Below are 57,671 nucleotides of genomic sequence, written 5' to 3' on the forward strand. Positions count from 1 at the left end.
GAAGGGCATTTAACCAATCAGACCATGCAGCATCCATATTTCCGTATACCAAGAGGGTCCCATATAAGTCAAAAAAGATCCCGTTAATTGTCATTTTCGTTGCATCTCCCAAGATAGATTCCGTTATTGAATGGATTTTGTTGAAAATAGCGCGGATGCATACGATTAAAAAAATTAGCCTGTCCTGAGAAGTTTCTTGGCTTCTTCAGACCAATGCTGCTTAATCTCTTGAGGAACCCGAAGTCGTTCACTTGCATGTGGGAATATACGCGTATAGCCGATATCGAGCATAGGTCGGTGGGTGTCAGTTCTGTTCGGCATTCCAACGTGCCACAGTCGCATATCGCGAAGAATCAGTGAACCCATAGGCATTACCGCTTGTAGCGCGGGTAGATGCTTACTTCGTTCGCCCAGATTTTGAACATCTGAGGGTGGAAAATCCATAATCAGATGCGAGCCGGGCCAGATCTTTGTGGCTCCATTTTCTTCCGAAAAATCGACGAATGGGATGTTAACATAGATGCCTGAGACGGGTAGCACACAGAGGAGTTCAGGAAATAAGTGGTTGCCGTCGCGGTGCGGGGACTTTTCGACTTGGTTTCCGTCTATATCGGGTGGCACATCATGAATTCCACAACGAAATAGTGCCACCTTCTTACCCATAGCAGCTTCAATGACTTGGAGCGAGAACGGATTCGTGATAAATTGGTGATGGAGAAACGGCATTTCCAGAGCATGACGAACCTTACGGATCATACCACGCTGGATTGCCTCGAAATAGGCGGTTCGCGCTTCCTTGACGATTTCAAGTGGCACCGCATTTTCAAGGATCGCAGCACCTACTTCTCGCAGTAGCCGGTTCGCTAAATCAAGATGAGCGGCACACATTTTTCCGCCTGATTGTTCTGCATCCGTTAACTCGATCCGCATTGTCTTGCTCCCGAAAAAGCAATGAGAACTCCAAAAGGAGCAGTAGCGACTTGCTCTACGCCAATTGATTTCCGCGTAGCAGCGGATGGTCTTTCATCACCTCGCCATCGCGATTCCGCGTACCCGATGGCATGTAATGGAGGACCATCGCCCGACGGTCTCGGGAGGAGCGGTTCGGATCCGTTTGGTGGAGTGTCATGCAATGATGAACCATCCCGCATCCGGCACCAACTGGCACGGGGACAGCACGATCCGCATCAGCATCCACCTCTAACAACGCTGGCAATTTACCCTTCTCTGACTCAGCACGTCCGTGTGCCGCCAGTCCTTCTAAATAACTGCCGGGGATAACGTTCATACAACCGTTTTCCTCGTCGGCGTCATCGAGTGCTATCCAGATGCTCACAAGATTGGGCGGGTCGCACTGCCAATATGCATTGTCCTGATGCCAATACACCTCACCGCCGTGATAGGCGGGTTTGTAGAGAGCCTGGTCATGGAATAACTGGATATCGGCTCCGATTAAACTCTCGGCGATGTCTAACAGGGGATCGTGGTAGAGCAACTTCCGAAATTCCTCATCGAGCCGCCACATCTCCATAATCTGTAACATTTCTTCGGCGCGATCGGCATCCTCATCGCTTTCCGTGTCCCCGACGACTGCCAGGTTGCGCAAACCTTCACCGATTGTGTCGCGTTTCTGCGCAAATAGTGCGTCGTAATGTTCGCGTAACACGGTAAGATGTTCGTCATCAATGAGTCGTCTGTTGATGTTGAGATAGCCCACACGTCTGAATTGTTCGACCTCTTGGGGTGTAAGTTTCATTTTTTAAATTTTCCTTGCAGTTCGTTGAGGTCGGGCTGTGTAGAAGTCGGTTCGTTCCGTATATCCAGCCCGGCCCGTTGGTTGGGCTTACGCGTTTTCTCTACAAAGATTCAGTCTACATCACAGTCTTCAAGAATCTTTTGATATGTCTGTGATGCTACGTTATACGCCTCGCGAGCGGCATCGCGTTCCTCTTCTCGAATGCGATCAACCTTTTCGTTCCAGCAGACCTCCACAGCATCTAAACACCATTGTGCACTTCTGCGACTTGCTCGGATCGGTTCACCGTCTACAATAACGAAAACCGGGTTCGTATGAGACGACGGGAAGATTCGTAACGCAACCCAACTGGATCGGTCAATGGATGCTTCAAATTGAACGGGGACGATTTCACCGTTAGCGGTAATTTCTCGCGTCTCAACCGACTTGCCATTGACGATGAGTTCAACGGGCACTTTCCGTTCTTCCGCAATCCGCGCACGTTCAATGTCCCAATACGGTTGCTGATCTAAGGGGCGATTCTGGAGATCGGGATTGGGTTCCTCATTAAGTCGTGCCGCGACACGAGCGTTAATGTGCACTGTGCTGGGTGCTTCCAGATCCAACTGACTAATCTCTCCAGCTGTCGTCTTTTCTCCAACGGGTACGCCCCCCACAGTGAAGTCTAACAGATGACTTTTACCGTCTCCGACGTAGGAACGCCCATCTCGCAATCCTGCAGCCCATGCATCGAAGTCGAGGGAGCCAGCAGGCATTTTCACATAGATACGACCTAATCCGACGCGTTCACCGTAAATGCAAGGGAAATCCGTCTCGCCACTGATTCGCGTGCGAAAACCACAGTTCAGGGTGTGATACCAGATATTCAGTTCCCAAACAGCGGGTGTGTCCACTGTGGATATGAAATCAACAGCGTCGTGAACGACATCCACGATATATTCATTCGCACCGATACCGTCAAAAGGGGGCATATTGTAATTCGGAAGTTCGTCTCCATCCACTTTCAAACCCCAGCCGCTGTGACTGAAACCCGTTACCGCGCCCTGCTCTTTTGCCCATTGGAGGACAGGGAGATCCCAACTCGGCCATTCCTCAATGCGCTCAGTGCCGCTGTAGTCATCCTCAGTCAAAGCAAGCAATGGAGGGAAAACCCGAAACCTCTACATCGTATCGCATCACGTAATCATCGGTCGAGAGTTCGTGAACCTTACCGTCGAAAAACTCCTTCTGAAAATACCAACAGGGTCCCCACGAAAGGACACAGCCGACATTGAGATCCTCTCCGAGAATGTGTCGCATCATATCTTCTGGTGTAACACCCTCGGTGGGACTTTCATAGTGTGCACAACCCGCGGCATGGACGTGATGATCACCGGAACGCCAACCTTCTGCCGCGATGTGGATCCATCTTTCCAGACGAAATGTCTCTTGATGCGCTTCGGTATTTGGGACGGTGACGGTTTGGGTTTTTACTCGATATTCCGGTCCCCGTGTGTACTCGACAGTATATGTGCCGGGGGGTAGCAGCACCGATTCGCCGTTGTGTCGATAGATTTGGTTATGAAAAAAGAAATCGGGTGCCAATCGCCGCCCGCGTGATGGATACACCCGGTTCAACGCGTCACGAATAATAAACGAGGCAGTTGTCGGTTTTCCGTCAAAATCTAATACCTCAAGCGTTACGTCTACCGCTGGCACTCACTACGAAAGCCGATGTCCTGTGTTCCCTGACCGACATTGAAACCGAGCGTCGCTTCCCGTTTCCCCGCGTCGCGGCTGTAGAGTTGAACGATACGATACTCCAGTTCCAATCCCGAAAGACTTGCCTTCAACGGTGGTTTGGCATAAACTTCAATATCCAAGAAACGATGCGGAATATCGCTTTTTGGCACGGTCATCTCTGGGTCAGGGCTTCCACTGGAACGCTTATACAGGGGTGCGGCGTTCGTACTCTCAGCAACTAAAGGGGCTGTTACGCCAGCCTCGTTGTGAACCTTTACCAAGAAGGTGCGCCAACCTTGTTGCATCAGTTCCTTATTTACTCGACCTTCCTTAACCTTCACGCGGCTCTCAGGGTTGATATTGACACCGGTCAAACAGTATGCGTCAAGAATTTTTTGGATGTCAACAATTGCCTGTGTGTGGTTATCGGAAACCAAGGCGTTCTCAATTGCTGAAAGATCGTCTTCAGAGAGGGGTGAGCCGAGATAGTCCAACGCCTCAATAAGTCGTTGGGTCGCTGATGCGAACGGTTGAAACTCCACTTCAGTTACGAGGTTCAGTTCATCCGCGAAACCTGCTGAAGTGAAAGTGAGAAGCAACATCCAACTGATAAGTGTCAAGTAAAACGGACTGCAGGTTCCTTTGTTTAGAAGAGTATTATATCGATTTGTCATCCATCGCATGGGGCGTTCCTCCTAATCGCTGGTTGGTTTCTATCACTAATGCTGTATCCTATCATAATGTAGGGTGGATGTCAAATTCACAGTTGTCTGAATCGACACTCTAAAGCGACTTATACCAAATCAATTGGACTTTATGTCACATGATAATCTACACCATACTGCACTAAGCCTAATCGTCGTGCGACACCTTGAGAAGCCACATTGTCCCACGAAGTACTATAAAGAGGCATGCGGTTCAAGGCACGGACAGCGAGTGCCCAAGCCGCGACAACTGACGTTGCACACCCACGCCGACGATAACCCGCCAACGTATCAACACCTGCTTCATGCGCATGTGATGATATGCGGACACTCCGGCAAATTGAGACTGCTTGTGAATCCTCTATGATCCCTAAATAGGGCTGTGAACTATTGAGTTCCGATACCATTTCGGTGAAATCTCCGTTTAGGAGTTCTGCATTCTCACGTGATAGTCGGACTGTTCTTGTTGGGGGCGCAATATGTTCAGGAAAGCGATAAGCAGGCCCGATCCAGACCCGTTCAATCGGTGCGTGACTTCGAAGAATATCCTCGAATTGCCTATGACGCCTTGGAATTTTCTGGGAACTCATAGAAATTGCTTCAGTAGCGGCGACAACCTTCAGTTGTGCAACTACAGGGTCGGGAAGGTCGTGCCGGAACCTACAGATTGAACTTTCGTTGGTGTATCCGAAGAAGAAACGAGGTGCTGGTTTTCCATCCCCAGAAGGTTCATTGATACGTTGAAGGTGTCCATTCTCATCCTGTGTGAATAGTGCCTCAACCTGTATTTTCATCAGTTCTGCGTCAGATACATGTTCTTCCATAGTCCAAGTCATTCTCCAGTATAAGGCTTCCCTTAAACTGTTTTCCTATCCCCGCTAACATTTACTGAAGTCCACTAAGGCATTTACGTACGCGGTAGTGGATCTGCGTAAGCGTTCAATCCGTTCCTTGGGAATAGGTCCGCTATCCTCTTCAATGCACAGATCGGATATAACGCGGATACCGACATACTTGACGTTATTAATCGCACAGACATCCACAATCGCCGATGATTCCCAATTCACCGCAACAGCTCCACTCTCTACAGCAATTTTATCCCTAACTTCACGATTATATACATCCATATCTCCGCAAATTACAGGGGCTTTTGTAAGCGTAACATTAGGATGTGTTGATAGGGTATTTGCGAACTTGTGTATTGAGGATGAAGAGGCATCAAAGAGACGATCTCGCCAACTCTCTTGCTCGCGCTGGATTTCTGATCGATTTGGCGCGTCGTGTTCAGAGACACCCGTAATCACGACAATGTCTCCGATGTCCAAGGTATCGACCAATCCACCCGCAAATCCGAACTCAAAGAAGGTGTCTACCTGATATGTGTCTATTATCATTTGGCACATCGATGCCGCACGCACTTTTCGTCTCCATCAAGCCATTCAGACTGCAATCTGCTATTCCAGTCAACCGAATCACCAACCTCCTGACCCAAAACATCCAGAAGTATACGGGTTTCGTCGGCGTAAGCCGTCATGATACATAGTTTTACACTCACAAATTTCACTCCGTAATTATAATTGGCGAGGTTAGGAAACCTCGCCAGCACGGAAGGGAGTCCAAACCTCTTGCGTTCATACTAATCGCTTGATTTTCGAAATTCACAGTAACTCTCATACCGAGACTGTGAAATGTCACCTTTTCTCAAGGCTACATCCACACGACAACCTTCCTGATCAATATGCGTGCAATGATTTTTCATACAACGCTCTCGGAGTGAGCGCATCTCTGGAAAATAGCGGGCCATCAAGCGAGGTTCAATGTCCCAAAACTGCAGCTCACGAAGTCCTGGCGTATCGGCGATAAAGCCGCCGAAATCCAAATTGTAAAGTTGGGTTGCGACGGTCGTGTGTCTTCCACCACGTCTCGGATTCACTGCGTTCGTTTTCAGTTTCAAATTGGGCTGAATGGCATTCAGAAGTGAAGATTTTCCGACCCCTGATAACCCAGTGAGTGCCGAAATCTTCCCTCTCATCCACGCTTTCAAATCCTTGATTCCCTCGCCAGTCGTTGCACTCGTGAGGGTTGTCCGATAACCGATTTTCTGATAAATCGCGGCTATCGAATCCACTTCTGATCGGTTTTCGAGCATATCAATTTTATTGAAACAGATAAGAGGTTCAATGCCTGATGCCTCGGCGATAACGAGGAACCTGTCCAGCATTCGCTGCCAGATCGGCGGTTCTTTTACAGAAGATACGATGATGAGTCCATCGAGATTCGGAATGAGAATAACTCTTTTGGATTGTGTCCCTCTTCGTTTGTATTGGCTCTTCCGCCGCATAACGGCTGCGATCGTACCATGTGATTCATCAATCACCTGAATTTTAACGCGGTCCCCAACAAATATCTGCTGATTTGTGCTAAAGGCATCTCGTTTTCCCCGCAGCGAACATTGATATCGATTCGCATCACATTGCACAACGTAAACACCGTTGCTCGCATGCATCACGATACCCTCGGGAAGTCCGATCAATTTTTCGTTATCGAAAAGATAGCCCGTCCGTTTGAGGAGTTCCTCGTCGGGGATGATGCGTGCGCCTTTGATCGCACTGAGACGCCTAACCCGGTCTTTGACAAGCATCTTCTCCGATTTGAGTAGCAATGCCACAACGACGGGTTTGTCTTCGTCAGTGTCAAGGGCATTCTCGGCATCCCGAATCGCTGGATTCATACCAAGATACACCCGGCTATAGGTGACACGCTCCCGCCAGTCAAAAGCCGAGTAATCGCCTGCGATAATCTTTTCCGCTTCACTTAAAGTTGTGCCTGCGTAAACAGACATTGCCATAACTGTTAATTACCTTTGTTTTCTCTATCCCAAATCATCGAGAAATTTCGCGAATGATTCAAACGGACGTTGGTTAAGACTATGATAAGACGTGATAATCTGTCACCTACATTCAATTTTGGATGCACTTTAGAAGGCATCACGTGAATGATGTGCTGATTTTTCTTGACGTGTTTCACGAAATTGGTTATTCTTTTTATCAGTGAAGAATTTCATTTGATTCAGGACAAGGAGAATACCCATGGAAACGTATCGTGCCGCTGTTATTGGTTGTAGCCGGATGGGCGCTTTTATTGACAACGAAGTCCCCGATTACGAAGCGATTAAGTTACCTTATTCCCATGCCGCAGGCTATTTTGCCGAAGAAAGAACCGACCTTGTCGCATGTGCGGATCTGCGTCCAGAAGTCATGGAACATTTTGGAAACCGATATAATGTCCCGAAAGCGAATCAGTACACCGATTATCGGGACATGCTTGAAAAAGAACAACCTGATATTGTCAGTGTTGCCACACAGCCAGAGCATCGCGCAGAAATTGTTATTTACGCAGCAGAGCACGGTGTGAAAGCCATCTATGCGGAAAAGGCGATGGCGGCTTCTATGGATGAAGCAGCCGCAATGGTAGCTGCCGTAGAAGAAAACAATGTCGCCTTTAACCTCGGCACAAATCGTCGGTGGCATACAGGTTTCGACAAGATGAAAGAGATCATTGACAGTGGTGAAATTGGTAACCTACGCACCTTGATTATCTATTCAAACGGTACACTTTTCAACTCAGCCAGCCATCACTTCGACCTGATTTTACGTTTGAATAGCGATGCGCCTGCAAGTTGGATCACTGGTTATCTTCCGCAAGGCGATTCGGTTTTTGATGGGAATGAACTGCGAGCTGATCCGTCTGGCGGTGGAACAATCCAATTTGAAAATGGTGTGACGGCACATGCCTTGCTAACGCCACGGAGTAGTGAATGGGAAGCGATTTGTGATGGCGGAACCGTTACCTGCTGGAACAACGGTTGGCAGTGGCATCTCCGTAAGCAGCAAGATATCCCCGGATGGAGGGCATGTCAGGTTCCTGAAACCTTTCCTGAATTTGAACATACCAGTAGCACCGCAAACTTGGTTAAAGACCTTGTTCACGCCTTAGATACAGGGCAACCGACTCGAGGCGGCGTCCGGTGCGCGTATGCCAGCACTGAACTGATTTTTGGCATCATTGAATCGCATCTACACAACGGCACACGTATTGAACTTCCGTTGACAGACTCAAAAATCCGTTTACAGAGAAACCCAACTGCCAGACAACCCAGGACCGAGTAACCATAGCAAGTTGGGTATCAATCAAGAATTTCAAGGGACGCGCCTCGAATGTCGTCCAATTCTTGCGCGCTGAAGACACCAGCACGGTAGAGATTCCGATACTCTTCAGAGACACTCTGACCGAATATCATCAGATCGTCTGTGTTAATTGTCACAGGTACGCCGTTGTCATATAAGACGCGAATCGGATGGGAGGCGAGGTCGGACACACCCCCCAACATCACGTTGCTCGTTGGGCACACGTTCAATTGTATCTGATGCTCCACAAGCCACCGCATGACTTCAACCGATTCCGCAGCACCAATGCCGTGTTGAACCTCGTCTAAATCCAAGACTTCAGCCGTCCGCCTGACTTCTTCCGCACCCCCGAACTCGCCAACGTGCGCTTTCAGTTTCATCTCGGTTTCGCGTGCCTTTGCAAACAATGGCTTCATAACTTCAGGTGGACACACCTCTGGACGGCTATAGAGATCAATTGATTGAAATATCCCGGATTCTACCGCCTCGTATGCGAAGCGCGTTAGTTTCGGATCGTCAGCATTTCCACGGGAAAAGCCGAGTTCTGGACGTAACTCTGCTTGTTCCCGGTATCGCTCAACCAATGTTTCAATAAACGCACAAAGCCCATTCACCCCGTCGGGATAGAACTCCGCCAGACGGATGTCGAAGCTCATCTCAAGCATAACAACGCCATCTTGGACGGCATCGTTCATCGCTGACACCCCAACGAACTCAAAGCCTTCACGGTGTTTTATGGGAGATGCTAAGACCGCGTCGGCGTATGCCATCATCTCTTCAAGTCCATTCATCGTGGAAGGCGGTTTTGTTAGAGAATGCCCTATCCAACGTTCAACATTCTCTAATCGTGTGCTGAAGAACGCATGACAGTGAACGTCAGTTTTGGGGGTTGCCCTTATAGCAGTCAAATTATCTATGGAGAGTGCTTCAGCGAAATCCATATTCATAATACAAATTTAGGAGTCCAATGCGTCAGAGATAACATAGTCCAAACTATAGTATATATTGTCTATATGTGAATAAACTTATCACAATTCGGAACACCAAATCACATTATGAAAACTACGCTTTGTGTGTCCTAAAATTTGAATAATCTCAAAATTAGAAATAGCCTCGCGTAATTACATCATTCTCAGGCTTTTCCTCAATAACACCACGAACATGCCCCACAAATCTTAGAAATACCTCTGTCGAAAAAGGATTGGTTTCTAAGTATTGAGCGAATCTTTCCCTATTCTTCTGTCTCCCTATGGCTGTACTGAATTCCCGACGCACATCAGAAGAAAGTCGTTTTGCCTTACGTAGTACAAGAATCTCATCTATAGCCGTAGTGTGAGTACTTATAGGTGACATATCAAGCCATTCACACAACAAATAGTACTTCGCCCCTGGAACAACAAGTTTAACGTCTAAAGCAGTCGCAGCAGCCTCCTGAAACATTGTTTTATCTAGGTTTGTCTTGCACTCTGCCGCGATATAGGCAATATTAGTTTCTCTTGTTATACTACCTTGAAAGTCTTTATGGTGTGACGATCGAATAAACAATCTTCTGCTTATGGCGAAATCATGATCTTTGGTCCTAACTTGCATACCACCACCGATTCTATCTGTCGCGATACCCGATTCAAATCTAATTCCCGAGAAGCAGGTCATTGGACCGAAGCCCAAGTCATAGTCTTGAAGTAGATCAGACAAAGCCGAAGTTAATAATATAGGAAGGAACTCTTCAATAATGGTATTATCAAGTTTAAGTTGACCCTTCTGGCGGTAAAGGAAATTATTTTTGCTGTCAAATATGACATTTAGTTCAATGTACCGTTTGTATTCATTTAGTATATCAACCATATCAGTTACAATTTCTTGAGGTTCACCTGTAACTAATTTTAGTTTCTCTAACCATTCTTTATAAAATGTCAGTGCGTCTAAGATATAGGGGCGATCTGACTTAGGAAGTTTTTCATTTTCAAGTAACGCGTTTAATTTATCACCATGCGGTGTAGGGAGGACATACATACTTAAACCTCTTTCACATCTTTAGCATTAAACAAAGGTGATTCATGAACACTGCTAATGTTCTTTAGAGCTAATCTGATGTCCTCTTTCGATTTTTCAGGTGCTGCTGAATACGACACTTCCAATGTTTCTTGAGCTACCTTTCGAGCAGTCTCCAAATATACTTCAAGCGGCGGATGTTCAAGCGGCGGGGAAAAGTGGAGAATATCTTCAAAGATATTTTGCCCGAAACTATTATGAAATACCCTCTGTTGCTTGAGAGTTAAATTAAACCCCAAAGATCTATGACAAACTTCGGCTACAATTTCACCGTTAAAGAAACGTGTTCCTTTTACTGTTGATTCTCTACCTACTACAAAAATCAGTCTCGCACCGGCACGACATACTCTTGCTAATTCACTAAGGGCTTGAGCCATATCAAGGCAAAACTGAACAACAGTCAGAAATCTGTTGCCTCTATGCTTCCTATTGGCTCCAAATTCTGACCTTGATACTTTTAACAAGTTCCAATTCAGGGCTTCCATTGATGCTCGATACTGCTGATGATAATTAAAAACATTAATATATGGAGGGGAGGTAATAACAAGATCCACTGACGAATCGGATAAGGGTACTTCACGGGCATCTGAAAGAAAGACCTTAATCGGCTGGCATGAAAACGGCAGTTCAACTACAAGTTTCCTGAGATTCGTCCAAATCTTAAAAACCTTTTCCACCGATATATCAGCCTGATAAAAATCCAGTAAAGTAATTAATGTTTCCAACAGTCCACGCTGAAAGCGGTCATCTACTTTTGATAGTAAACCAACAAGTTTCAGTTTAACTGCCTCAAAGTTTGTTTCATCTTGGTCTCCATCAATATTCTGAAAAAGTGGTAAACTGGGTAAAAATTCAGCATGAAGGAGGCTTGAAACTGCCTGTAAATGTGAACGGCGTGAATCAACAGGAAGGTTGATAAGATGGTAAGTCTGTGCCAGCATAGCGGCAGCCGGATTAATTTCGGTGCCACTCGCTTTAAGTCCAGCGATACCAGATTCAAAAAGAACAGTTCCACTGCCAAGAAAGGGATCAAGTACAGTCGTATCCCGATTGGAATAATTATCTAAGAATACTTGAACCAATTGAGGTGAAAATTGCCCTTTCCAACGTAAAGGATTACTACGGTACTTATTAGCGATATCGAGATCCGCTTGAAGTATTTCTTTCGTGTTAAAAGGCGTATCTGCATAAATTCCATTTAAAATCGGCATTACAATACCTAAAAATAAATGTGGATGTGCTAAAGCACAACCTTCTTCGCATTGGATTTTAGCGTTTGCCGGGGTTTTTGCTTGGGTGTTTTTTCAAAAGGTGTATCGCACTTAAAATTGCCCAAAGTTTAGTAATATTAAGGATACCGTATTTATTTTTTATTGTCAAATTTTTACACAAAGCAGTGCTAAAATTAAAATCTCATACTATCCGCCGCGATGGCTTCTTAGGATTTTTCCGATGCGTCCAGATTAATACAGAATATAACGCCTTGTGCTAATTGACCATGTGTTTTGTTAAATTTCACAGTTGTTGGGTTTTGGTTGTAAATTGGACCTTGATTTCATCTCTGCTTTGTTCTCATATAGAGACTTTGATTTAAAAATGGGGGCAATATGAACCGAAACTGTCAAATTACAAGTGACAAAGGGTTAACACTGTGAAATCTAAATCTACATAGAGTTAATTAGCACAAGCCGTGAATATAGGAAGTTCACGGTTGGGAATACTGGCAGATTTTCTTGTGCCGACGATCGAACCTCCTGCTGAGTGATAGAATCGTTCGGCGTTCGGGTCTCCTTAACTTTCGACCGAAGCCTTTGCCAATAAAATTAGGCTCAACGAATAGGTAACTCAGTTCTACTTCAGAAGCAGAAATGTGTTCTAACGAATAAAACCCTATGATGTCTCTTGAGTCTTCAATCACAAAAGTAGGGTTGTTCTCAATGTAGTGTTCGTCAACCGTGAGTTCCTCAAGACATGTTTGCATAAATCGGTCAGAGTAACCCCAAGATGACTTGGAACGGAATGCGAGTCCACTCAAATGTTCAACTTCACTCGGTAGTGCCTGTCGAATTTGCCATTTCTGTGTATTGGACACGGTTTATGTTTCCTTTACGTAAGTGAGAGATGCGCACCGAATATCTTCTAATTCCTGAGCACTGAAGACTCCTGCCTGATAGAGATTCCGATACTCTTCAGAGACGCTCTGACCGAATATCATCAGATCGTCCGTGTTAATCGTCACCGGCACGCCGTTGTCATATAAGACGCGAATCGGGTGGGAGGCAAGATCGGATACACCACCCAACATCACGTTACTCGTTGGACACACGTTCAATTGTATCTGGTTCTCCGAAAGCCACCGCATCACTTCGATCGATTCTGCGGCACCGATACCGTGTTGAACCTCATCCAAATCAAGGATTTCAACGGTTCGTTGGACTTCTTCCGCACCCCCAAACTCACCAACGTGTGCTTTGAGCTTCATTCCCGCTTCGCCTGCCTTTCTGTATAAAGGCTTTACGGTTTCAGGAGCACACGCCTCTTGATGACTATACAGATCGATTGATTGGAACAACCCCAATTCTATTGCTTGATGCGCCAATTTCATCCATTTTGGATCGCCAGCACACTCCCGCGCAAAACCGAGTTCTGGACGCAAATCAATCTGCTCCCGATACCGCTCAACCAACATTTTAATAAATGCGCGAAGTTCGGTCAACCCCTCCGGATAAAACTTAAGCAACCGGATATCGAAACTCATCTCAAGTAGAACAACGCCATCTTGGACGGCATCATCTATCGCCGATGCCGCGATGAACTCAAAACCTTGGCGGTGGTCTAAGTGAGGTGCTAATGCCTCGTCTATGTACGCATGCATCCCCTCAAGTCCTTTCATTTTGAGAGGAGGTTTGATTAGAGGCTGTCCCAGCCAGTGTTCCACATTCTCTCGACGTGTACTTAAGAAAGCGTGGGAGTGAACATCAGTTTTGGCGGCTGCCCTTATAGCGTCCAAATTATCTGTGGAGAGTGCTTCAACGAAATCAATAGACATTATAAATCTACGTACGCCAACCACGGCACACGGTGTGTGCCTGCTACCTTAAAGATGAGCGATGTCTCCCCTCTCTGCATATTCGATGATACGTAAGTATTCACCATACACACGACCTCTTGATACCTCGTGTTGATGCCAATCTTCTTTAGACACTTTAACCCCGTCGTATTCAGCGACATAGGTAATAGGTGAAAGCGTTTGAAAAGGGAAGAATTTTCGCAAGGTCCGTAAGCATCGACCACTGTGGTGCGCCTTGCATAGAAACGCGATACTCTCAGGAGAAATGTTATGCTGTTCCAATACATCAAGACTGAAGGTGACATCTTCAAGTGTGTTTGTTGATCTGGCTTGAACGAGGATTATGGCTGATGAAATACCGCGCGCGATAAGTTCTTCACGCATTATGGACGCTAAAGGTCTACCTGTTTCATGGTAGAGCCTGCCACTCAGACCAGTGACCAGTATCTTTGGAAAGCGACCTTGCAGATAATCACGCGCCACAGCGTCTAAAATTTCACTATCAATAGAAGAAGTTCCATAGATGAAAAGGAGTTCGACTGCTTCGGGCTCAGAAGCCGCGAATACAGTTTGTGTAATGCGCTTAATCTCTTCCGGTGACAAATCATTCACCGCAACTTCTCTTGGAATGGGTCGATTCTTGAAATCATTCATCTACTAACTCAATTTTTCAGTTGCTGGTTCGATGCAGGTAATTTTTCCATCTGAAAGTGTGTAGCACTCTCACCGACGATTAAAAATCCCAGCCTCTGATAGAAGGCGATACCGCCGGTGTTGACCTGTAGCACCTGAAGTGCTACACACTGTCCCTCAAGACTGGCATCGTCAAGAATAAACGTCATACAGGCGGAACCGATGCCTTTTCCTTGGTACTCAGGAAGAATAAAGAGTTGATTGACTTTGAGTGTATCAGAGGTATTAGACGTTGCCAAGAAACCGACGTCTATTGCGCGAAATTGAATAATCTGAATATCCTGTGCAGCGAACCGTCTATTATGTAGTTCCTTTTGGTAGTTATCATCCCAACCCCATATCTGTTCTACATACTCACGGAACGCCGCCTTCTTCACGGTAAAAACGAATTCGCTATCGCTTGCGCATGCCTTGCGAAAACTTAACGCCTCCATGGCAAACCTCCACTTTCGGGCAGTATAGGATTTATACCCCTTTCTTTGCGACAATGGCAAAACTCACATTGTAAGCCATCTCGTGCGTCCAACTTCCGGGTGTGGCATCAATATCTGGCAGGGTCCATGAACGTTCCTCAACCCGCTCAATCAAGAAACCATTGTCCACGAGTCCATTGAATATATCACTCAAGTAGTGCCGGAAATCGAATGCGCCGTCTGGATACCTGTAAATACGTTCAGAATACGGTTCGGTGACGCGATAGAATTCACCATCCCACTCCAAGGAATGGTTGGCGGGATTGCCAAAATCTACGCGATACTGACCCCCGGGACGGATAATCCTTGATACACCTCTATAGATTTCATGAACGGACGGCACCCAACTCATGGAGGGCCCTTGGTAGATAAGATCATACGAAGCATCTTCAATTGCGGACAGATTACGGATATTGGCGCAAATTGTCTCAACCGGATAGCCGTAATGCCTCGCGGCAGTAATATCCCCGTCGAGCTGACCCTGTGTAAAATCGATCACAGTCACACGGGCATCCAGCAGACCGAACACCGCCGACTGCTGTCCTCCACCTGCAGCGAGACACAACACGTTCTTGTGGGCAACATCCTTGAGCAGATACGCAGGATAGATTTGGTAGAGATGATACGGGACCAAATCAAGCCCATCTTCAGCGTATTCCAGAATATCGTCTCTATCAAGGTCGAGCCACGGCACAGTAAAGCCGTTCTTTCTCAAGACTGCGGCTTCCCAACGCGCTCGATTGGCAATCGTAATTTCATCATTCATTTAGATTCACCCATCGGTAAATATGGCGTTGCTCCATTCACAAACAAATCGGCTCTTTCACGAGGAAGATGCGTTTTGATATAGTCATCTTCTTTCGGCATCCAATCTTGTTCCCAAATAGGGCGTGCCTTTTCACCGTCTCGCGCGATGCCACGGGCAAGACGGATGGCTCTCGGACATTCCACCCATATTTTCAAATCGTAGAGATGTGTTAACTCACGCCGCATCGTATAAACACCCTCAACAAGCACCACATCGGAAGCAGATATCGTCCGCCATTCCGCGAGAACGTCTGTCTCCCAATCGTACCGTTGGTAATGTGTTGAACGCCCCGCTTTAATAGGAGTGAGCACCTGATCGCGGAGACGCTCCCAATCGAAGTCGCTACCAATTACCCCCGCTTGTTGATTTTCACGTTGATTAGAAGGGAGGTAGAAATCATCGTGCTTAACGATGGATACGACCCAACCCAAAGTACTGAGTTTTACTTCCAACAGTCGCGCCAAAGTGCTTTTTCCAGCACCGCCAAGGCCATCGATAGCCACAAGCAGACAAACTTTTTGATGTTGGAGCATCTTCAAACAATTTACAGTGTTTGTGAGCGACTTGAAATCCACGTTGCGGCATTCCTACACCCGACAATTCGACTCAATCCACAGGGACGACTTAAACCATCACACTCTCTATCCATGCTTCATCAATTTCGAGACCGAAACCCGGGGCATCCGATGGAGCGACGTAGCCGTCTTTGATGACGGAAGTGCCGGGTAGCTTAACCATTTCCTCCAGAGGAACACCCGGAGCAGAGATGCCTTCGGAGCGTTCACCCCACGTGATAGCAGGCATCGCAAATGCCAGATGCTGACCGTAGGGGTAGTTCATGCCACCGTGCGTAATCACGTTAATCCCATTCGCCTCTGCAATGTGACAAATTTTTGCCGCCGATGTAATACCACCACACCACAAAACGTCTGGCTGGAAGATGTCAACCAATCGTCGTCCTGCTGCCTCCGCGAAGACAGTTGGTAGATACCAGTGTTCTCCTGTCGCGAGCGTTTGCCAAGGGAGGCGTTGACGCACCGTCTCGTAGCCGACAAAATCATCGGGAGAGATGTAGTCCTCCATCCACTTCAACCCGTAAGGCTTCATCGTTTCACAGACGCGCACGGTATGCTCTATGTCAAAACCGGTCCAAGCATCCAGCATCAAGTCGACGTTATCACCAATCGCTTCCCGTGTCGTCGCTACCAATTCTTCGAGTTTCGCTAAACCTTCTTTTCCTTGCTCTGGACCCCACGGTGTGAAGAGTTTTGTGGCTTTGAATCCGAGTTCCATATACCATTCCTGATCGAAGCCAGAGGCGTAGCAGAAAATCTTTTCTTTTTGCGGTCCGCCCAGGAGTTCGTAAACCGGTCGTCCCAAAATTTTGCCTTTGAGGTCCCACAGCGCACAATCCACCGCACTGATGGCGTAACTCGTCAAGCCGGTCGCGCCAAAAGCGGCTGACAATCGCACCATCATATCCCACACCTTCTCAGTTGCCATGCAATTCTCGCCGACCAGATATGGGGCAAAGTGATCTGAAATGATTCGGGTCACGGGACCGCCGTAAAGCGAGATGCCGAAACCCCATGTTCCGTCTTCTGCCGTTATAATGCATGCCGGACGCTTCCATTCCGAATAGGAAACGTGTCCCTCTTTCCTGTTAAATGATGGATAACGCGTAATGGGTCGGTTCAATTGATAGGTTCCGGATCGGCTCGGTGTGCGCGGCGTTGTTGTCGGTTTCGGGTTTAGCTCGATTTCTACGACGCGGATTTCTTTAATTTTCATAGAATCCCCTTTCTATACTGGATGAAGTTGCAGATACAGCAACTCTACTGATTATGGTGGCTTGACGAACCCAAACGGCCATAACCCTGAAATGTTCAAGTTTAATATACACCATCTTCAGAGAAACGGCAACGGAGAAATTCGTGAGAGACGGATTTCGCCAAATAGGTTAGGAAAGGTCAAATCTGGGATGTGATACAAATCAGGCATATTTAGGCTATCCGACCGAATTCCTGACCCGTTGGTAGGCGCGCCCAATTTTAAAAACAAGAAGTCCAAACTCAATCTTCTCTGTAATCGCAGCATCATCTGTCTGATAGTGGTTCAGAACCATATCAATAACCTTTTTGGCAACAATACCATCAGGCGGTAAATCTGAGTACATCTCTATAGCGAATTCAGATAGATCTATCGCTGGATCGTGCAGCAAGGCATCAGCGAAATCAATAATGGCAAGTTGTTCAAGATCTTCCTGTACAAAAAACAGGTGGTTTATTTGGAGATCTGTGTGAACGACAGCCCATCTCTGGTCTAAGGAGTCCTGCAGATTTTCCAGTTTTTCATTCCATCGGCTTGTATAGATTTCCGTGGTATTTTCTGCAATAACCGCGAGTTGTTGCCTTGTGTCACGAATTGCCACTGCGAAAGGATCGGCAGCGCGTGGGATGTGGTGTAATACCTCGTCCGGGAATTTGTGCCTGTGCAGAAAGGTGAGGGAAGTCCCAAGAGATTTGCCAAAGGATTCTAATTCTCCAGCGGTAAATGTCTCAAGTGCTTCTATGGGTAGTGAAGAGCCGTTGATTCTTGAAAATATCGCATAGAATCCTTGATCGTGTACCATGATCGGTTTAGCGACAGTGAAAGGCATTGATAATGAGTGCAGGTATTCTGTGAGTTTAACTTCTTTTAGAAGCCTGGTTCGGTAGGCGTTGCGCGCAATCTTGAGGATAGCATTGTCGCGGTAGTAGAAGGTAAAATTATCACCACCGCGGTGGCGTTTGGATATAGGTTTTATATCTTCAATAAGTATATCTGTAGCGAATCTTTTAAGAAAATCACACACATTTTCTGCTGTAATCTCAGTTGTTGGATTCATTAGAGCACCTCTACATCGAATAAGCGAGAACGATAGTTGAGCTCGCGTTTGAATGAAGGCAAACCTTACGAAGTTTGGCCATTTCCGTCCATCAATTAGAGTTCAGCAGACTTGATGTTCCCCAAAATTCGCTCTAACACCCCTCGCACTTCCTGATGTTTTTCGTCCGTATGTGAAATAGCAGGCGTTCGGAGTCGGTGGTTCGGATAGAGACCGTGAAGATGGAGTGCCGATTTGATGCTCGGTAGCCACTCCAACTTCGTTGCAGTCTTGAGCCAAGGTTCCTCAGAGCGAAACACAATCTCCCGGGCATCATCGTCCCGTCTTGTGGTTAAGGCATTATAGAATTCCAAGGCAATGTCTGGTCGGAAGGGAGCGATGGTGCAGAGATACGCCGTAGAACCGATCGGGTAGCCAAACATGAAATTGCGCATCTGCCCACCACTAATCACCGCAAAATTCTCGTCAACGGTTGCACGAATGATGTCATAGTAAGCGTAGAACGGATGACCGTCGTTCTTGATGCCGACCACTTCCTGACGTTTGGCTAACTCGGCAACGATGTCCACAGGATAAGGATCTTGCCATGCTCCCCAAACCAACAAAGGCATCGGCGCGGCATCCTGAATGCTATCGAAATAGCCAACGATAACCTCGCGCTTCACACCTAATCCGGGGTGAAGCTGGACCTTGACAGCGTCTACGCCTGCAGCATCGCAGTGTTTCAAAAACCCTCGGCACTGTCCGGGGTGCCACCAACCCGTTGAAGCAATGAACAGCGAGCGACCTGATATTTCCTCTGCCAGTTCCGCAGTCAACCGCCAGATTTCTTGGTCTGTCAGACTACAGAATTCGCTACTACCATACGTGAGAAGTATGACTGGGACATCCTGCTCACACAACCAGTTGACGTATTTCCGCATTGCGCCAATATCCAGCGAATCATCGTCGCCAAAACAGGTATTCACCGGCACAACGGGACCTTTCAACTGTTCCACCACACGAATCGCTCGCTTCATAAGGGCTTCTCCACTCAAATTGGTAAGGGACAGATTTTCTCAAAAAATTCAGGAATTGTCAACAAACCCGCAGTCCATAGAAACACTCTATCTCGTTCTGTGAGTTCGTTTAGACAAACCCACGCCACGTCCACAAGAACCTGATTCTCTTTTAGTTCGGGATCGCTCCCTAAGGACACTGCCTGCGTGCCTATTTCTACCAAATAAGTGTAGTATTGATCATTAGGTGCAAAAGTAACAACAGATGTTGGGCGGATTATAGTGCCTTCGACACGGCACTCTTCCCGAAGTTCTCTCAGCGCGGCTTGTTCAGGCGTTTCACCTGCTTCGATACGTCCACCGGGAAGGCACCACCATTCTTCTCCTTCGTGACGGTGCTTGACCATTAGAATTCTTTTCTGCCTGTGAACGAGACACTGTACACGCGACATTCACAACTCCTTGATTAAGTATTCTGCCAAAAAACGCATGGAAATTCTCCTTAAAATTTCAAAATCTTGCTATACATGACTGCGTCGTTATCTCGGTAGAAATCCTTCAAGAGAGCTTCTAATCGAAATCCTCGTGATTCGTAGAAACCTCGACCTTCCTCATTGTCTTCCTCACAAAACAGATATACCTTCCACAAGGGATGGTTAATTTTTACAAAATATTGACGCATATCTTCAAATGCAACCTCTAATAACCGAGTCCCCCAACCTTTTCTTCTATTTTCTTCCTCAAAGATACCGGATTCCGTAATCTCGATATTATGTCCTGATACCACGCGCCAAACGAGTTCACCCAGAATTGTTCCGTTTTCTTCCAACAAACGAACCGCACGATAGCCTTGAAGGCAATCGCTATAATGGTCTGGCATATGATTTTGTGCGTGAACAATATCAATGTACAAAGTCTAACCCCTCCATGTAGAGGGCGCGCTATAGGCTTCATTGGTGTTCAAGTTCGCGATAAGCTTTCAGTAATGCCTCTTGAATGTTTAGAAATTCAAGGTATCCGGGTGGTAGTGGATATTTTGTTACATCAAATGGCTCAAATGGATTGTCAATCTTCCGTCTTGCAAAGGCATAAAGTGCTTTCTGTTCCGCTGTCGCTTCAGCTACCTGTTCAAACGGGATTCCACAATTGTTTCGCCACAACTGAGGTTCAACCGCATCAACCATCGCCTGAATCGGTGAAACTCGCTTTCCAAGCTTTGAATTCAGAAAGCAAGCCAACCTCTCGGCTTGTGCACATCGGTTGTGCATAATGTCCTCATAGCCGAAAAAAAGTCGGTGTTGCACATCTTCTGTGTGCTGTAGGATAAGGGTCATTATATGTTGCCAACGCAGCAAGTTCATCGCGACAAAGGAGATACGGACTTTCGTATTAGATGGCATAATGAACTTCTGCCACGATACTGCTATGTCGAGAGGATTGCGAACCGTGATTATGTAAATCGCATCGCCCCATATCTGTTTCCAAAACGGCAAAAAATGGCTCAGTGCCGGATCTTTCCAAAACCAAGGACCCTCTTTGTGCATTTCAGCCATCAGTTCAATGGCTTTCTTTTTGGACGTAGGGTCAGCGGCTTTTTTTGCAATTCGGTGTTGGAAGTCGCTATCCCACCAAGTCGCTCCCGTATCAAAATCCCCTAATTCAGCAAGCAGATCCCATAGGGGCAGAAACTCCCAATAGCCTTTGGGGGCATGTGCATCAGCCTGATGTAACTTTTCGGAAGGACCCGCGTAAGCACCCCATCTGTGCACCATCTCAGCGACGACAGATGTTCCACTGCGCTCAACACCGAGCACAATAATAGGATGATTTTCGGGGTTAATCATTTGAACGTTCTCAAATCTTTAGCCAATGACAGGTAATACCAACGTATGTTGTGCGATTTTTCTTGCGCGAAACTATTTTTCTCTGTATGATAAAGATTTATGAAGATACTGTTTATCTTTTGAAGTGGTGCTTGTTGAAAGTATAGCATCTTTGGTTGTTTTTCTCTATCAAAAACTGTGTCTCTACTTTCCGCCACTAAAGGGGCGGAATGCAGGGCAATGAACAGTACATAAGGAGATAAGAGGTGTACAGAATAAGCGTTATTGTAGTTTTTGCCGTTGCTATGAGCCTTTGCTCTACAAGTGTGTTTGCAGTGGATCTTGCGGAAGGACTCGTCGGTTACTGGCCCCTTGATGGCAATGGAAATGACGAATCAGGCAACAGAAACGATGCCAATTTGGAAAAAGGCGCGAAATGGTCCGACGACGGTTGGGTGAACGGTGCCGTTGAATTCGACGGTGGTGGTGGACATGCTGTTGTTGATGATACGTTTGAGTTAACAACGACCGCAATCACGGTGATCGCCCGAATTAACGGCTGGAAAACGATAGATTGGTCAGGAATTGTCGTCGGTCGAAGTGATCCAGCATCGTGGTGGATGGGGGTCGCCGCGAACAACACCCTAACCTATGTATGGAACAACAACTCCGCACTGACGTGGAACTGGCAAGGCGCACCAGAAATCCCGGAAAATAAATGGGCGTTGGTCGCAATAGCGATTGAACCTGATAAAGCAACGAGTTACATTTATCACAGAGCGACTGATAAACTCGATTCTGAGGTAAACGACATTCCCCATATCGAACAAACAGTCAAAAACTTAAAGTTCGGATGGGATGAATGCTGTGGTGCCAGATACTTCAAAGGGTTGATCGATGAAGTGATGATCTATGACCGAACATTGGGTGCCGACGACCTCAAAAGGCTCGCAACCATCGGACTGCCTGTTGAAAGTAAAGGGAAACTCGCGGTCACCTGGGCAACACTGAAACAAAATTAGACGAAATATCGGAGTTTCCTCCTATATTGGAAACGTAGCCTGCAACAACGGCGCAGACGACTCGTGAGGCAGGCACGCCAAAGTTCTAGGGGAAACACCCAAGCAAAAACACCTACGTTGTTCTTCCGCAAGGAAAAATTAAAAATCCGTAAGGAAAAATTAAAATTTGGAAAAAGTATCTTTCAGGCAATACGCTGCACTCCTTTCACAGTATCTGAAACCCCAGTGGATACGCGTGACGTTGCTCGCGCTCTTCATGTTTACTGGGATCGGTCTCGGTTTACTGAATCCACAAATTCTCCGCTATTTCATTGATACCGCAGAAGCCGGAGGCGAAACACGAAGCCTCATCATCGCAGGCGGTGCCTTCTTCGCAGTAGGGTTCCTTGGACAAGTGGTGATGTTAATCGATACTTATTTAGCACAAGACATTGGCTGGCGAGCGACGAATCAGATGCGCGGTGACCTCGCGCATCATTGTCTACAACTCGACATGTCCTTCCATCACGAGTATACTCCCGGCGAGATGGTCGAGCGCGTTGACGGTGATACGGCGGCACTCTCAAATTTTTTTTCTGAATTTATACTTCAAGTGATCGGGAGTCTGTTGTTCCTTGCGGGTGTTCTGATTTTGGTGACGCGTGAAGACTGGCGTATCGGTCTCGCATTGACCTGTTTCGTGGTGATTTCTATTATAGTCTACAACCTAACCCGGAATATTGCCGTTCCCCTCTACACAGCTGAGCGAGAAGGCTATTCCAGACTGTTTGGGTTTCTCGAAGAACGGCTGACCGGTATTGAAGATCTTCGCACAAACGGCGGCATCGGCTATACCATGGATCGGTTCTACGATGTGAATCGGGATGTATACGGTCGAGTTGTCAAAGCACACGTGATGGGGGAAGTACTCCAAACAATCAGTGGTGTCCTTTTCGCATTGGGAGTTGCGTTGACGATGGGGATGGGTATCTACCTGTATCGGCAAGACGTTTTTACAATTGGGACCGTCTACCTCGTCATCCATTACACGATGATGCTGCGAGGTCCGTTGATTATGATTAGTCGTCAGATTAACGAACTTCAACGGGCAACCGCGGGGTTGAAACGGATCGAAGAACTCTATCGCATGACTTCCGATATTGCGGATGGCACAGAGGCACTTTCGACATCAGACGCACTTGACATTGAATTCGACCATGTTACATTTGGGTACACCGAGGATGAGTCCGTGCTGAAGGATGTTTCGTTCCAACTCGCCCCAGGAAAATCGATCGGGTTGTTGGGACGGACAGGTAGCGGCAAAACAACAATTACCCGACTCCTGTTTCGATTCTATGAGATTAATAGTGGACAGATTCGCGTCGGAGGTAAGTCAATTGAGAAGATTCTGTTGGACGATCTGCGGAACCGGATCGGTATGGTTACGCAGGATGTGCAACTCTTCAATGCAACGGTGCGTGAGAACTTAACGCTCTTTGATGCCGAAATCCCTGACGGTCGGATCCTGTCGGTGATTGAAGAACTCGGATTATCTGAATGGTATCAATCCCTACCGAATGGTCTTGATACACTGCTTGAGGGCACTGGACTTTCTGCAGGGGAAGCACAATTGCTGGCATTTGCAAGGGTTTTCCTCAAAGATCCGAAAGTTGTTATCCTTGATGAGCCATCTTCAAGACTTGACCCGGCAACGGAACAGCGCATTGATACTGCGGTGCAGCGGTTATTGAAGGGACGCACCAGTATCATCATTGCGCATCGGCTTGGAACGGTTCAACAGGTAGACGAAATTATGATTCTCGCCAACGGAGAGATTCGGGAACATGGCGAACGCAAACGACTCGTCCAGGACCCGGATTCGCTTTTCTCGCAGTTGCTAAGGACAGGATTGGAAACTTTTAATTAATTGTGATTGGATCCCTCTCCATTAAATTACGAGCGGGTTTTCGGTTAATTTGCGACTCGGTTTTGTCGGAGTGGGTGGAAGGTTGGGAATCGGAGTGTTTTTGCTGGGGTGTTTCCCCTCCTACACCAAGAACGTAGCCTGCAGCAACAACGGCGCAGGCGGATATATACAAACGGACACCAAAGTTCTAACTCACGTTGTTCTCCCGCAAGGTATAATTAAAAAATGACAACAGGGCAAGCATCGATTCGCCTCATCCGTTACCGTCCACTCCTTTTTATCGGCACTATCTTTTTTCGGGGATTAGACGACCTAATGCCGTTGTTCGACGGACTTATTCGGAAGGCATTTTTTGATGCACTTGATCCCGTCACCGGAGGATCGGGGGCAGGACTCAATCCTTGGACATTCGTTGCACTCTTCGTTGTCGCACATCTTGGCGATCGTGGCGTACTCATCTCTTCAGCGTTCGTATGGGCGCGCTGGCGTTACGCTATTTCAACGCTTCTCCGAAAAAACCTCATGACTGCTATCATGAACATGTCGGCACCACATAGCGTCTCAACTGCCTCTGGTGAGACGACAAATCGGCTCCGAGACGACGTTCAAGCGATCCTGAGTTATCTGGAGCAGTACATTCACTTATGGGGCAATCTCATCTTCGCGATCTTGGCAATTATCGTGATGGCTCGAATCAATGTAACCGTAACTGTCATCACAGTCATCCCAGCTATCTTAATTATTACAGTCGTCAATGTGTCAAGACGATTCATTCAGAGGTATCGTACAGCGCAGCGTATCACCACGGAACAGTCGACTAATTTTGTCAACGAATTGTTCCAATCCATCTTGGCAGTAAAGGTTGCACGGACGGAGTCGAATGTAATTGCCCATTTTCAGAAATTGAACGATTCACGCCGCAAGGCGACTGTGGTGGATAACCTGTTCAATCAAGTCTTGCGATCCATAAGTTTCAATATCAATACTCTCGCCACCGGCGTGGTCTTGATTTTGATTGCTGAACAGATGAAAACAGGCGTATTTTCACTCGGCGACTTCGCGCTTTTTCATACGTATATCGGTGAAGTTGCCAGAAGCGGATCGCTCGTCGGCAGTATAATGGCACAGCACAAGCGAGCAGAGGTTTCGTACTCCCGCATGGAACAGACCGTTGATGAGATGCCCAGAGAAGATTTAGTGGAACACACACCGGTATATCTGCGAGAAAATCAACCACCGCTCCATATCCCTCAAAGGACCGAGGCAGATCAGTTACATGAACTCACTGTTTCTGGTCTTACCTATCTCTACGATAGCGAGACAGCGGGGATTACTGACATAGATTTGAAAATTCCAGCGGGTTCGTTCACTGTTGTTACGGGACAGATCGGTTCCGGTAAATCGACGCTGGTGCAAACGCTCTTGGGAGTCCTGCCGAAACAGGCAGGCGAGATTCGCTGGAATGGCGAAATTGTTGAAGATCCGAAGTCGTTTTTTGTTCCACCGCGTTGTGCCTATACACCCCAAACTCCGAAACTCTTCAGTGAAAAACTCAGTGACAACATCCTCATGGGGTTGCCGTGGAATTGGGATGACCTGAATCGGGCGATCCGACTCGGTGTCATGGAAACAGATCTACCGACACTCGAGGACGGTTTTGATACTGTGGTCGGACCGCGTGGGGTCAAGTTGTCGGGTGGACAGATGCAACGTACAGCGGCTGCACGGATGTTTGCCCGAGACTCGGATCTTCTCGTTTTTGACGATCTCTCTTCCGGGTTAGATGTAGATACGGAGCAGATCTTGTGGGAACGTCTTTTTGAGACCACGCGGGCAACTTGCCTCGTTGTTTCTCACCGCCGTCCCGCGCTGCGTCGGGCAGACCAAATTGTCGTTCTAAAAGACGGGCGCGTTGAGGCAGTCGGAACGCTGGATGAATTGCTTGCCTCCTCTGAGGAAATGCGGAAGTTGTGGGCGGGCGATTGAGACTGTTAACCTAACGTGGTGGGCAGAAAGGAAATATGACCCGTCCCACGTATGGTACTAACTTCACAATAATTGAGGGAAATGACGTGAATTCAAATACCGTTCACACGCTTAACACCGGAAACACAGAACTGTTCGTTGATGACGCGCTGATCGCTTCAAAGCACGGCGTAACGCGCACGTTGCATCAATGCGTAAAGCATGACGTTTCTGTCCTGAAACCTGACCCCGATAATCCGTGGGAACACGGAGGACCGGATCAATCCAGACGCGTTCACCTCTACGGCACCACGATGTACGATGCCGCATTCGGGAAATACCGGATGTGGTACATGTGTCGCATGGGACCGCATTGGCGGTTTGAGGGGAACGAGATTCCAGGACTTTACGTCCCACGTCCAGACCGAAACCCGTCAACATATAGGGGACAGACACACGATACGTACGGACGGAAGTTCGTTGAGAACGATCGTGGTGATCTTACCTGTTACGCCGAAAGTGACGATGGATTAACATGGACGAAACCGAATCTCGGACTCTTTGAATTCAACGGAAATCCCAACAACAACATCGTCTGGGATCTACACGGCGCGTGCGTATTCCGTGATGATGACGAACCAGAGCCACAGAAACGGTATAAGATGATCGGTTTTTGCAGACGGTATCGCAATATCTTTCTCCTCACATCCGCCGATGGTATTCGATGGGACGATTCAGATTACTTGGAACCCGTCGCAGATCGGGACAACGAAGGGGCGTTCAATGTAATCTACGATAATAAAAAGGAAATGTTCCGAGCTTATGCCCTGATACGTGGAGACGACAAAGACGCACGACGTATGATCGCGTATACCGAAAGTCCGCGCTTAGAGGGACCGTGGGAGCCTCTGCAACCGATGTTCGGTGCAACTGATGTAGACGATGAAATCGGTGTCCAGCGGTATGGTGCCGATCGTGCTGAGATTCACAACATGTCCGGTTTCCTCTATCACAACATTTACATCGGGCTTGTTGGGGTATTGTATGTGACGGGACCGGGTGCCGCGGAGCACGAGATTCCTATTGACGGACCGATTGACGCGCAACTCGTTTGCAGTCGAGACGGGTTTAATTGGGACTATCCGGGTTCGATTCGGACACCTATTATTCCACGCGGCGAAAGCGGCACGTTCGACATGGGTATGATTATGGGAACCGCCATAGAGCCGATCATCACTGATGATGAAATTCGCTGGTACTATACGGGGACCGTCCACACCCATGGTGCCCAGATGAAGGATAGACACAAGGAAATTGGGCTTGCGAAGTGGCGGTTAGATGGTTTCGTCTCACTCGATGCTGATGCGGAGGGTGGTGTCATTGAAACCGTCCCGTTGCAAATTTCGGACGGCGGGCTTGAAATCAATGCAGATGCAAGCGGTGGACAAATCGGCGTTGAAGTGCTGACAGCCGATGGACAGGTGCAATCCGGTTTTTCGATTGATGATTGTGTCCCGATAACAGAGGATAACGTCCGACATTCGGTGCAATGGAAATCGGCGACGTTAGCAAGGGCAACGCAACCCTTACGACTCCGTTTTGTGCTGAATCGAGCAAAACTTTATGCCTTCCGAGTCGGAGTAAACCCATAACCGGGACATTTGTGCTAAAATGTCATCTTCTGTGGTCACTGTCCGACATTCGGGTCTAATTCCTTAGCCTTCTCAAAATCCACTTTGGCTTCTTCCGTTTGACCAAATGCCTCTTTCGCAAGCCCACGCTCATGGAAGTATTCTGCATTTTCTGGATCAAGTCGGAGTGCAATATCAAAGTCCTCTATCGCGCCGTCAGCGTTACCAAGGGCAGCTTTGGCAACACCGCGATTGCCGTAGGCGGCGGCATTTTCTGGGTTCAGTTGTATCGCTTGTGTGCAGTCTCGGACTGTTGCTGTGTATAATACCTCCGCGCCCGCTCTATCTCCCTTATTTGCCTTGGTTTTACCAAGGTGAAACTGGGCATACCCTCGATTGATATATGGATCCGGATTCTCTGGGTTCAGCTGTATCGCATGCGTGCAGTCTTGAATCGCCGACACATATAACGCTTGTGCCTCCGATATGTCCCCTTGATCTGCCTTAGATTCACCAAGGGACACCTTTGCCGCACCGAGATTGTTATACGGATCGGCATACTCTGAATTCAGTTCGGTGACCTGTGTCCAATCGTGAATCGCACCTTGGTAGTATTTCTGTTTCTTTGCTGTATCTGTCTCTGATTGCGCGAGGCGAAACCTTCCTCCCGCACGGTTGTGGTAGGCATTAGCGTCTTCTGGATCTCGTTTGATGGCTTGCGTGCTGTCTTCAATTCCTGCCTCATATAACCTTCTGGCTTTCTCTGTATTTTCTTTTTCAGACGCAAGATCAGCAAGCCTGAATTTTGCAAGTCCTCGATTGTAATAAGCATAAGTATTCTCAGGGTTTAATTCGATGACTTTATCGAAATTGGCTATCGCTTCGTCATAGCGACCCTCAATATAATTCCTCGCTCCCTGTGAGGCGTGTACATAGACAAGGATGGGGCCTCGTTTTCGCCAGAGTGCCAAGGGTTCAGGGGGACCCGACTCAACGATGAGTGCCTTCAGGACGTTTGAAGGGATAGCGTAACTGTAAGGGTCTACAGCCCCGGAGACTACCCCTATGACCTGTCCTTTACTATTTATTACAGGCGAACCACTGTTGCCGGGAGAAATTTTAACGTTCATCTGAAGCCATTTATCCCTATCCCGGATGCTATGTAAAGTGCCCTCCGAAACCGTATAGTTTCCTGTGGGGTATCCTACGGCGGATACAGCCTCACCCCTCTGAATGGTGTCGCTGTTACCAAGTGGAAGCGGCGTTCCGTCCTCCGCAACTTTTAGGATGGCAAGATCATTGTTGACATCGAACGCAGTAACGCCTTCAACAGTCCAAATCCTCTTTCGGTCAACGGATTGCATGTAAGCAGATTCGAGGGGAGCAATAACGTGAACGTTCGTTGCAACCTTATTACGTGTCACGAAGAAACCAGTAGCATGGCTATCGTTCCCGCCTACACGAACCGTAGCTTGTTCCTGTTTTAAGGTTTCAGCCTGCTCGAAATCTGTTCTCGCTTCTTCCCGCCGCCCAAGTTCCTCTTTTGCGAGTCCTCGCCCGTAGTAGGCTTTGGCATAATCAGGTTTAATTTTAATGGCGTGTGTATAATCATCAATCGCCTTGTGGTAGTGTCGTCGTGCCTCCGAGACGTTTCCTTTGATAGATTCAAGATTACCAAGGTTTTTTCTTGCGGTTCCGCGTTCAGTGTAACTTGCAACATGATTCGGCACTCGTTTGATGGTTTGCATGTAGTCATCAAGTGCCTCGTGGTAGTATCGTTGTCTTGCTGTGTTTCCTATGTCGGTTTCGGAATCCGCCAGTAACCTTTTCGCGAGTCCTCGGTTTTTGTAAGCAACAGCGGCGTTTGGATTGAGTTGAAGTGCTCTATTAGAGTCGTCAATTGCTGAACGATAATGCCGTTGTGCCTCCGTCGCATTCCCCTGCTCAGATTCAAACGCACCGAGAGAGAGTTTCGCCTCACCGCGCTGAGTGTAGGCAGTCGGAAACTCTGGGTTTAACGCAATGGCTTCATTGAGGGCATCTATCATTTCAGTGTAAGCACCATCGCTGAATTTGCGTTTTGCTTGCGCTACGTAACGGTATGCCCGTATCGAGTCTCGCTGCTGCCACTGTTTGAGAGATTCCAGTGTGTCCGATTGGGCAAGCAACACCTTGAGGGCATTTGAGGGGATTGCGTAACCAAAGTCCTCCTCTATTACTTCAATCCCGATGACTTCGTTTTTGCTGTTCAGGATAGGACCACCACTGATCTCTGGATTAGGCTGAAGCGTCGTTGAGAACCACTTGTCGTTCTCTCGGATCCCAAATATAGTCCCTTGTTTGGCTTTATCCTTGGATCCTCTGGCGAGGAGACCCGCATCGAAAATAGCGTTACCTATTTTAACAGTGTCGCTGTCGCCAAGTGGAAGTGGTGTGCCTTCAATCGAAACTTTTAAAATAACGAGGTTGTTTTTAACGTCATACGCTGTAACACCTCGGATGGACCGTGTCACACCCTCGCCTCTTACATGTGCAGAAACAGGATTAGCATCAGCGATAAGGTGAATGTTCGTCGCAATCTTGTCCGGTGCCACAAAGAACCCATTGCCCACGCCTCTAATGCTCGACCTACTCACGACCCGAACGATAGAAGTCCGCACATCCTCAGGTTGTGAAGGTTCTGCAGACACTAAGCTTTTTTCTTCAATCTCTTGGGGAGCCCGCGCGCAGGCGCACAAAATTATTAAAGCCAGCAAACCTAATAAAAATTTTCTGTTCGTTTTCATGAATGAACATCCTATGGAACGGCAACCTTGGGGATCAATGCGTCCGCGGTGCCTTGGAGACTGAATGTCAACAGGAGGGTCATAAATATACGAAGGACGAGCCTGTGCGTCATCAAGTCTTTCATGAAAAAATACCCCGCTTTATTTTCAAATTACCCAACTCACGTTATTATAACCAACGTCTGTTGTGGCGTCAAGCCGTCTTGTAGGAGGGAATTCCGATTCCCGACACCTCACTTCATTCTTATCTTTCGTTGTAAACAGTTTCCTTTTTCATGAAAAAATGTGAATTTTCCGAAAAACTGAAGGTTAATGATTTTACAGGAATTCTATAGGAATCGTAAATAGATGCAGAGCTATTCAATACTCCCTATTTTCGGTTGGTCATTGAAACTTCCGCTTCTGTAGGCGAGGGTGTTTTTGCTTGGGGGTTTTGATAGGGTGTTTCCTCAATTCCCCCAAGCTTGCCATGCTTTGACGAAAACGCTGACTGACATTATCCTGCACATCCTTGAATCCTGTGAATCCTGATTCAGACAACTAAAAATTGAATAGCTCTGAAATAGGTTTGACATCTACCGACACGATATGTTACAATACTTAACATACATAGATTCTAAGCAGGATTATCAAATGTTTTATCTTTCACTTACTGCAGGCTTTGGTACCGGAATACATCAAACCTCTCTTACACTACATGAAAACTGTCTTTGCCCACTCGCTGGCTCTGGTGGTACTATTTTTATCCATCGTGCAGAGGTGGGCTTATAAGGAGTAGACAAAACATCTCCGAGTTGTACAACATAACGCCCATCACGGAACGGCATGAAAGTAGGGTTTCGGTGAGGGTGTTTTCTTTTTTAAACAACAACAAAATATCACGTTCATAGGTAAAAAACTTTAAAAGAGGAGAAGAGATGCGTCACAGAATCGTTCTTGTGATGTTTGTAGCGATTACAGCAACGAGCATAAATGTTGAAGCCAGCAGAGAAATTAGACCAGTGTTCACCCAAGACACAATCGAAATTGACGGGCATCTCAGCGAGGTAGATTGGGAGCGGGCACAGGTTATTGATGACTTTACGCAACAATCACCCGATGAAGGGCAACCGAGTACCGAGCGCACAGAAGTTCGCATGTTGTATAGCGCGGAGAAACTTTATATCGGGTTTGAGTGTTTCGATGCCGAACCTGAAAAAGTTGTTGCGAACGAAATGCGGCGTGATGGGCAGCTTTGGCAGAATGACAACGTTTACGTTATGCTTGACCCCTACGGTGATAAAAGGCAGGGCGTCTTTTTTCGGATGAATGCGCTTGGGGCACAGTCAGATACCGCAGTCACCGATGGCGGCGAAAACCTCAATGGAAGCTGGGACTGTATCTGGGAAGCTGCCGGACGGCGACACGATAAGGGTTGGACAGTTGAGATCGCGATCCCGTTCAATCAGTTAAGGTTCAAAAAAGACGATTCGATGGTGTGGGGTGTGAATTTTGGACGCAATATCGCCCGAAAGAATGAAACGACACAATGGATACAGGTTCCTCGAAGCGAGAGCTGGCCCGGCACCTATCACCCGACGTATCAAGGCAAACTGATTGGGCTACAAGGTATTGCATCGCCATCATATTTTGATGTCAAACCGTATCTCCTCGGTGGCTTGGCGAGAAATCTCGACGACACAAAGTGGCAACGGACTACCGAACGCGATCTCGGTTTAGACATGAAATACGGGGTAACATCGAACCTGACGTTAGATATGACATTGAATACCGATTTCGCACAGGTAGAAGCCGACCAAGAGGAGGTTAACCTCACACGTTTCAGTCTCTTTTTTCCTGAGCGGCGCGAGTTCTTCCTTGAAGGCAGTGGGCTGTTCTCCTTTGGGGCGGGGCTCGGAGACTTCGGTCCACCACCCCTGTCGGTTTTTTACAGTCGGCGTATCGGCATTGAAGATGAAAAGCGGGTTCGGATTCTTGGGGGTGGTAAGCTGACTGGAAAGGTCGGAGCGTACAGTGTAGGCGCGCTCAACATGACAACCGCCGCCTCAGCGAAATCACCCCTGACGAACTTCTCTGTCCTGAGAATGCAGCGTGATATTCTCAGTGATTCAAGTGTCGGTTTCATTCTCACCAACCGGCAGAGCGACCTCGGAGAGTATCATCGCAATGGCGGGGTAGACCTCTTTTTTAGACCGCATGACCAGTGGCGGATGCGTGCGATGACCGTCGGTAGTTGGTCTCCAGACCCTGACGAACGTGATGTCGCATGGTATCTCTCGAACGACTGGCGCAACGATAATTTTCACGTCAATGCTTCCTATCTCGACATCGGTCCCCAATTTACCAGTAAAATGGGGTTCATGCATCGAAGAGACATCCGCTCGTTGATGTTGAATGCCGATTACGAGGTTCAGGTTAGACGCTATGGCGTGCGAGATGTTGGTGCGGTTTTCAATGGCAGTTACCTGTTAGACCACGATAACAACCCCATCGGTTGGGATGTCGGCTTTGGTGGAGACCTGCTCTCGGAGTCCGATGATGGGTTCAGTCTCGATTTCCGACGGTTTTTCGACCGCGTTGAAGAATCTTTTAGTGTCAGTGATGTCGAGATTCCCGCTGGCGATTATGAAATGAACCAAGTTTCCCTCATGTTTTTCTCAGAGACCAGTCGTCCGTTCGCTGTGTTCGGTGGTGTAGATTATGGAGATTACTTCCACGGCAACAGCGTGAGTTTGAACATTGATAGCCAGTGGCGGATGACGTATCAACTCGCAATTGAAACGCGATACCAACGCAATTGGATTAATCTGCCCGAAAACGATCTGTTCACCACAAATGTTGTTGGCACACGTATCAGTTATGCGTTGAATACCCGTTTCTTTACCAAATTGTACGCGCAGTGGAACGATAGTGCCGAGCGGGCAAGTGCAAATTTCTTAGTCAATTACATTTATCGTCCGGGAAGCGATTTTTACTTCGTGTTCGATCAGGCGTGGAATGCATCGGACGGCTTGCAAGACCATGAATGGACAGTCTTGAGCAAGTTTACCTATCTATTCAGTCTATAGTGTTGTCGTCGTGATCTCTACGTGAAATCAGACACCTTCGTCTTGATGTTTCTTATTCAAATCTGCTATAATTGTCCGTGTCAATACAACACGCAATTTCAGAATTCAACGCGAAGAGAGGAAGGGAAATGAGACATACAACACACATTGAACTCGAAAATCAATATGACTTGGTAGCCGTAAAATTAGGCGTTATGAATCCGGAAGACGTGCGGCGGCTTACTATCACGGATGCCCTCGTTGATACGGGCGCGACGGGACTCTGTCTACCGACTTCTCTCATTGAAAAACTCGGTCTCACGCCCATTAAAGTGACGCGAGCCCGCACCGCCACTGGCATCGTTGATAGGATGCTTTACTCAGCAGTCCAATTTACGATATTAGAACGAGCAAGTCTAATGCAGATCACCGATTTGCCCGAAGGCTCACCTGTCCTCGTGGGGCACATGGTATTGGAACATCTCGATCTCTGCCTTGATATAAAAGAAGGACTCATCTATAACCCCGCACATGATGGCGAATGGATTACAGAGATTCTCTGATAACGAATAAGGAAGAGTTACAGCTATGGTAGAATTAGACAACTTCGCGGGACACAACATTCACTTAGAAACCGAACGTTTGACACTTCGGCCGTTCAAAGATGCAGATTTTGATGTTGCGGTCCCCTTTTACAACGACCCCGATTTCCTACAGGCGATGGAAGACGAGCCACCGGATGAACCCATAACGAGAGACTATCTCAAAAGTGCTGGCGAATACATGAGGAAAGACGGTTTTTTGTTCGCAATCGTAGAAAAGGCAAGCGGACGCACCATCGGTGAGGTCTGTTTGCAGTGGATGAACTTGGAGCGGGGGAAAATTGAGGGTGAGAAGATAATGCGCCTCCCCATCGGGATTTGGGACAAAACTTTATGGGGGAAAGGCTACGGAAAAGAGGTCGTTCGATGCTTGGTGACGCACGCGTTCGAGAAATTGGGAATTGATCGATTCTGTCCGATGGATGTCCGAGAAGACAATACCCGCTCAAAAACGTTGTGGCAGTCGCTCGGATTCACCGTTTCAAGAGAAGTGGACAATGGAAAAACCTTGGACTTTGAGATGACACGCGCAGACTATGAGAAACTTGTTCAAAGTAACACTTGACTAACCCAAGTTACCACCTATACTAAAGTTTAGGCAATGCCGTCTGTTTCGCATTGAGTTCTGAAGTATTTTTCATTTTTCTCTGGATTTTCACGGTAACGTAACTTGGTATCCCATATACCAATAATCGCAGCCCCAGCGGGGCGGAATGTTTATAGAAACGCGTCTCCACCCCTTCTTCGCAGCCCCAGCGGGGCGACATCTATTACAATCTAAAAAAGTACGTGGCAAGTTCCAAAGGCAATTGGAGTTTATCGTTCGACTGAAACAGCAGCTTGGGTTCAAATAGAATCTAAACCAAAGGAATCTTATATGTTCAGCACACAACTTGCCAAGCGCGCAGCGGAGAATAATCCGATCCGTGTCGGTATCATCGGTGCAGGGAAATTTGGTGCCGGACTGGTGGCGCAACTCTCACAGATGCAAGGTATGGTGGCAAGCGCAATCGCAGATATCGACTTGGGACACGCGAAAGGTGCCTATAAAGCCAGTAATATCCCATCCGACGCAATTCAACAGGTCCGAAGCGTTGACGCGATGAACGATGCGATCCGAGACGGTAAACGGACAATCACTGAGGATGGACTTCACATTATTCAATCGGATCTAATTGATGTCGTTGTGGAAGCCACCGGTATCCCTGAAGTCGGTGCTCGGATGGCGTATCATGCTTTGATGCATCGGAAGCATCTCGTGATGGTTAACGTCGAAACCGATGTGACTGTCGGTCCGTTTCTGAGACGCTTGGCAGATAACGCAGGGGTCGTCTATACACTCGTTGATGGCGATCAGCCCGGTGTGACAATGAACATCGTTGAATGGTCGAAAACGCTCGGTTTTGAAATCGTCGCTGCCGGACGCGGCACCGTGTTCTATGACGATGACCGTATCGGGATACCAGATACCGTCCCGCAGCGATTCGGATTTAGTCAGGAACATATTGAGCGTCGCACGATTAACTTCAAGATGTTCAATTCGTTTCGGGATGGGTCGAAAGCACAGATTGAGATGACCTCCTTGGCAAACATGGCAGGACTACCACCGGACGTTCGCGGTATGCACGAACCCTCAGTGAACATTGAGGACATCGCCAAGGTCTTTAGCCTTCAAGAGGAGGAGGGTATCCTGAACCGACACGGGGTCGTTGAACTCGCAAACAGCATTGCGACCGATGGCAAGACGATGCTGAGAAACCCACTTCAGATGGGCGTATTCGTCGTCATTCGGACCGATCATCCGTTCACGCAGGAGGATCTTGCTGGCTACAATCTATATCCCGGAGGGAACGGAAAGAACTATCTCCTTTATCGTCCGTATCACCTTGTGGCTGTTGAAGCACCGATTTCGATTGCCAAGGCTGCGCTCTATGGACAACCGACAGGTACACCGCTGCCGATACCTGTTGCGGATGTTGTCACGGTTGCCAAACGCGATTTGAAAGCCGGAGAAGTACTCGATGGAAGTGGTGGGTATACCGTCAATGGACTCATTGAAAAGGCAGAAATTGCACATGCTGAGAATCTGCTTCCCCTCGGTTTGGCTTACGATGTCAAACTCAAACGCGATGTTTCCCAAGGGGAAGCGATCTCTTATGATATGGTGGAACTCAACGAAGCGTCTTTCGTCCTCAAACTCCGTCGCCTCCAAGACGCAACCTTCTAATCAAACACACAAACCCGTAACGAAGTGGAGGGTTTGCTTGGGTATTTCTACAGATATGAGAAACGCACGCCAAAGATGGAATACACGTTATTTCTCCGCAAGGAAAAATTGAAAGTAGGTTATGCCCACGGATTCAGTACAACTTTACCACATTCGCCTGTCGCTTGCAATTCCCACGCTTTCTGTACGTCACGCATCGGGAAAGTGTGTGTGATAAACGTGTCTATCTGTTCGGGTGAATTTTGGATCATTTTTATCAATCTTGGATAGACACCGAGATTGTAGTGCCAATTCCCGCGCAGAACCAAACCTTTACGAATCATATCGCGGCTTGCACCCAGCGGAAAGTCCCCGCCTTCTCCAACAAACGTAACCTGCCCTTTTCTTCGAGCGGCATCAACCATCAACCGATGTGCTGCGGATGCCCCTGAGCAGTCCACTGCTTTGTCAACGCCGATTCCGTCCGTGAAATCGCTAATCTGGTCAAGGATATCCTCATCATTCGGATTCAAGACGAGGTCTGCGCCTAACTTTTTCGCAAGTTCGGCGCGATACGGATGGCTTTCAACACCGATGACACGTGCACCGCGGTACCGTCCATTGATAATCCCGCCAAGTCCAACAGGACCCAATCCAGTGACCATGACTGTATCTAACGAATTGACCTGCATCTGTTCCATCGCACCGAAGGTCGGTCCCAATCCACAGCACGCCATCCCTGCATGTGTATAACTCACACCCTCTGGAATCGGGGATAACAAATCTTCCATTTTGTGCATATACTGGGCATAAGTCGCTGAAGCTGGGTCCGTCCCCAGAATTTCCCGGATGTTACGTCCGCTCTGACAGTGAATGTGTTCACCAATAGCACACATATGGCACGTCCCGCAAGAGTTCTGTGGCTGCACCACTACGCGGTCCCCTACCTTAACACGACCGGGTTGTGCGACTTCAACAACTTCCCCAGCGGCTTCGTGTCCAAAGTGTTCGCCAGTGCCTCCAGATATGAATCCTTTATATTCTGTGCACATTGGAACGGCGTGAATTTTGACAACGACGACATCTCCTGCTGCCTGAGGGTCAGGTTTGTCTACCACGCCCCCCTTACTTTCACCAAACATTGCTGCAACCTGCATAAAAATATAGTGACCCAGACTCTCCACGGTCCGCTATAGACTGACAAGGTTTGTTATGGAGAGAAAAGGTCCTCCTCCTTCTAAAAAGTATTGCTTAGGACAGGATAGCACAGACACGGATAATCGGTCAAGACATATCTTCGAGGTTCCGCGATTTCTGAGGCGATTGAGAATTTGACAACCCGTCCATAATCGTGATAAAATTACTGATAGTTGCCCTTGACATAATTTGTTGTACTTTACTTATGGCAACATGCCAACCGAAAACCAAGTTCGGAATGAAATTGAAGGCGTGTCAAGCTATTAGTCCGCGTCATTCACCCGCAAGGTATAATTGGAAGTTCGGTTCTTTACCACAACAGTCAAAGCCGTAGCCCGTAATGTAATGGAGGGCGGATTTGAGAAAGGAATATTCGGGTTGAAGTCCGCGTCATTCACCCGCAAGGTAAATTAAAAAATGACACCTGAACAAAAAACGTTTTATCAAGAGAATGGGTATCTCATTCTTGAAAATGTCTTCTCGTCAGAAGAGTGTCAACGTTTTGTTGAGCACATGGAAGACCTTCACGCAGGACGTAAGCACCTTGAAGGGTTCTTTCAACAGGATAAATACGGGTCTCGAACCTTTAATCAGCACCTCTACGACCAGTGGGTATTGGATCTACTTATCGATCCGCGTATACATCAACCGCTTACGGACTGTTTTGGTGGTGAACCGGAAGGCATTCAAACGATGCATTTTTATGAAGGATCGGAGCATCCGCTGCATCAAGACCAGTATTATCTACCCGATTGCATGTCAGCATGGATGGCGATGGTAAGTGTCGATGAAAACAATGGACCGCTGATCGTCCAGCCCGGTTCCAATAGAGGCAGATTGATTACGAAAAGTGATGTGCCCATGGCGTTGCTCCCTGGGGAAACATACGAGTTGCAACAACACAACCGCTATTTCCCAGCCGTCAGACAGGTCGTTCGCGAAAACGGAACCGATGTAGTTCAGGTCATGGTGAACGCTGGTGATGTAATTCTGTTTGATGGGAAGTTAATCCACGGCGGCGCGCAGATTTTGAAACCCGGAACACGTAGACATGCCTTGGCGTGCCATTATATTCCTTACGCCTCCGAAAACTGGGAACGCGATTGGCCCAGATTCTCATTCGATGGCAGTCGTCGGGTTCATTATCAATAACCCAAGTTGCCACCTTTCCTTAAGTGCGTCTGTTCCTTGATCTATTGGGCATAGGAAGACATAAATATTGAAAAAAATGTTGTGATGAATATAATGGTCTTTGTATGGTTTTTGATTGCGTAACAATTTAAGCAAGTTTCAATATTGAAATTGTGTTTTTGATTCCAAAATTGGTTGGAAGATTGGAAGCATGGAAATTTGGAAAATAGCGGATACGCGGTTTCTTCCACCCTTCCTCTGCTTTCACCGTTCCTCAAAACCTGATATTGATTTCTTAATATTGCTTATAGTGAATTCTAAAAATGAATAGACACTTTTACCCCCCGGTAGGTGCGGTTTCCTAACCGCACGGGTTTGGAGTGTCTCATTAATTCTAAGATCCACTATAGTTTAAAATAGGGAGAAAAGATAATGCGATGCCAATTGATTTTTGGGATCTGTTTAATGCTAATAGGTGGTTATTGCTTTTCGGTATCAGCCCAAGAAGCAACACAACCTGCGAAATCTGCTGCGACACAGGAAGCACCCGCAAAAAAGAAAAAAGAGTTTGAGGATTTTAGTAAGGTCACTGAAGATAGCAAAAGTTATGACGGTTTCTTCAAATTATATCAAAAAAAAGAGAACCTCTATTGCGAAATTCAGCCATCACAATTGGACAAGCCGTTTCTCTGTATGATTAGCGTTGCGCGCGGCTTGGGACAAGGATTCCTGCTTTCAGGGATGACGCTGGAAGAGTGGATGCTCGTCTGGCGGCGGGTCGGTGATAATGTACATCTGGTGCGAAAAAATGTGCGTTTCCGTGCGAAGGAAGGGACACCGATTGCGGAAGCGGTTGACTTGGGGCATAACGACTCCGTGCTGTTTTCACTCAAAATTGAAAGCATCCACCCACAACGGAAGAGCGTGCTAGTGAACATCTCTCCTGTTTTTATATCCGACCTACCGCCGCTGGCACGCAGGATTGCTCCTGATGCCCGCTTCGACAAAACGCGTAGCACGTGGGGAGCGGTCAAGGCGTTTCCCAAAAACGTTGAGTTGAAAGTCAATGCTGTATACAGTTCAGAAAGGAATATGAGCACCATTCCGGACAGTCGTGGTATCCAGTTGACCCTGCACTACAGCCTCGCGGGACTTCCAGAAAACAATTATCGTCCCCGATTGGCTGATGATCGCCTCGGACATTTTATGACGGCGGTCAAAGACTATTCGTCTCGAACCAGCGATGCCCCTTTTATCCGGTATGTCAACCGCTGGCATTTGGAGAAAGCGGACAAAGATGCGAAACTGTCGCCACCGAAAGAACCGATTATCTTCTATATCGAGAAAACAGTGCCACACCGCTTTCGTCCTTACGTCCGACAGGGGATTCTGGAATGGAACAAGGCATTTGAAAAAATAGGATTTGCCGATGCCATTGAAGCACGTATTCAGCAAGACCATGAGGACTGGGACCCTGAAGATGCACGGTATAACACGATTCGTTGGATGGTTGGCGCAGGGTTCGCAATCGGTCCGTCTCGCGTGAACCCGTTGACAGGCCAGATTTTGGATGCCGATATCCTTATCGGTGAGAGCTGGATCCGGTACTGGCAACGAGAGTATATGACCTTCTTTGATGAAGTGGCGTATGAACGCGACCACCCTATGGACCACTCTTCACGATTCCAATGTCAGATCGCCTCCGGCTTGGCGCGGCAGATGGGCTTTATGGCGAGTGTCCTACAGGCACGGGGGTTGACTGACGAAGACGGCGAACTACCAGAGGAATTCATTGGACAAGCACTCAAGACTTTAACGATGCACGAAGTCGGACATACGTTGGGATTCCGCCACAACTTTAAAGCGAGCACGATCTTCTCCCTTGAAGACCTAAATAAAAAGAAGAACGAAGCACTTATCGGTTCCGTTATGGAATACGATGCTGTGAATATCGCGCCTGAAGGTCAAGAACAGGGAGATTACTATACAAAGACAATCGGACCTTGGGATTACTGGGTGGTCGAGTACGCCTATAAACCGATCGATGCAAGCAAACCCGAAGGTGAATTGAAAGCGTTAGGTGAGATCGCTTCCCGTGTTGCGACATCAGACCTCACCTACGGAACAGATGAGGATGCTTATGGGTATCGCTTCAGAGACCTCGATCCACTGGTAAATCGGTGGGACCTCGGTGATGATCCGCTCGCGTTTGCCAGGCAACGGCGCGAGGTCGTTGTGGGACTCTGGGATAAGATTGCCGACAAAGTTACGAAAGAAGGAATGGGCTATCAGCGTGTCAGGCGCGCCTTCGGGAGTCTGCTGTTTGAACACGGTTTCACGATGTACCTCGCAAGCCGATACATCGGTGGGCAGTATCACCATCGCGATCATCGCGGTGATGAGAATGGTCGTTTACCCTTCGTGCCTGTGCCAGCCGCAAAACAACGCGAGGCACTCCAATTCATCAAAGAACATGCCCTTTCGGATAAAGCCTTCAGTTTCTCGCCTGAATTACTCAATAGCTTGGCAATCACCCGTTGGAGTGATTGGGGTGGAGATAGTTGGAACTCCTTACGTTTCGATTATCCCGTGCATGATGTCATTCTCCGAAACCAAACCCTTATCTTGGAACGGTTGCTTTATCCGACGATCCTCTCACGTGTTCAGGACACAGAACTCAAGTTTGCTAAGAGTGAGGATGCGTTTACGCTGCCGGAGCTCTTTTCAGGCATTACGGATGCGGTCTGGGTTGAACTCGGAAGGGATGCGGGTGCAAAGCAGTGGTCGAATTCGGATGCGTTCATCTCCAGTTTCCGTCGCGGTTTGCAGCGTGAACACTTGAAGCAACTCATCAAACTGGTGTTGGAAGCCGACACTGGCACGCCGGAGGATGCAAGATCGCTTGCACGCCTGCACCTCGGACAAATCAACAGTAAGATACAGCGCGCGCTTCAAAATGCCAGAGGCACTCTTGACGATTACAGTTTTGCGCACCTTGAAGAATCGCAGGTCCGAGTCGAGAAAGCGTTGGATGCCAGTTTCCGAGTCGAGAAACGTTAGATGACGCTATATTTTCGGTTAGGATTCCTATAAACCAATATGTCTCTTGGCGGGTGTTTTGCTTGGGGATTTTTGCGGATTTCCCCTTGTAACCCCGCCAATTTTTTGATATATAGGTGATTCTATATTTAACTGAGGATCGTCCGTTATTTGCTGCGTTTTTGTACCGCAAACTGTTAGTTTGCGGGAAATCACCAGACACAATCTAAGTGAAGTTTCAGTATTTAAATCGATAATTCCTCAAGGGTTTCCTCTTGCTGTAGGAGCGAGTGTTTTGCTTGGGTGTTTCCCGCATGCTCGCGATTCCTACGCGGGGGTTGACACAAATCATTACCGAATTATTTTTTTATCTTCATTTATGGTGAATTATGAAAATAAGTTTACATTTCAATAGAAGCAAAACCCGTCCACACCGCTGGCGAGGTTTCCTAACCTCGCCGTTAGAGTGTATAAGTAATTCTAAAATCTACCATAGTTTGTGTCGTTCGCTAGGCAACTCACAGTTGGCACGACAATCGTGTAAAAGTAATTATGGACTTTACTATAATCAATGCCTAACAGAAATGAGTCAGAACCCTTGATACAATACGCAAAAGAATTCCTAACATTACAGGTTAGATTCGCCCAGAAAATCGCTGAAGTCTCTCATCAAGCACTAAAAGACGTACTAATGGACCACACGATATTGCCAGTGCTGTTTAACTTACGACTCTCCGACGATATTCCCAATCCACTGTGGGATGCGTTCATCGAAGGTCTCTGCATGTCCGATAACCCTGAAGATTGGACATACGACTTCTATCTCCAACGCATAGCTGTGGAGCCAGACCCTTCCGACAAGCGGCAAGTTTTTGGGTGTTTCTCCTACATCTATCCATGGCGCAACACAAAAAAACTCCGAATCCACTTTGACAATCGCGAAACCTCTGAATACGGGGTATTGAGCGAGGAGAGAATGACACTCCGAAAATCGGAATTATCAACGATGTTCCGATACATCCAAGCAAACCATCCCGATGTAGAAATGGTACGCGGTGGTTCGTGGCTTTACAACATTCCAGTCTATCTCAGACTCTTTCCACCTGACTATGTAAAGACCGCAAAACCCAGCGGTTATAAAACTGAAGTCTGGGGATTGTGGGGGCAATTTATCGCCCACAAAGGATCCATTCGCCAACCTGCCGCTACACAATTCTTGGAATGTCTCAACAAGCAAAAAACGGTTGAGGACTGCCTTCAATGTTTTCCATACCAAGTGTTGACACCTGAATGTCCGATTGAGAAATTCTATAATTTCTATAATTTATGAATCTCAAATGTTGGTCTTTCATCGTCCACGTAAGTTGTCATTTTCTTGTGCTTAACAGGTAGTTGGGTATATTTAAGTGAGAGTGGCTCATAAATGGAATAGATTCAAGGCACTGAAGATAAGCCTTTAAGTTTGTAGTAGGACGATTCATCGCCCGTCGTAAAGCAAAAACGCGTAGTGAATTACACTATTACAAACAAAAAATTAGGAGGAACAGATGGAAATTATCCAATACACACCTGATATGCAAGAACCTTTAACCCAATTTTACAACCGTATGACCGCCAACGTCCCGCATTGCTATCCAGTAAAAGAGGAAGAATTTGCGATTGCAATGCACCGAATTACAGCCGACAAAGCCGATATAAAGGATGATGGCCTCGATTCCGAAGCTGCCTTTATCGCGGTAGCGGACGGTGTTATACAGGCGTTTATTCACGTTGGTATCAGTCGATCTGAAGAAAATAGGGAGGAGAAATTAGGTGTTATCCGGTTTTTCGCTTACGAACGCGGGGCACGGCGTATTGGACAAGCCGTACTGGAAACAGCGGAGGCGCATCTGAAAACGTTTAACGTTTCCCAAATTTCCGCTTTCCCACAGGAATGTCAGTATCGTTTCTATCATTTTGAACACGCCTATCTATCCGATGCGCTGGATCAAGTTCAAGGGCTCCTCGGATTTAACGGATACCGACGTTCGAGTGGCGAGGTGTTTTTAGATTGGGAAGACTATTCCGTTACACCCATCCCTTCAAGTCTACCGGTAAAGCTTTCTGTCGAATGGAAGGACGGACGCGGACAATTCCCAAATTGCACCGTGCTCGCGCACCAAAACGGTGAACAGGTCGGTATCTGTGAATCCCTCTGCGGCGGTGAGTTCTCAAGCCACACCGATGCACAAGTTTGGCTTCATACGACGTGGCTCGGTATTGAGGACGATTTTCAGGGGAAGGGTTTAGGACGTTACCTACTCCAATACGCACTTCAAGAGATGAAGAAAATCGGATACCGACACGCAGCGATTAGTACCGCTTGGGATAACCACCGAGCGTTCCTCTTTTACAGCAACTGCGGGTATCGGACCGTAGATTGGACCTACGAATTCGTCAGAGATCTCTCCGAAGCACCAACACAGAAGTGGTAGTCTGTAATTCAGGCAATCAGCATGCCCTTAACCGCAGCATTTCATTCCCTGTTTTCTGGAAGTGATATGGGACACGTTCAACTGCGCAAGCGATTCCATCTTTTTCAAGTTCATTGATAACGGGTGATAAGAAAGGGGAAGGCTTGCTATTGACATCAACAATAGGGAAAATTCTTACCTCAGTTCCGATACGGAGCAGTTCCTGTATCCCGTCGAGGTGGAACGCCAAATCTCTGTTCGCTGAGTAGAAAAAAAGCAGATGCGCGGAGAGCACGAGGTCGAAGTGACCGGCAGGGAAAGGTAAATTGGGGAGTGATGCGTCTATGTAGCGTCCTTGTTGCTTACCACTCTCAAAGTCTCGGCAGAACGTTTCCATTGCCTGCATCCTGATGTCAGCCAATTCATCGACAGACGAGATGTGTGTCCAGACAAATTTATCCTGATTGCGGTGGGCTTGCGCGATAACGTCGTCGTAAGTTTCCTGAATTCGTTGGCGCAATTCTGTCTCAGAATACCGATAAATCGGATCGACCGAGATGATTGGCGTGCCTCGCTGGTGCATCAAGGAATTGAACGACGCGGGACCGTCGCCTACGCCAACAATGTCCCGCGCCAAATCGTCCTCGAAGAGGTTAAACATACCCAAGTATTCGTCAAACGATCTCCCCCAGGGGATTATGTCTTTGTAGTGGAAATCCATTATTGAGCATCCCCAGCATTAATTTCTTGGGGGACCACTGATGTCTTTTGCAGCAACCTCAGTTGTGGCATCTCTCTTAATAGCACGGTCACTATAATCTGGCAAACCTCTCACTTATGGACTACCTACCGGAACGTCTCATGCCTTTTGATTAACCATGCTGGAGAGGATACCTAGGATTTTGTCGCACCGTTCAATCGCGTACACGGACATATCAATATAAAGTTTCTGACCTTCCAATTTGAGGAACAGCCACTCTGTACCAGTGGTGGTAGCCCCATAAATACAAGAGATATTATTGCCTTTCTGTTCATTAAAGCGTTGCGCTGCGAGCATCTCAGCGACACATTGACCGATGCCAAGCGTTGGGTCAGCATTCTTTGCTTCAACAAGAACGATAACAGGTGCCTCTAAATAAAATTGTTCCGGTGATAGACTTATCAAAAAATCGCAAGTTCCTGTTAATTCCTTTTCTGCATCGACACTGAAGTCAATTCCTGAAAAAAGACTGATGCGACGATTGAATTGCTCGCGAAGCTCAACGAGAACGTTGGTCACAATCAGTTCCGAACGTGCCTTCTCTGTCCTGATGGCAACCGCTAACTGCACCTTTTTTTCCAATTCCGTAACAAGTGCCTCGCTGGGCGGCACGGGTTCTATGTCGGCAAAGATGTTTGCGGATTCGATCGTCTCTAACTGAAACTGCTCCCGAACCGTCTCTAAGGTGAAATTGCTATAAGCCATGGGAGCGTCTCCCTCTTTAATCGGCAGTACCAACACCAACTTCTTGTAAAACCGCAACTGCGCGTTGTGCCAATTCGGTCGTGGCATCACGCTTAACTGAACGGTTTAAGTGTAGAATGGCGCGCTCATCTCCACCTCTCGCCAATTCCAACGCTTCCTCAAACCCCTTATTTCCGTAACTGAGATCCCTTGGCAGGACAGTCAGGTCACGATCTTTCCAATAATACTTCAACGCATCAGATTCCCAATCGCGATAGATATGTTCCCACGTAAGGGAGTTGAAGATATTCAGGTGCGGTTCAAGCATGTGTTCAGCGATCGGGTCATCGGCAGCCTGATAGCGGTTGTCCAACGACACACGCAACCGATCCTCGGTCAAGTTCGGGAGTGCCTTATGAATGGTCAAAGCAGGGAAGATGAGCGTATCGCCAACTTCATAGTTCGTGGAATGCCATTCACCCGACAACTCGTCCTCATTAACGCACAGACTCCCGGCACCGAGCGAAAAGTGATGCTCCATGACCTTATTGACTTTATGCGAACCCGGTAGGACTGCTAAGCCTCCTAACTCAATCGGACAATCTCCGACGGGTGCCCAGCAGGTATAGGTCTGGAAATTCCCTTGGAAGTGGACGAAGTCTTGGTGTATCGGTGTGGTGTGCGCCGTGTACTTAGGGAACCAGAGACGCGCAATCTTCTGTGGATGCGGTAGCACCTCTCTGCCGACAATTTTCTCCACCATATCAACGACTTCGTGCCAATGCCCGGAACGGTGAAACGCCTCTAACTTATACACTTCATGGTATACGTCCGTGTATTCGGGATCACCCTCGGTACACTGGGTAGATATATCAGCGATGCCGTCCATCGGGTCGGTCCCCGCGACGAGCCAACCGCCTTCCTGCATCGTCGTTAGCATTTCTCGCCGCAACGCCCAGAGTTTGTCAGGATCTTGCAGCTTCTTGAAGAAAACATACCCTTCTTCCGAGATCCGGTGACGCAATTCTTCCGGATCATTCATTGCATCGTTGGATACGCGAAGTTCTCTTAATAATTCCGCCATTTGACATTCTCCTTCGGTTTACCCATGTTTGAGACTCATTTTTTAGATTTTGTCCCTAACAAAGTGCCTCTTTAGTGTATCTATCTGTTATCATAACCCAAGTTGCCACTTTCAAATAAGCGAGGTTATTTTCATCAGGTTTTGGGTTCATCGGATTTCTATCAGTAATTAGGGTATAGAAATCAAGAGTTGTTTACTCCAAAGCCCCAGCGGGGTGACATGCGTGTAGAAACTCACCGAATCCCAGGCTTAAAGCCCCAGCGGGGCGACATGTGTATAGAAACTTGCGTTATTATAGTATAACACGGATATAACGAGAAATCAATTTTTTTAGATCGCGCCTACACCCTATTTTTCTCAAGCCAATCAACAGCAAAGTCAACTACGGCAGATTGCGGCATCAGTTGGCAATTCGCGTTGCCGACCTTACCGTGCCGAACCACCTTTCCCGCATCAGACCGCAAAAAATCTTCACCGATGCGATCAAAATCCGAAGCGTCTACATCGATATTTTCAAAGGTTGTCCATGCGCTTGAACCTGCCTGCGAAATCGGGGCACCCTCTCGGACGACGCGTTTGGTTGGAAAGTCTGCCTGATGTTCTGCGAGATGTATGGACGTATTGTTTGAATGCCCAACACCGAGGAGCAGAACAGAACCGTGCAAGTCATAGATTCTACCAAGTGGTGAGTTTTCACCAAAGCCAAATGCCAAGGCGTGGTTATCTGTGATATATGAGGCTTGAGGACCGCTTGCACAAAAGGAATTCTGTGGATGCATGCTGCGGAGAACACCTTTTTGCCTTCGGAACGTTTCGACAATTTTGCCCATTGAACGAGTCGGCGTCAAGTCAGGATCATAGGCAGGCATCGTCTCCCGTATCGTTTGCCACCACGACTCCGGCACAGGCGGATTCTCCCACTGACTCGGATCGCTAAGGTCGGTCGAGTGGGTCGGCATCACAAGCGTTCCCGTTTCACCTAAAACCTTCTGAAGTGCAATGATGACGGCAACAGCACCGCCACAGACCCATCCCATCGCACTCAAGGACGAATGGACGAGTAAGACCATTCCCTTTTCGATACCCAGTGCCTCAAAATCAGCCTGTAGCGACTCGACCGTGATAGGTCTTTCTGTCTTGTGAACCACTTGACCTTCAGGCATTGTCAATCACCTTCTATTTCGTCCCTATCGCAAGGATATGCGCACTCATACCGAGGAGCGAAGGCTCTGCTTCGACTTTGCGAATCAAATCTAAAACGACAGAACGCAGATCCGGATCCGTCCAATAATTTTTAAACGACTCAAAAAGCCATGCCGGTCCTTCCACTGCGAGCGTCGTCTGATGTTGAAAACCGGCTTTGACCACTTCGGAACCCAATTCTTCCGGGCGGTGAAGATAGGCATCTGTAAAATAATTAAGGTCGCCAGTCAGGTTACGATGGTAACCCGTTTCAAGATCGTTTTGAACGATGTCCATGTGAACGGGAGTCCTGAATCGATCCTCAAAAAAGCTGTCGAGCATAGATGCAAAGCGTGAGATACCGGCGGCAACCATAGCACCACCGTTTCGCAGGACACGATACGCCTCTTTGAGTGCCAGCAGCCTTTCATCTTTAGCAACCAGATGATAGAGCGGTCCCAATAACAGAACGGCATCCGCTGACATAGACGAAAAACGCAGGTCCCGCGCGTCACCAAGTGATATGCTGGCAATCGGATGTTCTATCTGCAGATTCGAGGCTTCTTTCGCCTGCTCAATGTGTAAATCCACAGGATCCACGAGGTGGACCTCATAGCCTACTTTTGCTAACCAACAGGCATAGGGACCCGAACCACCACCGATGTCCAAAACCACTGCTGGCGGCGGCGGTAAATAGCGTGTGATGATCTCTTGCGTCCGTACAAATTCCAACTGACCCTTGGTATGGGTCGTAAGTCGTTTCGATTCTTGCGTCTGTCTGTAGAACGAAAGAATCTCGTCTGAAAGTTGATACAATTTCTTATTCCTTCCGAAACCAATTATCGGGTCTGTTTCACCCATGCCCACGTAGTCGTCAGTTTATCTTCCGGATCAACAGAAAGTGGTTCGAGATCTAAGACGTTGGTAACATCAACGTAATTCGCCTTCCCAAACCCACCGTCACCATCGTTGCCGTTTTTGGTATTGTCGTTGGCGTTGCCTTCATCGAAAGTGTAGTGTGCGTTCAGACCTTTTTCATCACCGTTGAGAACCTTCATCATGAACTCGTTAATCTCTTCTTCGGTCCGAGCGACTTCCCAAATACGGATTTCATCAATGGACCCCGTACAGAACCAATTTTGACTATCACCGACACCGATATACAGTGAAGCGTCAGTTGCCGCTAATTCCTTTGCTTCAAAAGGTGCAGCACCTTTCTCCTCTCCATCGATATACGTCCGCATCTCTTTACCGTCCCAGACGCCAGCGACGTGCTGCCATTTGTTGGGCTCCAATCCAGGAACATCAAGGATTTTCGTGCCGGGCCAGAGGACAAATCGCAATCCGTTTCCATTTTGGACAATCTCTGGGAAGATGTAATCCCTTTGACCACCCCAGTCCTTTGCAAGGCACTCACCGACAGGTTTGCTCATGTTCATCCACGCTTCTATCGTTATTGCGGTTTTGGGATTTAAGCTGTCACTGTTTGGGACTTCAATAGCCGTCGCGCCATCTAACGCCAGTGCCATATTTTTCGCCCAGAGTGTGCTGGGCACTGTCAGACTGATGACGAGGATTATAAAAAACAGAACTTTCATGGTTTTCCTCCTGCGTTGCCAATTGCAATTGGCAATTAGACATTGTTCATTCCCGCTTTTACTGCCCTATCGGGCATAATTATATTGTATAAGTCATCTCAATGTTTGGCAACATAGGTAGCCCCTTGTGAAGAGTGTCTCCACGTGAGTTGCACCTCAGAGAATCCCGCCTCCTGAAGAATACGGACTTGTGTCTCCGGCGATAATGTGATGTCGTAATTCCATTCAGCACGGTCACCACCTGGGAGCTTCGCAATCCACCTATCGTACCAATAGAGTGTACTTTTCTCCTCTTCAACCGTGGAAACCTGATCGCCTTCTATGTAGATACCGGTTGTTCTCAAAGCCTTTCTCACTTTTTTGTAGATGGTGACCTTCCGTTCTGGAAGGAAATGGTGCATGGTTAGCGTAGAAATAGCGTAGTCATACGCATAATCCCCAAATGCAAGTTCCAATAGGGAGCCTTGCTGCAATCTTAACTGATCGGTTTTGTTGGCAAATTTTGCACTGAGCTGCTTAAGCATGTTCGGTGCCCTATCAATCGCTGTAACTTTGGCATTGGGTGCCCTTGCAAAAACGAACTCAAGTTGAATTCCCGTGCCACAACCGAGGTCCAGAATCTCTATCGGTTCGTCTGTCTGTGGTATATGGAGAGCGACAGCCTGATAGAACGGATCATCGGGCTTAACACCAAACTTCTGGTCCCAAATATCAGCGGTTGAATTGAAGAATTCTGGGAGTTCCTCAATACCGTCGGTTGTCCATTTGGGAACGTCATCACCTGAGGGGCCGGGCGCGATTCGGAGCTGCATCTTTCGCTTTATAAATTCATCGTTTATGGCTTGTGTTTGGTTTGTGTGCTGCTTCATATTATCTATTTCGCTTCTGAGTTCGGCTTACGTCCACCAAAGATAGCATGTCCAGCCTTCATCCAGAACACGTCAACATCAGTGAATCCAGCCTCCTCAAGCCATTTGAGCTGATCAAATAGCGACGACGGTTTGTCAATCGAATCTGGATCGGGTTCAGATTGTGCGTAATGATTCCAGCCGAGCTGACGAAACTGCTCATAACCTCTCAGATCGCCGTCCAGATCGAGTGAACGTTGACGCACTACTTTATCCCAAGTGTCTGCCGCAAACTTCCTTCCAAACCCATCCATCGGTTCAGTCAGATCGGCGATAATGAAGCTTCCGCCCGGTGCGAGTATAGATGCCATATCTTTGAACAACGCCTGTTTTTCAGTGCCATCCAAGTGATGGATTGCGAGAGACGATACGACAGCATGGACAGGGAAAGGGAACTCACGCCAATCGCTTGCAGTTAAATCGAATTGCTTTGCCTTAAAACGTTCTCCATAAGCGATGAGTGCCTTTTCTGTGTGCGCGATCATTGTCGGCGAGCCGTCTAAACCGTAGACGTGAGATTCAGGAAACTTATCTAACAACGCCCGTGTGAGCAGTCCTTCCCCGCAGCAGATATCCAGAATATACACGGATTCCAATGGCGGTGGGATTACCTCGCAAATGCAATTAATCTGGATCTCCCGATCGGGAACGAAGTATTTTCCGTAGTCAATGAAATCTTGGGAATTTTCCTCTCCCCATTGAGGTGTGATGATTGAGTCTTGCATAACATTTACCTTTATGATGCCACTCTAATTTTCCGCGTTTCAGTTTTCTCTATGATGCTAGATCGTCGAGCATCTGGCGGATCTTGTGTACACCACTGTCAATAAACAGAGGGGCTAAGGGGCCTCTTCCATGCAAAGTTTGAAGTAGGGCATCAATCTGTATCATACGCTGTTGCGGTGTGCGGCACCTGAGCCACTTTTTAACGAATTCACGTGCCGGTCTCGGATTGCCAGTTCTGAGTGAACGGGTGCTTTTACGCCATGCCTGCCATCTGAAGGTATATTGACAGTTCGGGCATTCAAGTTTTTCGTCCTTCTTTTTTAGACTCTTGCGGTAATCCCGCCACCTACGTTTGTAGCCGCAGACCGTGCACTCGATATTACCGTGCTGATGGAGGGCAAAGCCTTGACATTTGGGGCAGTGCAATTCAGGACTGCGTTGCCGATGTCTGACAGTTTGAACCGGGGGTTCCGGTCTGCGGACAAGATCAAAACAGTGAGGACATGGTAAGAGAACGCGGGTTCTCAGGGATTGTTTGTAAGCTTCCGGGGACCATGTTTTCCCACAGGCACATCGGAACATAACTTCTTTGTGTAGAACAGCACGACAGTCGAAACATCGCGGGACGTTTCGGAGTGCCTGACGGCAGTCGCGCCAAAGCAGTCGCTCAGTACAGTGTGGGCAGCGAAACCAATGTTCGTGCGTGCCGCCTTCGCCAGAACTGAAGAGCGGGTCAATCCGACGTGCCACCTTTGTGCTGCATTTCGGACAAGGCACACGTCCGCCTCGGTAAACATCGGCGACTGCAGCGATGTCAAGGCAGCGGGCGTAGAGTTCCCACCCGACATCGTGTAGCAGTGTATCATCATAGATACCGAGCCGAGCATACCGGTAGAGTCGCCGGATTTTGATGGGTTTTACACGGGGTGCCCAATTCATTCAAAATCCTACTACAGTACTTGCGTCTCTAAAAGCTGATCTGAAACCACCCAAGCAGCATACTTCATTGCTTCCTGAGTATCAGCAGTTTCCAATTCTGGATAAAGTTCAATAACATCCTCAATTGACCGACCATTGGCTAACAATTTGAGGATTACGCTGACCGTAATTCGGGTTCCTCGAACCACAGGTTGCCCAAGACAAATTTTCGGATTAATCTGAATTCGATCTAGTTTTTCCATTTCTACCTCCGTTACACTGAAATTTGAATGACCTCACCGGTTTCAATACTACGACTAATCGCCTCTAAAACGCGCATGTTCTGATAGGAATCTTCGAGGCTGGCGTGGGGTTGTGTTCCCGCTTGCAATGACGTTGCCCAATGCTGCATCTCTTCAAGATAGCCGGGTCTACCGATACTATGGAGCGCGGTGTTGAGGTCCCATTCTTCGGTGGGTGTATCGGCATAGCCACCCCCCGCGTCAAGCCATGTCGGCACACGGTAACGGCGCAATCTACGTGTTTCGAGTACCTGAATCGCCTGATTGCCGGTGCCTTTGACGAAAACCATCGCTTCCAAGATAGGACCGGTACCGAGTGTCATCGTACCGATACCGCCGTTCTCGTAACGCAAGTTCACGGACATTGAAACGGTACTCGATGCGGCATCCACTTCACCCATGGCGAAGACTTCGATAACCTGTCCTATAAAGAAACGCATACAATCGGTCGGATGGATCACCTGATCGAGCATAAAGGGCCACGCAAAGGGGGATCCCGCCTCCTGCAGACGCGGACCCGGAGCGAGGTAGCGGGTATGGTATTGGCAGGCTTCACCGAATTCTGCTTCGTCCATCAACTGTTTGGCAATCTGGTGTGCAGGCGCGTGTCGCCACATTGTGCCTACCATCCCTGTTTTGCCGCTCTCAACTGACGCATCGACGAGCATCTTCGCACCTTCAGCGGTGGTCGCAGGCGGTTTTTCGGTGTAAATATGATAACCGCGCTGCAGGCACTCAATACCGATGTCACGGTGCAGTTTGTCCTCCGGTCTACCGACGACAGCCACTGCATAGAGGTCTTCGTTTTTGAACATCTCGTTGTAATCGGTATAATGGCGGAGTGCGCCGAACCTTCGGGCGTTCGATGCTGCCTTCTCTTCCACGAGGTCACAGGTAGCGACAAATTCAAACGTCGGCACCATCGGTATGCACTGTTGCAATTGCGATGACATGCCCCCACAGCCAATAAAAGCAATTCGGATTTTGTCCATAACATGTTCTCCTATTTAAGTTCCGACCACTTATTCTACATCTAATAAATCTGCTAACGCATTAAAATCATTGGCGACGAGGTCCGACGGATGGGCATTTACGCCTTGAACGCTGCCAGGTCCATACTCCAGAGGGCGTGGCACCAATGCTGTTTGAAAACCAACGGCTTGCGATGCACGGAGGTCGCCAGGATGTGCGGCGACCATCATAACTTCGTTCGGAGACAAACCGAGCAGCGCGGCAGCAGTTTGGTAGACTTCGGGGTCAGGCTTGTAATGCCCCGTTAACTCAGCAGACAGGATGCAATCCCACGGTAGACCCCCAAATTTTGCCATATTGGTTAGCAAGGCAACGTTGCCGTTAGAGAGGGTCGCAACAATATATCGCTTACGGAGTCGTGTCAACCCGCTGACTGCATCGGGCCACGGTTTCAGTCGATGCCAAACCCGATTCAGGTGGTCTTTATCGGCTTCGCTTAAACCTACAATGTTAAATTCCTCAAGGAGGCTATCCAAAATGAGTCGATGCAGTGCATCAATGTTCCGCCACGGCAATTCGCCTCGCCGAACTCTGTTCATCGCGGGACCGTAACCGGCGCGCCATTTCAAGGCGAATTGCGACCAATCAATGTCAATACCATGGGTGTCCCCGAATTCTTCGCCTTCGGCAACAATTGAGCTATACCAATCTACGACCGTGCCGAAGACATCAAAGGTGAGTGCTTTGACTTGAGTATGTGCGTTTTGCATGGTGTTACGTCCCTTTCTGTTGTCTGAGGTTTGCCAAGAAGGGAGGGGCTATTTCTTTTCAGTCTAAAATCACATCATATATCAATTCATCGCAATTGTCCATTAAATTGTTTTACATAAACGGGTTGTGTGCGACCTCCCAATAGAAACCGTCAGGGTCCTTGAAATAACCTGAATAGCCACCCCAAAACGCCGCCTGTCCGGGCTTAACAAGCTCAGCACCAGCAGCGACCGCCTCTGCTAAAGTCATATCTACCGCTTCTGGAGAGGCGACGTTATGTGCGAGTGTAAATCCTTGAAAGCCTGTGCCTTCAGGTGAGATTGTGATGTCTTCAGCGAGTGCGTCTCTCGGATAGAGCGCAAGCATCGTTCCACCCATTTCAAAAAATGCAATGCTCTCCGATTCGTCTTTTCGAGGGAGTCCTAACCCATTCTGGTAAAAATCAATGGAGCGTTGTAGGTCTTCGACCCCAAGCGTGATAATAGTAATATGTGGTTTCATTCAGATTTCCTTTGGGATTTCCTAATGTGCAGTAGGAGCATTTATAACGCCAGTTTGAAAATAAATCTGTAGGTGTTTTTGCTTGGGTGTTTCGCCCAGGTAGAGCGGTAAATACGCCGAAAAAATCGCAGAATATGGAGAGACGTAGTTGTTGACACTTCCGTGAGTGTTCCTCGAAAAAAAGCACTCTGACGTGAAGTCCGACGCCAGAGTGCCAAGGAGGTTATATATTTAATCCTAAGAACCTGTATATCATAAGCTGGTCCTGTAGGGTGCCAAAAATTTCCGGAGTTGTCGAATCGCAGCGTTTTTGCGTGACGCAACAGTGCCAATCGGACATTGAACGATCTCGGCAACTTCTTGGTAAGACAATCCTTGAACTTCTGTCAGCCGAAACACTAATTGATGTTCTTGCGACAGTTTGTTGATTGCCGCCTGAATTGCCTCGTAAGTCTCCTTAGCGATAAGCAACGCCTCTGGAGAGTAGTCGGTGTCTGCGATAGCAACCGCAATGGGGTGAGAGTTTTCATCTTCATCGCTATAGGGGGCATCTAAAGATTCGATCTGCGGTGTTCTCTGGTCCTTCGCTAACTGTTTTAAACATACGTTCTTAGCGATGTGATAAAGGAACGTTCTAAATTTCGCAATTGGGCGATACGTTGGCACACAACGCCACACCCGTAGGAACGTTTCTTGACAGAGGTCTTCCGCGAGCGTCCGGTTTTTGACAAATCGATAGATAAAATTTAAAGTGTTTGTATAGTGTCGATCGGTTAAAATTCGGAATGCGTCTCTGTTTCCGTCCTGCACAGAGAGCATCAACTGTTCGTCAGTGTGTAACATGCTTGTCTCCTCAAAAGAGGAGTTTCTCAAGCGAAGGCGTGCAACCCTCCTTCCGTTCCGCAACGGAGGATGCCTGCTTGTTCACTCCTCGGTCTATGCCTTCTCCATAATCGAGTCCTATTCCAATAACGGCACGCATTGGCATTGGCAATTTTAAATGCCCGTGTCTTCAGGGAGATCCAATCTCCCAAAGAATTGTCACGTTCATCTCCAGCGTGAGGCGTTGCCTCCGTTAAACGCAAAACGTACTGACGCATTTTGAAAACTCCTTTCTAAGTTTGTCCGTCAGAGAGAGGTAGTGTTTTATACCCCTTTTTCGGTGATTAAAAAGATTCATTTAAAGTTTAACCCCTATATTTTGAAACAATTCATTTAAAATTAAAAAAATATTTGTGCCTCTTGATTTAATCCCTAAAACCTGCCAGGATACCCCTCATACCCTCGTCGGCTGAAAGGGTTCCAAAGACAGCGAGGACTGTCCTGTGGTGATAAGTTCAGCGATGAGTTGTCCTGTAATCGGCGCGAGAAGAATACCATTTTTGAAATGTCCCGATGCTAAAACGACGTTGTCATACCCGGGCAGGTAACCGAGAAGCGGTCCCTTTTTAGCGTAAGGACGTAGACCGACCCACGTTTGCACGAAAGTGCTATCGGCAAGTTGGGGCGCGATGGCAATTCCTGCGTCAATCAGCTGCTTGGCACCGTCCACGGTTGCGGTCTTGTCATAGCCGACAAATTCGACCGTCGCTCCGAGTAGGATTTTGCCGTCGGCTCTCGGTACAATGTAGATACCAAGCCCATCGATGGTTCGCTCGAAAGGCGGTGGCATCGCTTCAACAAGGACGATCTGCCCTTTCGCAGGTTCAACGTGAATCGGAACGTCAAGTTGAGCCGTAAGCACCCCTGTCCAGCAGCCTGCGGCGATTACGAACGTGTCGGCGTAATAGGTCTCACCGTTCACGACGACACCAACGACGTGTTCCTCGCCGTCCTCCCTCACTCGAATAAAATCACTGACAGGATTACCGACTTGGAATTGCGCACCGAGTTTTGATGCACCCTTAGCAAGTGCAGCCACCATCTTTGGGTTACGGACTTGCGCGTCTTCCGGAAACAGAACGCCACCCGCGATAGATTTTGAGAGGGCAGGTTCCAATTCCCATGCTTGTTCTGCCGTTAGAACTTCCGCTGAAAAGCCGCGTTTCGCGCGCCGGTCTGCGAGACCGATTAATCCTGCCGCTTCAGCAGAATCGAAGAATACCGACAGTGTCCCGGATTCGATCAACTCAATATCTATCTGGGTCTCTGCTCGGAGTTCTTCCGCTAACGCCGGATAGAGTGCAAGGCTCGCTCGGCATAGAGTTGGATACGGCTCATGTGTTGAGGCATGTGAAGTCAAAATGCCTGCACCTGCCCATGAGGCTTCTGTCCCAACAGCGGATGCTTTGTCGATCACTAACGATTTCACATTTCGTTTAGCGAGATCGTAAGCGATGTTACATCCGATAATGCCCGCACCGATAATGATGACATCGGCATGATTTTGGCTCAAGGTATCCTCCATTTTACCAGAGAATCAAACAACAACTTAAGAATAGTTTAGCACATTATCGGTCTCTTGTCAATCTCACCTGCCGAGGTCTTAGGGCTATTCAGTTTTCCATTCTTCGGTCTCGTTTTTGCCCCAGGCCCGGTAGGTGCGGTTTCCTAACCAGGGTTCCCACCCGTTACTGGAAGGGACACCGGATCGCAAAAAAAGGCATAAAATCCCATAATTTCTTAAAACTGAATGACCCTGCCGAGGTCTATGGACATTCCAGTTCTACCATCCATACACATTTTCGGATGCACTTTTGGGGTAATGTAGATTGAGGCTTGAAATTTCAACGGATTCCGTGTATAATTACTATGATTCTCGTAAAGTAGACGCTCTCAAATCCGATGATGCTGAAATAAATTCTTCCTGTAGGAGCGAGTTTTACTCGCGATTCTCCTACGGATACGAAAGGTTTTGTATTAAATGACCCTTGGAAAAGTTACCGGGACAATCGTCGCGACGCAGAAAGATGAGAAATTAATCGGCAGCAAACTGATGGTTGTCCAAAATGTGGATCTCAACGGAGAAGTTGATCGGATATATACTGTCGCTGTAGATGCTGTGGGTGCGGGTATCGGCGAGATTGTCCTCGTCGCCACCGGCAGTTCCGCGCGTCAGACCGCAGTGACAGGCAACAAACCGGTCGATGCCGTAATCATGGCGATTG

At 47.7% G+C, this 57,671-nt stretch carries 52 protein-coding genes and 2 pseudogenes (1 of these 54 cut by a window edge); 14 read left to right on the forward strand and 40 right to left on the reverse strand.

Annotated elements, in window-relative coordinates:
- Nucleotides 1-174: 174 nt before the first annotated feature.
- From J4G07_00085 to rsgA, 7 genes and pseudogenes are all read right to left on the reverse strand, one after another.
- On the reverse strand, nucleotides 175-930 hold the full coding sequence (locus J4G07_00085; protein ID MCE2412377.1) for a phytanoyl-CoA dioxygenase family protein: 756 nt from the start codon (nucleotides 928-930) through the stop codon (nucleotides 175-177).
- Between the two features lie 55 nt (nucleotides 931-985).
- Nucleotides 986-1,756 (reverse strand): phytanoyl-CoA dioxygenase family protein, encoded by a 771-nt coding sequence (locus J4G07_00090; protein ID MCE2412378.1) that lies wholly within the window; start codon nucleotides 1,754-1,756, stop codon nucleotides 986-988.
- Nucleotides 1,757-1,866: 110 nt separating this feature from the next.
- Nucleotides 1,867-4,080, reverse strand: a pseudogene (locus J4G07_00095) (CehA/McbA family metallohydrolase).
- 212 nt (nucleotides 4,081-4,292) lie between these two features.
- Complete coding sequence (locus J4G07_00100; GenBank protein MCE2412379.1) at nucleotides 4,293-5,006, reverse strand: GNAT family N-acetyltransferase; 714 nt, start codon at nucleotides 5,004-5,006, stop codon at nucleotides 4,293-4,295.
- Between the two features lie 54 nt (nucleotides 5,007-5,060).
- Nucleotides 5,061-5,576 (reverse strand): hypothetical protein, encoded by a 516-nt coding sequence (locus tag J4G07_00105; protein ID MCE2412380.1) that lies wholly within the window; start codon nucleotides 5,574-5,576, stop codon nucleotides 5,061-5,063.
- The gene (locus J4G07_00110; protein MCE2412381.1) at nucleotides 5,573-5,737 is read right to left on the reverse strand and encodes a hypothetical protein; all 165 of its coding nucleotides are present in this window, start codon (nucleotides 5,735-5,737) and stop codon (nucleotides 5,573-5,575) included. The genes J4G07_00105 and J4G07_00110 overlap by 4 nt, the downstream gene beginning before the upstream one ends.
- Nucleotides 5,738-5,818: 81 nt before the next feature.
- Entirely contained in the window at nucleotides 5,819-7,030 is a 1,212-nt protein-coding gene (gene rsgA / locus J4G07_00115) for a ribosome small subunit-dependent GTPase A (GenBank protein MCE2412382.1), read from the reverse strand.
- A 241-nt stretch (nucleotides 7,031-7,271) separates the two neighbouring features.
- Here rsgA and J4G07_00120 point away from each other — a divergent pair, with 241 nt between their 5' ends.
- Entirely contained in the window at nucleotides 7,272-8,351 is a 1,080-nt protein-coding gene (locus J4G07_00120) for a Gfo/Idh/MocA family oxidoreductase (GenBank protein ID MCE2412383.1), read from the forward strand.
- Nucleotides 8,352-8,368: 17 nt separating this feature from the next.
- Here J4G07_00120 and J4G07_00125 read toward each other — a convergent pair whose 3' ends face one another.
- The 15 genes and pseudogenes from J4G07_00125 to J4G07_00195 form a co-directional block, all read right to left on the reverse strand.
- Nucleotides 8,369-9,316, reverse strand: a complete 948-nt coding sequence (locus tag J4G07_00125; protein MCE2412384.1) for a hypothetical protein — start codon at nucleotides 9,314-9,316, stop codon at nucleotides 8,369-8,371.
- Between the two features lie 154 nt (nucleotides 9,317-9,470).
- Nucleotides 9,471-10,382: a Bpu10I family restriction endonuclease gene (locus J4G07_00130; GenBank protein ID MCE2412385.1), complete on the reverse strand. Its 912-nt coding sequence runs from the start codon at nucleotides 10,380-10,382 to the stop codon at nucleotides 9,471-9,473.
- A gap of 2 nt (nucleotides 10,383-10,384) precedes the next feature.
- The gene (locus J4G07_00135) at nucleotides 10,385-11,632 is read right to left on the reverse strand and encodes a hypothetical protein (protein MCE2412386.1); all 1,248 of its coding nucleotides are present in this window, start codon (nucleotides 11,630-11,632) and stop codon (nucleotides 10,385-10,387) included.
- 463 nt (nucleotides 11,633-12,095) lie between these two features.
- A pseudogene (locus J4G07_00140) lies at nucleotides 12,096-12,402 on the reverse strand (GNAT family N-acetyltransferase).
- A 114-nt stretch (nucleotides 12,403-12,516) separates the two neighbouring features.
- Nucleotides 12,517-13,470, reverse strand: a complete 954-nt coding sequence (locus J4G07_00145) for an adenosine deaminase (protein ID MCE2412387.1) — start codon at nucleotides 13,468-13,470, stop codon at nucleotides 12,517-12,519.
- Between the two features lie 48 nt (nucleotides 13,471-13,518).
- Nucleotides 13,519-14,145 (reverse strand): YdcF family protein, encoded by a 627-nt coding sequence (locus J4G07_00150; protein ID MCE2412388.1) that lies wholly within the window; start codon nucleotides 14,143-14,145, stop codon nucleotides 13,519-13,521.
- A gap of 8 nt (nucleotides 14,146-14,153) precedes the next feature.
- Entirely contained in the window at nucleotides 14,154-14,618 is a 465-nt protein-coding gene (locus J4G07_00155) for a GNAT family N-acetyltransferase (protein ID MCE2412389.1), read from the reverse strand.
- 31 nt (nucleotides 14,619-14,649) lie between these two features.
- Nucleotides 14,650-15,423, reverse strand: coding sequence for a class I SAM-dependent methyltransferase (locus J4G07_00160; GenBank protein ID MCE2412390.1), 774 nt, complete (start codon nucleotides 15,421-15,423; stop codon nucleotides 14,650-14,652).
- Nucleotides 15,420-15,998: a uridine kinase gene (locus J4G07_00165; GenBank protein MCE2412391.1), complete on the reverse strand. Its 579-nt coding sequence runs from the start codon at nucleotides 15,996-15,998 to the stop codon at nucleotides 15,420-15,422. Before J4G07_00165 ends, J4G07_00160 begins: the two co-directional genes overlap by 4 nt.
- Before the next feature lie 91 nt (nucleotides 15,999-16,089).
- On the reverse strand, nucleotides 16,090-17,256 hold the full coding sequence (locus tag J4G07_00170; GenBank protein ID MCE2412392.1) for a hypothetical protein: 1,167 nt from the start codon (nucleotides 17,254-17,256) through the stop codon (nucleotides 16,090-16,092).
- Nucleotides 17,257-17,473: 217 nt separating this feature from the next.
- Nucleotides 17,474-18,352 carry an aminoglycoside phosphotransferase family protein gene (locus J4G07_00175; GenBank protein MCE2412393.1) on the reverse strand — a complete coding sequence of 293 codons (879 nt, stop codon included), beginning with the start codon at nucleotides 18,350-18,352 and terminating at the stop codon, nucleotides 17,474-17,476.
- Between the two features lie 95 nt (nucleotides 18,353-18,447).
- Entirely contained in the window at nucleotides 18,448-19,371 is a 924-nt protein-coding gene (locus J4G07_00180; GenBank protein ID MCE2412394.1) for a dihydrodipicolinate synthase family protein, read from the reverse strand.
- A gap of 14 nt (nucleotides 19,372-19,385) precedes the next feature.
- Nucleotides 19,386-19,802, reverse strand: coding sequence for an NUDIX hydrolase (locus tag J4G07_00185; protein MCE2412395.1), 417 nt, complete (start codon nucleotides 19,800-19,802; stop codon nucleotides 19,386-19,388).
- A 50-nt stretch (nucleotides 19,803-19,852) separates the two neighbouring features.
- The gene (locus J4G07_00190; protein MCE2412396.1) at nucleotides 19,853-20,263 is read right to left on the reverse strand and encodes a GNAT family N-acetyltransferase; all 411 of its coding nucleotides are present in this window, start codon (nucleotides 20,261-20,263) and stop codon (nucleotides 19,853-19,855) included.
- Nucleotides 20,264-20,300: 37 nt separating this feature from the next.
- On the reverse strand, nucleotides 20,301-21,194 hold the full coding sequence (locus J4G07_00195) for a sulfotransferase (protein ID MCE2412397.1): 894 nt from the start codon (nucleotides 21,192-21,194) through the stop codon (nucleotides 20,301-20,303).
- 245 nt (nucleotides 21,195-21,439) lie between these two features.
- Between J4G07_00195 and J4G07_00200 the strand changes: the two genes are divergently transcribed.
- The 4 genes from J4G07_00200 to J4G07_00215 all read left to right on the forward strand — a co-directional run bounded on the left by J4G07_00200 (nucleotide 21,440) and on the right by J4G07_00215 (nucleotide 27,718).
- Entirely contained in the window at nucleotides 21,440-22,195 is a 756-nt protein-coding gene (locus tag J4G07_00200) for a LamG domain-containing protein (GenBank protein ID MCE2412398.1), read from the forward strand.
- Nucleotides 22,196-22,451: 256 nt separating this feature from the next.
- Nucleotides 22,452-24,101 carry an ABC transporter ATP-binding protein gene (locus J4G07_00205; GenBank protein MCE2412399.1) on the forward strand — a complete coding sequence of 550 codons (1,650 nt, stop codon included), beginning with the start codon at nucleotides 22,452-22,454 and terminating at the stop codon, nucleotides 24,099-24,101.
- Between the two features lie 225 nt (nucleotides 24,102-24,326).
- Nucleotides 24,327-26,087, forward strand: coding sequence for an ABC transporter ATP-binding protein (locus J4G07_00210; GenBank protein MCE2412400.1), 1,761 nt, complete (start codon nucleotides 24,327-24,329; stop codon nucleotides 26,085-26,087).
- Nucleotides 26,088-26,173: 86 nt separating this feature from the next.
- On the forward strand, nucleotides 26,174-27,718 hold the full coding sequence (locus J4G07_00215) for a hypothetical protein (GenBank protein MCE2412401.1): 1,545 nt from the start codon (nucleotides 26,174-26,176) through the stop codon (nucleotides 27,716-27,718).
- A 35-nt stretch (nucleotides 27,719-27,753) separates the two neighbouring features.
- Here J4G07_00215 and J4G07_00220 read toward each other — a convergent pair whose 3' ends face one another.
- A complete protein-coding gene (locus J4G07_00220; GenBank protein MCE2412402.1) occupies nucleotides 27,754-30,387 on the reverse strand; it encodes a tetratricopeptide repeat protein in 2,634 nt (877 codons plus the stop codon).
- Between the two features lie 1,013 nt (nucleotides 30,388-31,400).
- On the opposite strand from J4G07_00220, the gene J4G07_00225 reads away from it, so the two are divergent.
- The 4 genes from J4G07_00225 to J4G07_00240 all read left to right on the forward strand — a co-directional run bounded on the left by J4G07_00225 (nucleotide 31,401) and on the right by J4G07_00240 (nucleotide 36,359).
- A complete protein-coding gene (locus J4G07_00225; GenBank protein MCE2412403.1) occupies nucleotides 31,401-33,551 on the forward strand; it encodes a carbohydrate binding family 9 domain-containing protein in 2,151 nt (716 codons plus the stop codon).
- Between the two features lie 128 nt (nucleotides 33,552-33,679).
- Nucleotides 33,680-34,093: an aspartyl protease family protein gene (locus tag J4G07_00230; GenBank protein ID MCE2412404.1), complete on the forward strand. Its 414-nt coding sequence runs from the start codon at nucleotides 33,680-33,682 to the stop codon at nucleotides 34,091-34,093.
- Between the two features lie 25 nt (nucleotides 34,094-34,118).
- Complete coding sequence (locus J4G07_00235) at nucleotides 34,119-34,697, forward strand: GNAT family N-acetyltransferase (protein ID MCE2412405.1); 579 nt, start codon at nucleotides 34,119-34,121, stop codon at nucleotides 34,695-34,697.
- Between the two features lie 312 nt (nucleotides 34,698-35,009).
- Entirely contained in the window at nucleotides 35,010-36,359 is a 1,350-nt protein-coding gene (locus tag J4G07_00240) for an NAD(P)-dependent oxidoreductase (protein ID MCE2412406.1), read from the forward strand.
- 119 nt (nucleotides 36,360-36,478) lie between these two features.
- Here the strand turns inward: J4G07_00240 and J4G07_00245 are convergent, their stop codons facing one another.
- Nucleotides 36,479-37,480 carry a zinc-binding dehydrogenase gene (locus J4G07_00245; GenBank protein MCE2412407.1) on the reverse strand — a complete coding sequence of 334 codons (1,002 nt, stop codon included), beginning with the start codon at nucleotides 37,478-37,480 and terminating at the stop codon, nucleotides 36,479-36,481.
- 472 nt (nucleotides 37,481-37,952) lie between these two features.
- Between J4G07_00245 and J4G07_00250 the strand changes: the two genes are divergently transcribed.
- The 4 genes from J4G07_00250 to J4G07_00265 all read left to right on the forward strand — a co-directional run bounded on the left by J4G07_00250 (nucleotide 37,953) and on the right by J4G07_00265 (nucleotide 44,179).
- The gene (locus J4G07_00250; GenBank protein ID MCE2412408.1) at nucleotides 37,953-38,687 is read left to right on the forward strand and encodes a phytanoyl-CoA dioxygenase family protein; all 735 of its coding nucleotides are present in this window, start codon (nucleotides 37,953-37,955) and stop codon (nucleotides 38,685-38,687) included.
- Nucleotides 38,688-39,098: 411 nt separating this feature from the next.
- Entirely contained in the window at nucleotides 39,099-41,726 is a 2,628-nt protein-coding gene (locus J4G07_00255) for a zinc-dependent metalloprotease (GenBank protein MCE2412409.1), read from the forward strand.
- A gap of 550 nt (nucleotides 41,727-42,276) precedes the next feature.
- A complete protein-coding gene (locus tag J4G07_00260; GenBank protein ID MCE2412410.1) occupies nucleotides 42,277-43,035 on the forward strand; it encodes a hypothetical protein in 759 nt (252 codons plus the stop codon).
- A gap of 217 nt (nucleotides 43,036-43,252) precedes the next feature.
- Nucleotides 43,253-44,179, forward strand: coding sequence for a GNAT family N-acetyltransferase (locus J4G07_00265; protein MCE2412411.1), 927 nt, complete (start codon nucleotides 43,253-43,255; stop codon nucleotides 44,177-44,179).
- Between the two features lie 16 nt (nucleotides 44,180-44,195).
- Here the strand turns inward: J4G07_00265 and J4G07_00270 are convergent, their stop codons facing one another.
- The 16 genes from J4G07_00270 to thiO form a co-directional block, all read right to left on the reverse strand.
- A complete protein-coding gene (locus tag J4G07_00270) occupies nucleotides 44,196-44,879 on the reverse strand; it encodes an SAM-dependent methyltransferase (protein ID MCE2412412.1) in 684 nt (227 codons plus the stop codon).
- A gap of 138 nt (nucleotides 44,880-45,017) precedes the next feature.
- Complete coding sequence (locus J4G07_00275; protein ID MCE2412413.1) at nucleotides 45,018-45,623, reverse strand: hypothetical protein; 606 nt, start codon at nucleotides 45,621-45,623, stop codon at nucleotides 45,018-45,020.
- A gap of 16 nt (nucleotides 45,624-45,639) precedes the next feature.
- Entirely contained in the window at nucleotides 45,640-46,686 is a 1,047-nt protein-coding gene (locus J4G07_00280) for a phytanoyl-CoA dioxygenase family protein (protein MCE2412414.1), read from the reverse strand.
- A gap of 341 nt (nucleotides 46,687-47,027) precedes the next feature.
- A complete protein-coding gene (locus tag J4G07_00285) occupies nucleotides 47,028-47,849 on the reverse strand; it encodes an AAC(3) family N-acetyltransferase (protein MCE2412415.1) in 822 nt (273 codons plus the stop codon).
- 13 nt (nucleotides 47,850-47,862) lie between these two features.
- Nucleotides 47,863-48,684 carry a class I SAM-dependent methyltransferase gene (locus J4G07_00290; protein ID MCE2412416.1) on the reverse strand — a complete coding sequence of 274 codons (822 nt, stop codon included), beginning with the start codon at nucleotides 48,682-48,684 and terminating at the stop codon, nucleotides 47,863-47,865.
- A gap of 23 nt (nucleotides 48,685-48,707) precedes the next feature.
- Nucleotides 48,708-49,466: a LamG domain-containing protein gene (locus tag J4G07_00295; protein MCE2412417.1), complete on the reverse strand. Its 759-nt coding sequence runs from the start codon at nucleotides 49,464-49,466 to the stop codon at nucleotides 48,708-48,710.
- 98 nt (nucleotides 49,467-49,564) lie between these two features.
- Complete coding sequence (locus J4G07_00300; protein ID MCE2412418.1) at nucleotides 49,565-50,335, reverse strand: class I SAM-dependent methyltransferase; 771 nt, start codon at nucleotides 50,333-50,335, stop codon at nucleotides 49,565-49,567.
- Nucleotides 50,336-50,340: 5 nt separating this feature from the next.
- The gene (locus J4G07_00305) at nucleotides 50,341-51,099 is read right to left on the reverse strand and encodes a class I SAM-dependent methyltransferase (GenBank protein ID MCE2412419.1); all 759 of its coding nucleotides are present in this window, start codon (nucleotides 51,097-51,099) and stop codon (nucleotides 50,341-50,343) included.
- A gap of 49 nt (nucleotides 51,100-51,148) precedes the next feature.
- Complete coding sequence (locus J4G07_00310) at nucleotides 51,149-52,039, reverse strand: hypothetical protein (protein ID MCE2412420.1); 891 nt, start codon at nucleotides 52,037-52,039, stop codon at nucleotides 51,149-51,151.
- 11 nt (nucleotides 52,040-52,050) lie between these two features.
- Nucleotides 52,051-52,281 (reverse strand): DUF433 domain-containing protein, encoded by a 231-nt coding sequence (locus tag J4G07_00315; protein MCE2412421.1) that lies wholly within the window; start codon nucleotides 52,279-52,281, stop codon nucleotides 52,051-52,053.
- 11 nt (nucleotides 52,282-52,292) lie between these two features.
- Entirely contained in the window at nucleotides 52,293-53,312 is a 1,020-nt protein-coding gene (locus J4G07_00320) for a Gfo/Idh/MocA family oxidoreductase (protein ID MCE2412422.1), read from the reverse strand.
- A 30-nt stretch (nucleotides 53,313-53,342) separates the two neighbouring features.
- The gene (locus J4G07_00325) at nucleotides 53,343-54,062 is read right to left on the reverse strand and encodes a haloacid dehalogenase type II (protein ID MCE2412423.1); all 720 of its coding nucleotides are present in this window, start codon (nucleotides 54,060-54,062) and stop codon (nucleotides 53,343-53,345) included.
- 112 nt (nucleotides 54,063-54,174) lie between these two features.
- Nucleotides 54,175-54,564 (reverse strand): VOC family protein, encoded by a 390-nt coding sequence (locus J4G07_00330; protein MCE2412424.1) that lies wholly within the window; start codon nucleotides 54,562-54,564, stop codon nucleotides 54,175-54,177.
- Between the two features lie 252 nt (nucleotides 54,565-54,816).
- Nucleotides 54,817-55,407 (reverse strand): sigma-70 family RNA polymerase sigma factor, encoded by a 591-nt coding sequence (locus tag J4G07_00335; protein MCE2412425.1) that lies wholly within the window; start codon nucleotides 55,405-55,407, stop codon nucleotides 54,817-54,819.
- A gap of 26 nt (nucleotides 55,408-55,433) precedes the next feature.
- Nucleotides 55,434-55,664 carry a hypothetical protein gene (locus J4G07_00340; GenBank protein MCE2412426.1) on the reverse strand — a complete coding sequence of 77 codons (231 nt, stop codon included), beginning with the start codon at nucleotides 55,662-55,664 and terminating at the stop codon, nucleotides 55,434-55,436.
- A 176-nt stretch (nucleotides 55,665-55,840) separates the two neighbouring features.
- Nucleotides 55,841-56,959 (reverse strand): glycine oxidase ThiO, encoded by a 1,119-nt coding sequence (thiO, locus tag J4G07_00345; GenBank protein ID MCE2412427.1) that lies wholly within the window; start codon nucleotides 56,957-56,959, stop codon nucleotides 55,841-55,843.
- A gap of 468 nt (nucleotides 56,960-57,427) precedes the next feature.
- Here thiO and J4G07_00350 point away from each other — a divergent pair, with 468 nt between their 5' ends.
- On the forward strand, nucleotides 57,428-57,671 hold the 5' portion of the coding sequence (locus tag J4G07_00350) for a EutN/CcmL family microcompartment protein (protein MCE2412428.1). Its footprint extends 44 nt past the window's final position; 244 of the gene's 288 nt are visible here — the first part of the coding sequence; its start codon is at nucleotides 57,428-57,430; the stop codon falls past the right edge of the window.

Source organism: Candidatus Poribacteria bacterium, assembly GCA_021295715.1.
Classification (GTDB): Bacteria; Poribacteria; WGA-4E; order WGA-4E; family WGA-3G; genus WGA-3G.

Bases quoted from the DNA above. Each gene is read 5' to 3' on its own strand.
- J4G07_00315 (MCE2412421.1), bottom strand. From the start codon at position 52,281: ATGGAAAAACTAGATCGAATTCAGATTAATCCGAAAATTTGTCTTGGG.
- J4G07_00300 (MCE2412418.1), bottom strand. From the start codon at position 50,335: ATGAAGCAGCACACAAACCAAACACAAGCCATAAACGATGAATTTATA.
- J4G07_00235 (MCE2412405.1), top strand. From the start codon at position 34,119: ATGGTAGAATTAGACAACTTCGCGGGACACAACATTCACTTAGAAACC.
- J4G07_00295 (MCE2412417.1), bottom strand. From the start codon at position 49,466: ATGAAAGTTCTGTTTTTTATAATCCTCGTCATCAGTCTGACAGTGCCC.
- rsgA (MCE2412382.1), bottom strand. From the start codon at position 7,030: ATGGCAATGTCTGTTTACGCAGGCACAACTTTAAGTGAAGCGGAAAAG.
- J4G07_00125 (MCE2412384.1), bottom strand. From the start codon at position 9,316: ATGAATATGGATTTCGCTGAAGCACTCTCCATAGATAATTTGACTGCT.
- J4G07_00305 (MCE2412419.1), bottom strand. From the start codon at position 51,099: ATGCAAGACTCAATCATCACACCTCAATGGGGAGAGGAAAATTCCCAA.
- J4G07_00255 (MCE2412409.1), top strand. From the start codon at position 39,099: ATGCGATGCCAATTGATTTTTGGGATCTGTTTAATGCTAATAGGTGGT.
- J4G07_00210 (MCE2412400.1), top strand. From the start codon at position 24,327: ATGACAACAGGGCAAGCATCGATTCGCCTCATCCGTTACCGTCCACTC.
- J4G07_00205 (MCE2412399.1), top strand. From the start codon at position 22,452: ATGTTTACTGGGATCGGTCTCGGTTTACTGAATCCACAAATTCTCCGC.
- J4G07_00280 (MCE2412414.1), bottom strand. From the start codon at position 46,686: ATGGCGGAATTATTAAGAGAACTTCGCGTATCCAACGATGCAATGAAT.
- J4G07_00150 (MCE2412388.1), bottom strand. From the start codon at position 14,145: ATGAATGATTTCAAGAATCGACCCATTCCAAGAGAAGTTGCGGTGAAT.
- J4G07_00195 (MCE2412397.1), bottom strand. From the start codon at position 21,194: ATGATTAACCCCGAAAATCATCCTATTATTGTGCTCGGTGTTGAGCGC.
- J4G07_00120 (MCE2412383.1), top strand. From the start codon at position 7,272: ATGGAAACGTATCGTGCCGCTGTTATTGGTTGTAGCCGGATGGGCGCT.
- J4G07_00090 (MCE2412378.1), bottom strand. From the start codon at position 1,756: ATGAAACTTACACCCCAAGAGGTCGAACAATTCAGACGTGTGGGCTAT.
- J4G07_00265 (MCE2412411.1), top strand. From the start codon at position 43,253: ATGGAAATTATCCAATACACACCTGATATGCAAGAACCTTTAACCCAA.
- J4G07_00330 (MCE2412424.1), bottom strand. From the start codon at position 54,564: ATGAAACCACATATTACTATTATCACGCTTGGGGTCGAAGACCTACAA.
- J4G07_00155 (MCE2412389.1), bottom strand. From the start codon at position 14,618: ATGGAGGCGTTAAGTTTTCGCAAGGCATGCGCAAGCGATAGCGAATTC.
- J4G07_00130 (MCE2412385.1), bottom strand. From the start codon at position 10,382: ATGTATGTCCTCCCTACACCGCATGGTGATAAATTAAACGCGTTACTT.
- J4G07_00240 (MCE2412406.1), top strand. From the start codon at position 35,010: ATGTTCAGCACACAACTTGCCAAGCGCGCAGCGGAGAATAATCCGATC.
- J4G07_00230 (MCE2412404.1), top strand. From the start codon at position 33,680: ATGAGACATACAACACACATTGAACTCGAAAATCAATATGACTTGGTA.
- J4G07_00320 (MCE2412422.1), bottom strand. From the start codon at position 53,312: ATGGACAAAATCCGAATTGCTTTTATTGGCTGTGGGGGCATGTCATCG.
- J4G07_00285 (MCE2412415.1), bottom strand. From the start codon at position 47,849: ATGCCTGAAGGTCAAGTGGTTCACAAGACAGAAAGACCTATCACGGTC.
- J4G07_00340 (MCE2412426.1), bottom strand. From the start codon at position 55,664: ATGCGTCAGTACGTTTTGCGTTTAACGGAGGCAACGCCTCACGCTGGA.
- J4G07_00135 (MCE2412386.1), bottom strand. From the start codon at position 11,632: ATGCCGATTTTAAATGGAATTTATGCAGATACGCCTTTTAACACGAAA.
- J4G07_00085 (MCE2412377.1), bottom strand. From the start codon at position 930: ATGCGGATCGAGTTAACGGATGCAGAACAATCAGGCGGAAAAATGTGT.
- J4G07_00245 (MCE2412407.1), bottom strand. From the start codon at position 37,480: ATGTTTGGTGAAAGTAAGGGGGGCGTGGTAGACAAACCTGACCCTCAG.
- J4G07_00185 (MCE2412395.1), bottom strand. From the start codon at position 19,802: ATGTCGCGTGTACAGTGTCTCGTTCACAGGCAGAAAAGAATTCTAATG.
- J4G07_00225 (MCE2412403.1), top strand. From the start codon at position 31,401: ATGCGTCACAGAATCGTTCTTGTGATGTTTGTAGCGATTACAGCAACG.
- J4G07_00275 (MCE2412413.1), bottom strand. From the start codon at position 45,623: ATGGCTTATAGCAATTTCACCTTAGAGACGGTTCGGGAGCAGTTTCAG.
- J4G07_00260 (MCE2412410.1), top strand. From the start codon at position 42,277: ATGCCTAACAGAAATGAGTCAGAACCCTTGATACAATACGCAAAAGAA.
- J4G07_00105 (MCE2412380.1), bottom strand. From the start codon at position 5,576: ATGATAATAGACACATATCAGGTAGACACCTTCTTTGAGTTCGGATTT.
- J4G07_00335 (MCE2412425.1), bottom strand. From the start codon at position 55,407: ATGTTACACACTGACGAACAGTTGATGCTCTCTGTGCAGGACGGAAAC.
- J4G07_00180 (MCE2412394.1), bottom strand. From the start codon at position 19,371: ATGAAGCGAGCGATTCGTGTGGTGGAACAGTTGAAAGGTCCCGTTGTG.
- J4G07_00165 (MCE2412391.1), bottom strand. From the start codon at position 15,998: ATGCTCCAACATCAAAAAGTTTGTCTGCTTGTGGCTATCGATGGCCTT.
- J4G07_00325 (MCE2412423.1), bottom strand. From the start codon at position 54,062: ATGCAAAACGCACATACTCAAGTCAAAGCACTCACCTTTGATGTCTTC.
- J4G07_00310 (MCE2412420.1), bottom strand. From the start codon at position 52,039: ATGAATTGGGCACCCCGTGTAAAACCCATCAAAATCCGGCGACTCTAC.
- J4G07_00100 (MCE2412379.1), bottom strand. From the start codon at position 5,006: ATGGAAGAACATGTATCTGACGCAGAACTGATGAAAATACAGGTTGAG.
- J4G07_00270 (MCE2412412.1), bottom strand. From the start codon at position 44,879: ATGGATTTCCACTACAAAGACATAATCCCCTGGGGGAGATCGTTTGAC.
- J4G07_00170 (MCE2412392.1), bottom strand. From the start codon at position 17,256: ATGAAAATTAAAGAAATCCGCGTCGTAGAAATCGAGCTAAACCCGAAA.
- J4G07_00160 (MCE2412390.1), bottom strand. From the start codon at position 15,423: ATGAATGATGAAATTACGATTGCCAATCGAGCGCGTTGGGAAGCCGCA.
- J4G07_00145 (MCE2412387.1), bottom strand. From the start codon at position 13,470: ATGTCTATTGATTTCGTTGAAGCACTCTCCACAGATAATTTGGACGCT.
- J4G07_00250 (MCE2412408.1), top strand. From the start codon at position 37,953: ATGACACCTGAACAAAAAACGTTTTATCAAGAGAATGGGTATCTCATT.
- J4G07_00175 (MCE2412393.1), bottom strand. From the start codon at position 18,352: ATGAATCCAACAACTGAGATTACAGCAGAAAATGTGTGTGATTTTCTT.